Consider the following 54021-nt stretch of genomic DNA (forward strand, 5'->3'; position numbering starts at 1 on the left):
GCCGCCTGGTTGTTGCCAATATCCTTGAGGCCGAGCGTGCCGACGACGGCGCCATCCTTGACCGCCACCCAGAACTGGCCTTTGCCGGACTGGTAGAAGTCGGGAATGACGCGCAGGTCCGGCTGCGCGTCGGCGGTGATATGAATGTCGAATTCTTCGCGCTGGATCGGCAGGATGACCGAGATCACGCCGTCGGCATCGTCGGGAGCGAAGGTTCTGATCTCGATTTCGACCATGACACTATCGCCTCAGGCTTGAGTACCGCCGACGGTCACCTGATCCATCCGCAGATGCGGCTGGCCGACGCCGACCGGCACCCACTGGCCCGCCTTGCCGCAATTGCCGATGCCGGTATCGAGCTTCATGTCGTTGCCGATCATGGAAACACGCTTCATCGCATCCGGGCCGTTGCCGATCAGCATGGCGCCCTTGATCGGTGCGCCAATCTTGCCGTTCTCGATAAGATAGGCCTCGGTGCAGCCGAAGACGAATTTGCCCGATGTGATATCCACCTGGCCGCCACCGAAGGAGACGGCATAGACGCCCTTTTTCACCGAAGAGATGATCTCTTCCGGCGTCTTGTCGCCGCCGAGCATATAGGTGTTGGTCATGCGCGGCATCGGCACATGCGCATAGCCTTGGCGGCGGCCGTTGCCGGTCGGCGCCATGCCCATCAGCCGGGCGTTCTGCCGGTCCTGCATGTAGCCGACGAGCTTGCCGTTTTCGATCAGCACGTTGTAGGCGGACGGTGTGCCTTCGTCGTCAATGGTGATGGAGCCGCGGCGGCTGTCGATCGTGCCGTCGTCGACGACGGTCACGCCCGGTACCGCCACCATCTGGCCCAAGAGACCCGCAAAAGCAGATGTCTTCTTGCGGTTGAAGTCACCTTCGAGGCCATGGCCTACAGCCTCGTGCAGCATGACGCCCGGCCAGCCGGAGCCGAGCACGACATCCATCGTGCCAGCCGGCGCATCGATCGCTTCGAGGTTGACGAGTGCCTGGCGCAACGCCTCATCGGCGCCGTGCTGCCAGCTTCCGGTCGCGATGAAATCGCCGAAACCGATGCGGCCGCCCTGGCCATAGGAGCCGCTTTCCTGCCGGTCACCTTCGCCAACCATGACGGAGATGTTGATACGCGTCATGGGACGGATATCCTGTACGCGATGGCCATCGGCGCGCAGGATATCGACCACCTGCCAGCTTGCCGCGACCGAAGCCGTGACCTGCCGCACCTTGTCATTCTTGCCGCGCAGATAGGCATCGATATCGGTCAACACCTTCACCTTTTCCTCGAAGGTGGGTGAACCGATCGGGTTCTCGTCGGTGTAGAGCTTGCGGTTGGTGCGCTGGGGCGCTGCCGCGTAAGAGCCAGAATAACCGCGCGTCACGGCGCTGACTGCGTCGGCTGCCCGCTTTAGCGCTGAGACGGAGAGATCGCCCGCATGCGCATAGCCGACGGCTTCGCCTGCCACTGCGCGCAGGCCAAAACCCTGTTCGGTGTTGAAGCTGCCGCCCTTGAGGCGACCATTGTCGAAGGTCAGCGATTCCGCCTGCGCGTGCTCGATGAAGAGCTCGCCGTCATCGGCGCCGGAAAGCGCCTCGGCAACATGCTTGCGCATGGCGGCTTCATCGGCATCGAAAAGCGTCAGGAGATCGGTGGTCATGGTTTTATGCTCCGCAAGAAGAGCGGTAATGCTCAATAGCCGATGTAGGTCTGATGCGCTGCGCGAGCAAGCCCTGCCGCATCAGGGCAGGGCGTCGTAGCCTTCCGCGAAGCCCTTGAGGTCGACGGGAATGCCGATGCCTTCTTCTGGCGTCTGGAAGACGATGAAGGTCGCCTGCGCGCCGCTGCGGAAGGTCTTGAGCAGTTCGTCCTCGAGAACGACTTCGGCATAGCAGCCGTCGGCGAAGCAGCGCACGAAATAGGCGCGGCCGATATCCTTGCCGTCGACATTGAGGCCGAGGCCGTTCGGCAGCAGGACGCCGAGCGGTGCCAGCACGCGCAGAATCTTCGACTTGCGGTCAGCCGTCTTCAGGACGACGACGGACAGGCCCACTTCCGGACGGTCTTCGGCGATGACATTCTGCATCAACGCGCACTGCTCGGTCGAGGCACCCGCCGGCTTGTCGCAGACGACGGACCATGCGCCATGGTTGGAACGGACCGTGCCCGGTGCCGGTGGCTGGGCCTGGCTAGGCGTCACCTGCTCGACGTTCGGCGTCGTGGACGGCGCGGGCTGTTGCGTCGGGGCGGGCTTCGCAGCAGGCGCGGCAGGACGCGACTGCGCGGGCGCTGGCGTCTGCTGAGCGAAAACGGGGCTCGTCGCGGCGGTCGCGATGCCCGCGGTCAGTACAAAAGACCGCGCGAGGGAACGGAAACCCATGAAAACCTCTGGATATCGAATCATTGCCGCTATTTGTGAGGCTGCCCACAGAAAATGAAAAGCCCCACCCCGTGAAAACCGGGGGACTGCGGCAGAAATAGGACCTCGCCAAAAGAATGTGCAGCCTGCGGATTGGCCCTGAAGCGCGTTTTTCGTATGCTGATGAAAAGCTTGCAATGTTTTGCCGTGACTGAGGAGGCAGTCTTTGAGCAAATATGCCGCATAGACAATTGCTTCTGCCTGTTGCGGCGGATGCCAAACTGTGGTTTGAAGCGCAGAAGATGGCAAGGATTCTGCGTCCGATTTGATGCAGATCAGCGCTCGAGGGAGATTACAAGGTGATTAAGAAGGCTTTTGCAGCTCTGACCGCGCTGGTCTGTCTGCTTTTTGCTTCCGGCACATATGCCGATCAGCCGATGCCGTGGCAGGCTACCCTGCAGCCGGCAGCGACGCCGATCATGCGGGAGATCCACTGGTTCGAACAATACACGCTGTGGTTCATCGTTCCGATCACGCTGTTTGTTCTCGTTCTCCTTCTGGTCGTCTGTTTCAAGTTCCGTGCTTCGGCAAACCCGGTTCCCTCCAAGACGAGCCACAATACGGTGATCGAAGTCATCTGGACCGTGGGGCCGGTCCTAGTACTTCTCTTCCTCGCCATTCCCTCCTTCACGCTGCTGACCGCGCAGCTCACCCTGCCGGAAAACCCTGATGTGACCATCAAGGCGACCGCGACCCAGTGGCAGTGGAACTATGAATATGAAGGTTCGGGCGAAACGCCCGTCGCCTTCGACTCCTATCTTCTGAAGGAGCCGGATCGTGCCGCTGCCGGCAAGACCGATCTTGGCGTCTATCCGCGCCTGCTCGCCGTCGATAACGAACTCGTGCTGCCGGTCAACAAGACCGTTCGCGTTCTCGTCACCGCCGCGCCGACCGACGTTATCCACGCTTTCGCCATGCCGTCTTTCGGCGTCAAGATCGACGCCGTTCCGGGCCGTCTGAACGAAACCTGGTTCCGCGCCGAGCGTGAGGGCCTTTTCTACGGCCAGTGTTCCGAGCTTTGCGGCAAGGACCATGCGTTCATGCCGATCGCCATCCGCGTCGTCTCCGAGGACAAGTACAAGCAGTGGCTGGCTTCGGCCGCGACTGACTTGCCCGGCGCCTACAAGACACTGATCGCCGCTGCCGATGGTTCTGCAAAGACCGTCGATGTCGCTGAAAACGTCGCAAAGTAAGATAGGGGATCGGGACAATGGCTGGACCTTCCGCTCACGACGATCATTCTCATGATCACCACGCTCATGACGCTCACGCGCATGACGACCATCACGATCACTCGCACACCCCGAGCTTTGCCGACCGCTGGTTCTTCTCTACGAACCACAAGGATATCGGCACGCTCTACCTGATCTTCGCGATCTTCGCCGGTATCGTCGGCGGCCTTCTCTCCGTTGCCATGCGCATGGAGCTGCAGGAGCCTGGCATCCAGATCTTCCACGGCCTGGCCTCCATGGTCTACGGCTTCGAAGGCGATGCCGCCATCGATGGCGCCAAGCACATGTTCAACGTCTTCACCACCGCTCACGCGCTGATCATGATCTTCTTCATGGTCATGCCGGCGATGATCGGCGGTTTCGCCAACTGGATGGTGCCGATCATGATCGGCGCGCCCGACATGGCCTTCCCGCGTCTGAACAACATCTCCTTCTGGCTGATCGTTCCGGCCTTCCTGCTGCTGGTCATTTCGATGTTCGTCGAAGGCCCGGCCGGCGCATACGGCGCAGGCGGTGGCTGGACCATGTATCCGCCGCTGGCAGTCGGCGGTCAGCCGGGTCCGGCAGTCGACCTTGCGATCTTCTCGCTGCACATTGCCGGCGCCTCGTCGATCCTCGGTGCGATCAACTTCATCACCACAATCCTCAATATGCGCGCTCCGGGCATGACGCTGCACAAGATGCCGCTCTTTGCCTGGGCCGTGCTGATCACCGCCTTCCTGCTGCTGCTCTCGCTGCCGGTTCTGGCGGGCGCCATCACTATGGTGCTCACCGACCGTAACTTCGGTACGGCCTTCTTCGCGCCGGAAGGCGGCGGCGACCCGATCCTCTATCAGCACCTGTTCTGGTTCTTCGGTCATCCGGAAGTCTACATCCTGATCCTGCCGGGCTTCGGCATCGTCAGCCACATCGTATCGACCTTCTCGAAGAAGCCGGTCTTCGGTTACCTCGGCATGGCCTACGCCATGGTTGCCATCGGCGCCGTCGGCTTCGTCGTCTGGGCTCACCACATGTACACGGTCGGCCTGTCGCTCGACGCGCAGCGCTACTTCGTCTTCGCGACGATGGTCATCGCCGTTCCGACGGGCGTGAAGATCTTCTCCTGGATCGCAACGATGTGGGGTGGCTCGATCACCTTCCGCACGCCGATGATCTGGGCGATCGGCTTCATCTTCCTCTTCACCGTCGGTGGCGTCACGGGCGTCCAGCTCGCAAACGCCGGCCTCGACCGCTCGCTGCATGACACCTATTACGTCGTGGCTCACTTCCACTACGTTCTGTCCCTCGGCGCCGTCTTCGCCATCTTCGCTGCCTGGTATTACTGGTTCCCGAAGATGACCGGCTACATGTACAGCGAGTTCCTCGGCAAGCTGCATTTCTGGGTCATGTTCATCGGTGTGAACCTGGTGTTCTTCCCGCAGCATTTCCTCGGCCTCGCCGGCATGCCGCGCCGCTACATCGACTATCCGGATGCATTTGCCGGCTGGAATTATGTCTCGTCGATCGGCTCTTATATCTCCTTCGTCGGCGTGATCATCTTCCTCGTCGGTGTCTGGGAAGCCTTCGCCAAGAAGCGCGTTGCCGGTGACAATCCGTGGGGTGAGGGCGCAACGACCCTCGAGTGGCAGCTGCCTTCGCCGCCGCCCTACCATCAGTGGGAACAGCTTCCGCGCATCAAGTAAGATGCCGGATCCAGACGCCGCAGGCCTCTGCGGCGTCTGGCGATTGAGGAATTCAGGACGGAATGATGACGGTAATCGACAATCACGAGGCTCTTGCTGAAGACGGCGACTTTCGCCTGTCGGAAGCCAGTGCACGCGATTATTTCGAGCTTCTGAAGCCGCGGGTCATGTCGCTCGTGGTCTTCACGGCCTTTGCCGGCCTGGTGCTGGCGCCGGACCACATCAACCCCGTTCTCGGCCTGATCGCCATTCTCTGCATTGCCGTCGGTGCAGGCGCATCGGGTGCACTGAACATGTGGTATGACGCCGACATCGACGCCGTCATGAGCCGCACTGCGAAACGCCCGATCCCGGCCGGCCGCATCAAGCCCAAGGAGGCCCTGGCCTTCGGCCTCGTGCTCTCCTGCTTCTCGGTGACGATCCTGGGCCTCGCGATCAACTGGCTGTCGGCCTCGATCCTTGCCTTCACCATCTTCTTCTATGCCGTCATCTATACGATGTGGCTGAAGCGCTCGACGCCGCAGAACATCGTCATCGGTGGTGCGGCCGGCGCTTTCCCGCCGATGATCGGCTGGGCCTGCGTGACCAATTCCGTCACGATCGAGAGCACCGTTCTCTTCCTGATCATCTTCCTGTGGACTCCGGCGCATTTCTGGGCGCTCGCCCTCTTCAAGATGCGGGATTACGAAGCGGTTGGCGTGCCGATGCTGCCGAATGTGTCGGGTGAGCGCACCACCAAGCACCAGATCGTTGCCTATGCCGTGCTGACGGCTATCTGTGCGGTGCTGCCGACCTTCCTCGGCTTTGCCAGTGTCGGTTATGGCGTGGTAGCCGCGGCACTCGGCGCGGTCTTCATATACTGTTCCATCGCCGTCTGGCGCATGCCCGACGGCGATCTCAAGATGATCCCGGCGAAGAAGTTGTTCGGCTTCTCGATCTTCTATCTTTTCGCCGTGTTCTCCGCGCTGATGCTCGACCGGCTGGTCGCCATGCTGGCCTCGTATGCAGGAGGCTCGTTCTGATGGAATTGGTCAAGCTTACTGAAGCGCAACGCAAGTCGCGCCGCAATCGCAACATTGCGCTCGGTGTCGTGCTCGCCGGTCTGGTAATCCTTTTTTACGTCATCACCATCGTCAAGTTCCTCGGACATGGAGGCTGATGGGATGAGCGACGTCGTCAACGCACCGAAGAAGCCGCGCAACAACGCTGCCGTCGTCTTCATGTGCCTGAGCTTCGTCGTCGGTATGGGCGCGGCAAGCTATGCCGCCGTGCCGCTCTATCGGCTCTTCTGCCAGGTAACCGGCTATAACGGCACGACACAGCGTGTTGATCAGGTTTCGAGCGTCATTCTCGACCGTACGATGCGTGTTACCTTCGACGCCAACGTCGCTCCCGGCCTGCAGTGGGAATTCAAGCCGGTCGAGCGCGAGGTCAATCCGAAGATCGGCGAGACCATCCAGGTCAATTTCATCGCCGAAAACCGTTCCAACGAAACCCAGCGCGGCCAGGCGATCTTCAACGTGACGCCGGGCGAGGCGGGCGCCTATTTCAACAAGGTGCAATGTTTCTGCTTTAATGAAACGGACCTGAAGCCGGGCGAGAAGCTTGAAATGCCGGTCGTGTTCTACATCGATCCGGAAATTACCAAGGCCGCTGAATCGAAAAGCATTCACACGGTCACGCTGTCATACACGTTCTATCCTAAAGAGGGTCCGAAGCCGGTGGCTTCGAATGAGGATGGAACGGGACAGGCTGAAAAGAAACTTTGATTGAGGAGTGTTTCCGGCCGTGCCGGAAGCGGAGAAGGAAGACACCGGGGATCTGACATGGCCGATGCTCATCAGAAGAATCACGACTATCACATCATAGCTCCGAGCCCGTGGCCGATACTGGCCTCGCTCGGCGCATTCCTGATGGCCTTTGGCGGCGTCGGCTACATGCGCTACCTGAACGGCGGCTCGCTGCATGTTTTCGGTATCGAATGGGCCCATCCGTGGCTCTTCTTCATCGGGCTGGCTGTCGTTTTCTACGTCATGTACGGCTGGTGGTCCGACACCGTGAAGGAAGCCCATGAGGGCGCCCATACACGCGTCGTGTCGCTGCACCTGCGCTACGGCATGATCATGTTCATTGCTTCGGAAGTGATGTTCTTCGTCGCCTGGTTCTGGGCCTATTTCGACGCCAGCCTCTTTCCGCACGAGGCAATCCAGGCTTCGCGCCTTGCCTATACCGGCGGTGTCTGGCCGCCAAAGGGCATCGAGGTTCTCGATCCCTGGCACCTGCCGATCTACAACACCGTCATCCTGCTGCTCTCGGGCACGACGGTGACCTGGGCGCACCACGCTCTGCTGCATAACGACCGCAAGGGCCTTATCCAGGGTCTGACGCTGACGGTCCTGCTTGGCGTGCTCTTCTCCTCCGTCCAGGCCTATGAATATGCTCATGCTCCGTTCGAGTTCCGCAACTCGATCTACGGCGCGACCTTCTTCATGGCCACCGGTTTCCACGGCTTCCACGTTCTGGTCGGCACCATTTTCCTGCTGGTCTGCCTCATCAGGGCGTTGCGCGGCGACTTTACGCCGAAGCAGCACTTCGGCTTCGAGGCGGCTGCCTGGTACTGGCACTTCGTCGACGTCGTCTGGCTGTTCCTGTTCTTCTGCATCTACGTCTGGGGCGGCTGGGGCGCTCCGGTTGCGGCAGGCTGATCGAGACCGGATAGAAATCAAAAAAGGCGGGTGCCATCGGCCCCGCCTTTTTCTTTGTCTCGGAGATAGAGCATTTCCGTCTTTCTTCGAAACGCGAAAATGCTCTATCTCTTTGTTTTCACGCAATTCCGGACGCAAAACCGCTGCGCACTTTTGCTGGTATTGCTCTGGCTCTTCGTCTTACCGTTGACCAGCCAGCTTCTCGAAGGCCGAAGGCTCGGGAATGCCGAGGTCCAGCTGATGGCGGATCGCCTCGGCGCATTCGAGCGCGGTCAGCACCGATGTATCGACCTCCATGTCGTAGAGGCCGGGACGATGAACCTCGTCCTGCCAGCGCTGTACCGGTTCAGGCACGGGTGTCTCCCCGGTAGCGCGCAGGTAGAGGGTCTCACGCCCTTCCTCCACAATTTCCCGCCGCTGCATGATCGTCTCGATCGGACATTTGACGCCGACGAACAGGACGGGAAAACCGTCTAGTCGTCTGGCGCAGTCGCCGAGGATGCCGAGTGGCTGCGAATAGCTGTCGTGGTGGCCGAGGTCGGCGACGACGTTGAGCCCCAATCCGGCATGGATGGCGATCGACTCATAAAGCGCTGCATAGAGGAACGGCACGAGTTCTTCGAGATCCGGCCGCTCGCCGCCAGGCCTCAATCCGATACCGGGCAGGTAGCGCTTCGGCGTCATGGCATTATAGGTATCGACGCCGAGGTTGATCCACGGCCCCTCGAATTCTTCCTGGATTGCGCGCGCAATGCTGGATTTGCCGCTTCGCGGTGCGCCGTTCAGGATAATGATCTGTCCGGCATGGCTATCGCTGGTCATCAGTCTTCTTCTTCTGTTTGGCGCGAATCGCTGAGGCGAAACCGCGCAGGCATTTCCATTCGGGATGCGAATACTTTATGGGAGAGTTAAGGCAGACGACGAAAAGCCGCCTGCATGGAGATCGGCATGAACGAAGATAGCGCACAATTTCCACCGGTCGATCCGGTCAAGACCGGCATCAAGGGATGCTGCCCGCGCTGCGGTCATGGGCAGCTCTTCGATGGCGTGCTCGGCCTGAAACCGAACTGCGCCGCCTGCGGGCTGGATTATTCCTTCGCCGATGCAGGCGATGGCCCCGCCGTTTTCGTCATCCTCATCGTCGGCTTCATCATCATCGGTTCGGTGCTCTGGCTGCAGGTCAATTATGCTCCGCCGATCTGGGTTCACATTTTGCTCTTTGCTCCGCTCACAATCATACTCTCCCTGCTGGCGCTGCGCTGGTGCAAGGGCATCCTCATCGCCATGCAATATCGCCATAATGCCCGCGAGGGACGCCTGAGTGACTGACATCGAGAGTCCGGCCCCGCGCCGCAAGCTGCCGGTGTTTACCGGCATAACCGTTCTCATTGCGCTCGCCATCCTGATCTCGCTCGGCACCTGGCAGGTGGAGCGTCTTCACTGGAAGGAAGGCCTGCTCGCCGATATCGCCGAACGCCGAGCCGCAGCCCCGGTTCCGCTCGCCGATATCGAGACCATGGCCGCCCAGGGCGGCGATATCGAATATCGCACGGTCACTGCCACCGGCCGCTACATCAACAACAAGGAGCGCCATTTCTTCGCCACCTGGCGCGGCCAGACCGGCTATTACATCTATACGCCGCTGCAGCTTGCAGACGGGCGCTATATCCTGGTCAACAGAGGCTTCGTTCCCTATGAGAACAAGGAGCCGGAAATGCGCATGCAGGGCCAGTTGACCGGCCAGCAGACGGTAAGCGGCCTCGCGCGTGCCAAACTCCTCGGCAAACCCTCCTCGCTCGTGCCTGACAACGACGTGGCGAAGAATATCTTCTACTGGAAAGATCTCGATGTGATGGCGTCGAGCGTCGACCTCGACAAGGTCGATGTCGTGCCCTTCTTCGTCGATGCCGATTCCACGCCCAACCCGGCGGGCTTTCCGATCGGCGGCGTCACGCAGGTCGATCTGCCGAACGACCATCTGCAATATGCTTTCACCTGGTACGGGTTGGCTGCGGCGCTGCTCGTTGTCGTTGCCATCTCCTGGTTCCGTCCCCGCAAGGGTGCAGCGCAATAGTATCGCTTCAATTCCGACCCATATTGGGTTAGAGGTCCCTGAAGCTTAACCTGGGTATGTTATGAACATTGCGGCAAAACCTCCGTTGACGATCAGGCTCTGCGGTCCGCGCGGCTTCTGCGCCGGCGTCGATCGGGCGATCCAGATCGTCGTGCTGGCGCTGAAGGCTTACGGCGCGCCTGTGTATGTCCGCCACGAGATCGTCCATAACCGCTATGTCGTGGAAGGGTTGGAAGCCAAGGGAGCGGTCTTCGTCGAGGAGCTTGACGAGATCCCGGCGGAGCATCGTGCTCAGCCGGTCGTCTTTTCCGCCCATGGCGTGCCGAAAGCCGTGCCCGAGGATGCGAATGCCCGCAACCTCTTCTATCTCGATGCAACCTGTCCGCTGGTCTCCAAGGTCCACAAGCAGGCGATGCGTCATAATCGCCTCGGCCGCCATGTCGTCCTGATCGGCCACGCCGGCCATCCCGAAGTGATCGGCACCATGGGTCAGTTGCCCGAAGGCACTGTTTCGCTCATCGAAACTGTCGAGGACGCGGACATTTATCAGCCTGATGATCCCGATAATCTCGGCTATGTCACGCAGACGACGCTTTCGGTCGACGATACCGCCGGTGTCATCAAACGGCTGGAAGAGCGCTTCCCCAAGCTGCAGGCTCCGGCCGCTGATTCCATCTGCTATGCCACGACCAACCGCCAGGAAGTGGTGAAGGAAGCAGCCCCCGGCTGCGATCTGTTCATCATTGTCGGTGCGCCGAACTCGTCCAATTCCAAGCGGCTCGTCGAAGTGGCGCTCCGGGCAGGGGCGAAGAAGTCGATCCTCGTGCAGCGCGCTTCCGAGCTCGACTGGGATGAGATCGGCCCGATTGCCACGCTCGGCCTGTCCGCCGGTGCTTCCGCCCCCGAAGTGATCGTCAACGAGATCATCGAGGCCTTCCGCACGCGCTTCGATGCCCGCGTCGAGCTTGCAGAAACCGTGCAGGAAAACGAGCATTTCCTCGTCAATCGCGAACTGCGCAGCCTTGAATTGACGACGGCTGACATGGCATTCGTGAACGGGGAATGAGGTGAGGGTGGCTACCCTCTCTGTCCTGCCTACCTGATGACACCGCCTCTACAGTGAGATACCCACCTTGGCAGTTTATACCGATATCGCCGAAGACGATCTGAAATGGTTTCTCACCGAATATGATGCCGGTACGCTGCTCTCCTACAAGGGCATCGCGGAGGGCGTGGAGAATTCCAATTTCCTGCTGCACACATCCAAGGCGCCGCTCATCCTGACGCTTTACGAAAAGCGGGTGGAAAAGAGCGATCTGCCCTTCTTCCTCGGCCTGATGCAGCATCTGTCGGCCGGCGGCCTGTCCTGCCCCCTGCCGCTGCCGCGCAAGGACGGTGCGCTGCTCGGCACGCTGTCGGGCCGTCCAGCCGCGCTTATATCCTTTCTGGAGGGCATGTGGCTCAGAAAGCCGGAAGCCAAACACTGCCGCGAAGTCGGCAAGGCGCTGGCGCAAATGCATGTTGCTGGCGAAGGTTTTGCACTGACGCGGCCGAATGCCTTGTCGCTGGAAGGCTGGCAGACGCTCTGGGACAAATCCGAGGCACGCGCCGACGAGGTCGAGCCCGGGCTGCAGAACGAGATCCGCAGCGATCTCAATTTCCTGCGGGCCTATTGGCCGAAGGATTTGCCTGATGGCGTCATCCACGCCGATCTTTTCCCTGATAACGTCTTCTTCCTCGGTGACGAGCTCTCGGGCCTCATCGATTTCTATTTCGCCTGCAACGATCTGCTCGCCTATGACGTCTCGATCTGCCTCAATGCCTGGTGCTTCGAGAAGGATGGCGCCTACAACATCACCAAGGGCATGCAGATGCTGGAAGGGTACCAGAGCGTACGGCCGCTGAGCGAGGCGGAGATTAAAGCTCTGCCGGTTCTCTCCCGTGGCTCGGCGCTGCGCTTCTTCCTGACCCGTCTCTACGACTGGCTGACGACGCCTGAGGGCGCGATGGTCACCAAGAAGGATCCGCTGGAATATCTGCGCAAGCTGCGCTTCCACCGCCAGATTTCCTCGCCGGCCGAATATGGACTGAGCCTATGAAGCACATCGATATCTTCACCGACGGGGCATGCTCCGGCAACCCCGGCCCCGGCGGGTGGGGCGCTGTGCTGCGCTACGGCGAGGTCGAGAGGGAACTCTCCGGCGGCGAGGCTGAAACCACCAATAACCGTATGGAACTCCTGGCTGCCATCTCCGCGTTGACTGCCCTGAAGGAGCCCTGCGAAGTCGATCTCTACACCGACAGCGCCTATGTCAAAGACGGCATTTCCAAATGGATCTTCGGCTGGAAAAAGAACGGCTGGAGGACATCGGACAATAAGCCGGTGAAGAATGCCGAACTCTGGCAGGCGCTGGAAGAAGCCCGCAACCGGCACAAGGTGACCCTTCATTGGGTCAAGGGCCACGCCGGCCACTCCGAAAACGAGCGTGCTGATGAGCTCGCCCGCAAGGGTATGGAGCCTTTCAAGAAGAGCAAGAAAGCGGGCTGATCAGGCCGCCTGCCGCTGCTCCATGGCCGCGTGCTGTATCAGTCGGTGCATATATTCCAGCTTCGTCACGACAGGCGGAGACAGCACGAAGGGATAGGAATCCGGCTGTCCCATGCTGCGCTGGATCGCGTTGATCGCAAGGCTGAGCGGCACCCAGGCGCCGACGAGCTGTTCGGCGCTCTGTGCCCGATAGGGATTGAAATCCACTTCACCGGCGATCTCTTCATGCCCGCGCGGATCGATCGCGATGCCGAAGCCACGCGCCGTTTCCAGCGTATCGACGATGTGCAGGTAGTGCGCGAAACATTCTGCGAAATCTTCCCAGGGGTGAACGGAGGCATAGGCGCTGATGAAATTCTCCTGCCAGCCTGCAACTGGCCCATTGGCATAGCGATCCTGTAATGCGGCGCCGTAGTCCTGCCGCTCATCGCCGAAGACTGCGCGGAATTCATCGAATCCATTGCGATCGCGGACCAGCTTGTTCCAGACGAAGTGCCCGGTCTCGTGGCGGAAATGGCCAAGCAGCGTGCGATAGGGTTCATCCATCGCCATGCGCGCCTGCTCGCGGGTCACGTCGTCTGCTTCCGCTGCGCGGATCGCGATCAGCCCGTCTTCATGGCCGGTGATGGCCGGTACAATATTGCCGTCATTCTGCACGGTGTCTTCGAGAAAATCGAAAACGAGGCCGCCTTGCGGGTCTTCCTGCCGGTTGGGATGCGGCAAGTTCCAGCGCAGTAGCGAATAGAAGAGGTGGCGCTGCGCCTGGCTGATGCGGCGCCAGCGGTCGATACCATCTTGCGTGTCGGTATTCGGCACCAGCCGGTTATGCCGGCAGGCGATGCAAAAATCATTGTTGTCATCGACCAGCCAGTTGCAGATGTCGAGGCCCGCATTGGCGCAGAACTGCACAAGCCGGTTCGGATCGGAGACGAGCTGCCAGTTCGCTTCGTCGCGCGATTCCAGCGCATGCATGGAAAGATCGCCCGCAAAGAAGCCGAGGCGATGGTTGCAGCGCACGCACTGCCTGTTGTCGAAATGGATGACCTGATCGCAATTGTCGCAGGCAAACAGCCTCATGGCAGCCCCCTACAGGCAGGATATGACGGAAAATGCCCGCCGCACACGGATGCGACAGGCATTGCACGTATGAATGAAACGGGGCGTCAGAGCCGGTCGACAGCGCCCTTCAGCTTGTCCTTGACCTTGCCGCTCGCGACCTGGGCCTTGCCCTTGGCTTCCTGCATGCCGCCCTTGGCCTGCATTTCGCGGTTGCCGGTGGCCTTGCCGGCCGCCTTCTTCGCCTTGCCGGCCATCTCGTTGACCTTGCCGGAAATCTTGTCGCCAGTGCTACCCATGTGTGTCTCCTCTTGGATCACGGACGGAGTATCCGTGTTTGCCGACGGGAAACGCGAGTGAACGAGTTTCGTTCCGGAATGATGCAGTCAGGCGTGACCGGCTTCGGCCGAAAGCATGGCAGGCGTGATACCCATGCTGGCAAGCGCCCGCTCATACTTGTCATCGAGGCAGCGATCGAAGATCAGCTCCTCATTGGCCGCGCAATTGAGCCAGCCATTGGATGCCACCTCGTTTTCGAGCTGGCCCGCACCCCAGGAGGAATAGCCGAGCAGCATGGTGGCCCGCTTGGGGCCGCCGCCCTTGGAGATGGCGCGCACGATATCGAGCGTCGCCGTCAGGCAGATATCGTCGCTGACGGGGATGGAGGAGTCGCTGACATAATCGTCGGAATGCAACACGAAACCACGACCGCTCTCGACCGGCCCACCGGTCTGGATCGGAAACTCCCGCGCATCTTTCGGTAGCACGATGGAATCTTCCTGCTTGATCATGTCGAGATGCAGCAGGACATCGGTGAAGGTCAGGCTCTGCGGGCGATTGATGACGAAGCCCATGGCCCCTGCATCCGAGTGGGCGCAGATATAAATCACTGTGCGCGCGAAGTTGCGATCCTCCATGCCGGGCATGGCGATCAGGAACTGACCGTCGAAAAATCCGCGTTCCCGTCTGTTCTTCAGCGTTGCTAGGGACATGGTTCCTCCTGCCGCCAGACCGCACAAAGGCTCCGACAAGAGAAACATGGGGCAATGTCACAAATCAATCAACTGAAAATGAAGATTTATATGGGCGGGACTTCTGGCGGCAATTGGCAAGTTTCGGTAAACCCTTGTTCCATGACAGTTATTTCATTGCTCGCGCGCGCGCCATTAATTGCAGTCATTTCGGCTGCGTCGATACTTGGATTGCTGTGTCAGGCGCATGCGGAAATGAGCGACTGGGCGGAGAACGAAGGCGGCCGGATGCGTCTCGTGGCGCTGCCGCCGGACGCTGCTGGCCATATAAGGGCAGGCTTGCAGATTGAGCCGAAGCCTGGCTGGATCACCTATTGGCGTGAACCGGGCAATAACGGCATCCCGCCGCAGATCACCATCGCACCGCAAAGCGGCGTCACGCTGGACGCCATTTCCTATCCCGTTCCGAAACATATCTCCAGCGGCAAGGTCGAGGATATCGGCTATGAGGCGCCGGTGACGCTGCCATTATCGCTGACGGTTTCGAAAGTGGGACCGGTCGTTCTCGACGCCACCGCTTTCATCGGCATCTGCAAGGATATTTGCATTCCTTTCCAGGCGCAGCTTTCATTGAAACTCGGTACTGCCGCCCAGTCGCGCCCGCAGGAGGAGATGATTCTTCAGAGCGCCGCTGCCCGCCTTCCCGAAGCGCAGTCTGCCGATTTCGAGGTCGTGGCACACGCGATGTCACCCGACCTGAAGCAACTCTCGCTGAAGGTTACTCTGCCGGAAGCAGGGAATGGAACGCCCGAAATCATCGTCACCGGCCCGAGCGGCTATGCTTTCACCAAGCAGATGAATGTGGGGCGCAGCGGCAAGGCCTATTCTGCCGATATCGCCATCGGAAAGCTGCCGAAAAATTACGATATCAAGGGCAAGCGGTGGGGAGTGCTCATCGTTGACGGTGCCCGCGCCATGGAAACCACGCTTGCCTTTGATTGACCGCATCTTATAGTCCGTCTCAATCCCTATGCGGTCTTGCCGCAACCAGCCAGAACCGAGGAGAAAATCCATGACCATCGCGATCGGCGACAAGCTTCCTGCCGCCACCTTCAAGGAAAAGACCACCGACGGCCCGGTCGAAACCACCACCGAGCAGCTCTTTGCCGGCAAGCGCGTCGTGCTCTTCGCCGTACCCGGCGCTTTTACGCCCACCTGTTCGCTGAACCACCTGCCGGGCTATCTGGAAAACCGCGATGCCATCCTCGCCAAGGGCGTCGACGATATCGCCGTTCTCGCCGTCAACGACTGGCATGTCATGGGCGCCTGGGCGCAGTCTTCGGGCGGCCTTGGCAAGATCCACTTCCTCGCCGACTGGGATGCCGGCTTCACCAAGGCAGTCGGTCTCGATGCCGATCTCTCCGGCGGCGGCCTCGGCGTTCGCTCCAAGCGCTATTCCATGCTGGTCGAGGACGGCGTCGTGAAGTCGCTCAACGTCGAGGAATCGCCCGGCCAGGCAACGGTTTCCGGTGCTGCGGCGATGCTCGAACAGCTCTGAGCTGGAGGCGCATCACTGATTATGTTAAAGGCGCCTTTGGGCGCCTTTTTCAATGTCGGTCGTTCAAATGCGCATCGATATCACGATGGCCTTCGAGGATGTGCAGTACCTCGAATACATTGTCGATATAGCGGAAGATGATGATGTAGCCGTGGTACGCAAAACTTCGAATGCCGTGACCGAGCTCTGGCCTCAGTCTTCCCATCTGTCCCGGTAGTGCCGCCAATGTCCTGCATTTTCGCCGCAACGTTGCGACGAATTCTGCTCCGACCATGCGGTCGCCGCTTTGAAGGGTAATGAATTCGAGAATATCGATCAGCTCGGAAGCAGCACTCGGTGAAATCCGAAGCTTTGCCAAGTCAATAGCCTTTCGCTTTGAGCTCGGCCATCTTTGCATCGAGAGAGGCGTCCAACTCCTCTTCCGTTACTTCCCCGCCTTCGGCGATCGATTTCTGGATAATATATCTAAGGTCGGCGAGCTTCGCTTCCCGCTCCTCCACGAGCCGCAGTCCTTCGCGCACCACTTCGCTAGCCGAGCCGTAGCGGCCGTCTTTGACCGCCTGCTCGACGAATTTTTCCCAGCGTTCACCAATGGACACGTTCATAGCCATCGTCTCCGTTCAATCTCAATAACAAAAAATGCGCATTAAATAGCATTGCGTCAAGAGCGCATTCGCCTCATTCTTGCCGTATTTGTTATAACATAACCGTAATGTTATTACATATAAGGAATTAACATGCCGCCTGTCCCTGAACGTTTCGTCATCAGTCTCCTCGGGCAATCGGCGCTACTGCGTGCAGGCGGCGCAGTCATCGTCACCGCCCTTCTCTGGCTTGCCATCCACTGGGCGATCCTGCTGCCATGAGCGCGCCAGTCATCCGCCTCGACAATCTGACGGTCTCCTACGATCGTCATCCTGCGGTCCATCATCTCTCCGGCACGTTCGAGCCCGGCAGCCTGACGGCAATCGCCGGGCCGAATGGGGCGGGGAAATCCACGTTGCTGAAGGCGATCATGGGGGAGCTGCGTCCTGCCGAAGGGCGGGTGGAGCACCGGCTGCAACGCACCGACTTCGGCTATCTTCCGCAGGCGGCGGAGATCAACAGGCGTTTCCCGATCTCGGTGCTGGATACTGTGCTGCTCGGAAGCTGGCGTTCGGCCGGTGCCTTTGGCCGCATCGCAAAGCAAGACGCCGCATGTGCCCGCGACGCACTCGCCACCGTCGGTCTGGAAGGGTTCGAAAAGCGCCATATCGGCTCGCTTTCGGCCGGCCAGTTCCAGCGCGTGCTCTTCGCCCGCCTGCTGCTGCAGGATGCGCGCATCATCCTGCTTGACGAACCCTTCACCGCCATCGATGCCCGCACGACGAGGGATCTACTCGATATCGTCGTCCGCTGGCATGGCGACGGGCGGACAGTGATTGCTGTGCTCCATGATTTCGAACAGGTGAGGGCGCATTTCCCGGAAACCTTGCTGCTCGCCCGCCGGCTGATCGGCTGGGGGCCGACGCAGGAGGTCATGTCATCTGCCAATCTTCTGCAGGCCCGCGCCATGGCCGAACGCTGGGATGAGGATGCCGAAGCCTGTGAGCCGGCGGCATGACGGCCTACGATATCTTCTTCGCTCCCTTTGCCGATTACGGCTTCATGCGCCGCGCGCTCGTCGCCTGCCTGTGCCTTGGTCTCGGCTCCGGCCCCATCGGTGTTTTCCTGATGCTTCGCCGCATGAGCCTCATGGGAGACGCAATGAGCCATGCCGTGCTGCCTGGTGCTGCGGTCGGCTATCTCGTTGCCGGTTCGCTGTCGCTGACGGCAATGGGTATCGGTGGTCTCGTAGCAGGTCTTTCCGTTGCGCTGCTATCAGGCGTCGTCAGCCGCATGACCGTGCTGCAGGAGGATGCGAGTTTCGCAAGCTTCTATCTGGCATCACTGGCCTTGGGTGTCCTCATCGTCTCCTTGCGGGGCTCCAACATCGATCTGCTGCATGTACTTTTCGGCACGATCCTTGCCATCGACGCGCCGGCGCTGACGCAGATCGGCGCCATCACGTCGGTTACATTGCTGGCGCTCGCGATCGTCTACCGCCCGCTGGTCGCGGAATGTTTTGATCCGGGCTTCCTGCGCGCCGTCGGCGGGCGCGGGCCGGCCTATCATTTCCTCTTTCTGCTGCTTGTGGTGCTGAACCTTGTCGCGAGCTTCCAGGCGCTTGGCACGCTGATGGCCGTCGGCCTGATGATGCTGCCGGCGGCGATCGCCCAGCTCTGGTCCCGCAATCTGCCGGCCATGATGATCATTGCGGCGGCAAGTGCTGCGGCATCCGGCTATCTCGGGCTCATTGCCTCCTATCATCTCGAACTCGCCTCCGGTCCGACGATCATCATGACGGCGGCGCTGCTCTACGGCCTCTCCATTTTCTTCGCGTCGTCGGGCCTTGCCCGGCGCTTCTTCCCCCGCCCGCATCTGAAGGGCTGATTACAGGAGACATCGATGTTACCTAGCAGACTGCTTCTCTCCGCTGCATTGCCCGTACTAATGACGCTTTCGGCTGTGCCGGCTTCGGCTGAAACGCTGAAGGTCGTTGCGTCCTTCACCGTGCTTGCCGATGTCGTCCGACAGGTCGGCGGCGATCACGTCAAGGTCACGAGCCTCGTCGGTCCGAACGGCGACCCCCATGAGTTCGAGCCGTCGCCGGCCGATGCCAAGGCGCTGAATGCTGCAAAAGTCACCTTCGTCAGCGGCGAGGGGCTGGAAGGCTGGATGGATCGCCTCATCACCGCCTCCGGCTACAAGGGAAATCCGGTCACAGTGTCCGAAGGCATCAACACCCGCACGATGGAAGAGGATGGTAAAACCGTCACCGATCCGCATGTCTGGAACAGCCCTGTCAATGTGAAGGTCTGGGTCGCCAATATCGAGAAGGCGCTTTCCGCAGCCGATCCGGCCGATGCCGCGGCCTATAAGGCGAATGCCGAGAAATACACTAGGAAGCTTGAAGAACTGGACACCTATGCACATTCCAAGTTCGACAAGATCGCCAATGATCGCCGCAAGGTGCTGACCAGCCACGATGCCTTCGGCTATTTCGGACGGGAATACAACGTCAGCTTCTTGGCACCCCTCGGCCTCTCCACCGAAAGCGAAGCGTCGGCCGCCGACGTTGCCAAGCTGATCGAGCAGATCAAGCAGGAACACGTGAAAACCTATTTCTTCGAGAACTCCAACGATCCGCGCCTCGTCAAGCAGGTTGCCACTGCGACGGGCGCCGAGCCGGGCGGCGAGCTCTACGTCGAATCTCTCTCGGACTCGAAAGGCCCGGCCCCGACCTACGAGAAGATGTTCCGCTACAATGTCGACCAGCTCTCCGCAGCTATGGCGAAGTCGAGCTGAGCTGACGGGATCTTAGAGAACGAGATCGAAGACCAGGAGGCCAGCCAGGCCTCCATCCGTCGACGAGACGATGCGCTCGCCGACGGTCACATGCTCGGGATGCACAAGATAGGTATCACGAGCCTCGGGACTTTCGAAGGTCACGGCAAAGCCGTCGACGAAACCGCCATGCAGCCCTTCGGGCGAAACATTCGGCCCGTATTTTATGTCAAGAATTCCCGGGATCACCTGCTTCAGCGCCACGATGGCGTCGAACAGCGCCTGCTTATCGTCAGGTGTCATGGCGCTCTTCAGCCGCATGAATACGCAGTGCAGGATCATAAGGTACCTCCCGATATATTTTTGGGCAGAATAGCGACGAAAACGGCAAGGGCAACGATATTTCGCGCCCGCAGCCGCCAGACCTGTCGAAGGCCAGCCAGCCTACATCTGGTCCGCCACCGCCACCGGGCGGTTGTAGATCTTGCGGACGAGATCATGGGACAAGGCACGGGCCGCCGCCTTCTGCTCTTCCGTCATCGGCCTGCAGGTATCCTTGAGGTTGGAGCCGTCGATCACGGTCGCGGCCCCGGAATTGGCGATCACGATATGCCAGCTGCAAGCGGCTACCTTGTCGATGATCACGGCGCCCCGGCAACCGGTGGAGAGGCAGAAGGCCACGGTCACCTGCGCGCCATGATCGCCCTTATGGGCCAGCGCATAGGCGGCCGTGAAATCCTTCTTCAATTTTTCACAGCGCGCCGGCGCTGCTGCCGCCAGGCAGCTCAGCGCTGGCGGATGAATTTCGGCGGCGTAGACCGGAGAGACGCAAAAGGCGCCCATCGAGAGGGCGAGCAGAATCTTGAGCATCGGATTTTCCTTGTTACGCTGAGGCAGAGGCGCATATCGGCGGCCAATGGTCAATGGCCGCCGCAGGCAAGGAAAGCCGTATCGATCCAAGAGGTGCCAATCCCTCGGAAAAATCCGATGAAACAGGCTTTGGGATCAGGCTCGCTTCGTCAGCGGAAACCGTTCCCTCAGCAGCCGCAGCACCGATTCCGACGGCATCGGCGGGCCGAAGAGATAGCTCTGGCCGTAGCTGCAGCCCATCTTGGCAAGCTCGATCGCATCCTCGTTGGACTCGATGCCTTCGGCCACCACCTTCATGTCCAGCTCGCGCGCCATGGCAATCACCGATTTCAAGATCGTCGCCTTCTTGTCGCTGTTGTCGCGCACCAGCGCCTTGTCGAGCTTGATCGTGTCGAAGGGGAAGCGGGTCAGGTAGGCGAGCGAGGAATAGCCGGTGCCGAAATCGTCGAGAGCCAGGCCAAGGCCGGCCTCTTTCAGCTTTTGCAGCACGAGGCGCGCCTGTTCCGGGTTCTCCATCACCATGGATTCCGTCAGTTCCAGCTTCAGCCGCGAAGGATCGCAATGGGTCTTAGCCAGTACCGAACGGACGTCGTCGTAAAGATCGTTGTTGAGAAGCTGCACGCTCGACAGGTTGATGGAGACGAAGATCGGCAGTTCGCCGGTCTGGTTCTGCCACCCCATCAGGTCGTTGGTCGCCTGCTCCAGCGCGAAGATGCCGAGCGCACCGATAATGTCGGACGCTTCGGCGATCGGGATGAATTCGGACGGCGGGATATTGCCGCGCTTGGGATGTTCCCAGCGCATCAGCGCCTCGAAGCCGGCAATTTCGACATCCTCCAGCCGCGCAATCGGCTGGTAGACCATCGAAAGTTCCTTGCGCTCGATGGCGCGGCGCAGGTCCGATTCAAGCTGCAGGCGGTCGGTGCCGAAATCACGGAAAGCCGGCTGGAACGGTTCCACACGATTGCCGCCAGCGCGTTTGGCCCGGTACATGGCAAGCTCGGCGTCGCTGAGCAGACCCGACGCGCTCTCCTGCTGGTCCACCCAGGAGGTGAGGCCGATCGAGGCGGTCAGGATGATCTCGCGGTTGGAGAAGTTGATCGGCACCATGATCGCCTTGCTCATCGCATCGGCGAAATCGGCAACCTTGGCCGGATCATGCTCGGAAACGAGGATGAGGCCGAACTGGTCGCCGGAAAGGCGGGCCAGCGTATCCTGCGGTTTCAGGAGGCGGCGCAGGCGGCGGGTGAGCGCGATCAGGATATTGTCACCGGCCGCGACACCGAGGGAATCATTGACCAGCTTGTAGCGGTCGATGTCGATCACCATGACGGTCGGGCGCAGCGTCTCGCCGCCCGGCGCCAGCGTAAGCACCGACTGCAGGCGGTCGATGAAGACCTGCCGGTTCGGCAGGCCCGTCAGGTTGTCGTGCAGCGCATCGTGTAGCAGCCGCTCGACGGAATTCTTCTGTTCTGTCACGTCGACGATCGTGCCGACGCAGCGGATGATCTCGCCATTCGAGCCGAGTACTGGCCGGGCGCGGATCAAGAGCCAGTGGAAGTGCCCGTCTTCGGCGCGGATGCGGAACTCATGGTTCAGCCGCCCGCGGCGATGTTCCAGCAGCACGTCCAGCGTCGCCCGGAAACGATCGCGATCGTCAGGGTGTAGCCGTGGCAACCAGTTGCGCGCCGCGCCATGCATCGTACCCGGTGAAAGCCCGAGCTTGACGGAAACATCGGGAATGGTGACGACACGATCGCGCGCCACATCCCAGTCCCAGACCATGTCGCCCGAGCCCGTCAGCGCCAGCGACTGGCGCTCGAGATCGGAGAATAGCCCCTGCTGGAAAGCGCCGCCGGCAAAGGCATGCTGCATGACGGTAAAGCCGATCAAGAGCACGATGAGAACGAGGCCACCGCCGAGTGCCGGCTGGATGATGTCATTGTCGAGCCGGCCGGTGATCGTCATCCACGCGCCGAACAGCCAGACGAGCGTCAGCGCCCATGCCGGCACGAGCAGGATGGCTCGGTCATAGCGGTTGAAGCCGAGATAGATGATCAGCAGCAGGCCGGTCGCCGCCGTCAGCGCGAAGGATAGCCGCGCAATGCCGGCCGCAATCGACGGATCGTAGATCGCAACGCCGAACAGAAGGGCAAGACCGAGAACCCAGGCAAGCGTGGCATAGCCGAGATGCACATGCCATCGGTTTAGATTGAGATAGGTGAACAGGAAGATGACGAAACTGGAGGCGAGCGCAACCTCCGCACAGGCGCGCCATATTCGTTGATCCGCCGAGGCGACGCTGATCAGCTTTCCGAGAAAGCCAAAGTCGACGCAGATATAGCCAAGCACCGCCCAGGCGAGTGCCGCCGTCGCCGGCAGCATCGAGGTTCCCTTCACGACAAAGAGGATCGTCAGGAAGACAGCGAGCAGGCCGGCAATGCCGAGCACGATACCGCGATAGAGCGTGAAGGCGTTGATCGTGTCCTTGTAGGCATCCGGCTCCCACAGATAGATCTGCGGCAGGTCGGGTGTGGCAAGCTCGGCAACGAAAGTGATGACGGCGCCAGGGTTCAGCGTGATGCGAAAGACATCGGCCTCGTCACTCGGCTGACGGTCGAGCGCAAAACCTTCGCTCGGCGTGATCGCAATAATGCGCTGCGAGCCGAGATCGGGCCAGAACAGCTTGGAATTGACGAGACGGAAGTGCGGCGCGACGATGACGCGCTCGAGCTGTTCTTCCGAAACATTGGCGAGCGCAAAGACCGCCCAGTCGCCCTGATGGTTTTCCGAGCTTGCGCGCACTTCGATACGCCGGCGGATACCATCGGCGCCGGCGGCGGTGGAAACCTGGAAGGCCTCGCCCTGGTTGGCGTAGATTTCAGTCGTGGCAGTCAGGTCCAGCGCAGTATCGTCGCGGGAAATCTTAACCGGTTCGGCCGCCTGCACGGTTCCCGCCGCAAGGGCGAATACCGACAGGAGAAGGGCTGCGATCACCGCGATCACTCGTCCGGACGGTGACGTCAGCAGCATGCGGTCTTTGTTCATCGGCTGTTGGGTTTCCTGCCTGTATCCGCGTCACTGGCCAAGCGTGAAAACATCACGTGATCATGCCACTGACCGTTGATCTTCAAATATCCGCGCAGGTAGCCTTCCCGCTGGAACCCGGCTTTCTCAAGCAGGCGAATGCTCCGTGCGTTGTCTGGAATACAGGCTGCTTCGATACGGTGCAACTCAAGCCCTGTGAAGATATAGGGAATAACCAATTGAAGTGCGGCGAACATATGTCCTTGGCCGGCATGACGCTCGCCCATCCAGTAGCCGATCATGCAGCTTTGGGCGGCTCCCCGGCGGATATAGCCGATGGTGATGCCGCCGACGAGCGTCATATCCTTCCTTAGAAAAATGAAGAGCGGGATCGCCTGTCCCGAGGCATATTCCTGCTTGCCGCGGATCACCCGGGCGCGAAACGAGCCTTCGGTCAGCTCGTCGCGCCGCCATGTCGGCTCCCAGGGTTCCAGAAAACGGCGGCTGTCGGCGCGCAGCCGGTGCCACTGGTTGAAATCCTGGTAGCGCGGCAGGCGCAGGACATATTTATCGTTTTCGAGTTCGACCGCTTCAGGCTGTCGCGAAAGGAACCGAAAAACCGATTTTGGCATCGATAACCCCCGGCGCAACGTATGTGTCGGTCAGCGGCTTGCCTGCTTCGTCTTCGGTGCCGGAACCGAAAGCGAGGCGGTGATGTCTTCCATCGGGGCAAGCTGCTCGAGCGGACCGATCGCCGAAAGCGTCGGGACGGTATCGTAGAAAAGGCGACCGGCAAGATCGGTCAGGCGCTCGATGGTGATGCCCTCCAGCCGCTCCATCATCTCCGGATTGGAGATCGGACGACCATAGAGCATCATCTGTCGGGCGATCTGGCCGGCGCGGGCAGCGGGGCTTTCCTGGCCCATGAGAAGCTGGGCGCGGATCTGCGCCCGGGCGCGTTCGATTTCCTTCTGGTCGATATTGTCCGCCGACTTGTGCAACTCGTCGATGATGACGGGCACCAGTTCCGGCAGGTTCTCGCCACCGGTCGCGGCATGGATGCCGAAGATGCCGGTATCGGAAAAGCCCCAGTGAAAGGCGTAGACCGAATAACAGAGGCCGCGAAACTCGCGCACCTCCTGGAAGAGGCGTGAAGACATGCCGCCGCCGAGGATATTGGCGAGGATCTGTGAGCAGTAGAAATCGCGGGCATGGTAGGCCTTGCCCTCGAAACCGAGCAGTATCTGCGCGTCCATGAGGTCGCGCGGCTCGCGCACATTGCCGCCGATATAGCGTGCAGCCTCCATGACCGGCGGAGCATTGGGCGCTGTCGGCAGGCCAGCAAAGCGGTCTTCGACCATGCGCACGAATTCGTCATGCTCGACGGCGCCGGTTGCGACCACGAACATCCGGTCGGTCGTGTAGTTGCGGCCGAGATAGGTACGGATCTGCTGCGGCGTGAAAGAAACGACGGTCTCCGGCGTGCCGAGGATCGGCCTGCCGAGCGTCTGGCCACGATAGGCGACCTCGGAGAAACGGTCGAAGACGACGTCGTCGGGCGTGTCGTTGGCCGCGTTAATCTCCTGCAGGATGACTTGCTTCTCACGCTCCAGCTCTTCTTCCTCGAAGGCGGATTCCGTCAGGATATCGGCGAGGATATCGACGGCGAGCGGTACGTGGTCTTTGAGAACGCGAGCATAATAAGAGGTCGTCTCTGTGGAGGTCGCGGCGTTCACTTCGCCACCGACATCCTCGATTTCCTCGGCGATCTCACGGGCGGAACGTCGTGCGGTTCCCTTGAAGGCCATATGTTCGAGCAGGTGGGCAATGCCGTGTTCGTCTTCCGTCTCGTTGCGCGAACCTGATTTGATCCAGACTCCGAGCGCAGCGCTTTCAAGGTGCGGCATGGTCTGTGTGACTACTGTCAGCCCGGATTTGAGCCGGGTGCACTCAACTGTCATGTGCTATCTTTCTGCGCCTGCCGTCATCTAGCTGCGGGCATGCTTGCCGATAAAGGTTTCAACCGCTTTGAGCTCGGGCTCGATGATCTGGAAGCGCTCCTCCCTGTGCATCACATCAGCAAGCCACGTCGGAAGCGCCGGGTCAATACCGGAGGCAGATTTTACGGCAGCCGGGAATTTCGCCGGATGCGCAGTGGCAAGCGTCACCATCGGGGTATTCGGCTTTTCCCGCTTGGCGGCCACGAAGACGCCGATCGCCGAATGCGGATCGAGCAAATAGCCGGTTTCCGCATAGGTCTTGCGGATCGTTTCCGCCACCTGGCGCTCGCTTGCGCGGCCGGCGCGGAAATCCTTCTTGATGAATTTCAGCGCTTCGGGCGAGATCTCGAAACCATTGGATTGCTTGAGGCTTTCCATGGCGGCGCGAACCTTGGAGGCGTCGCGGTCATAGGCCTCGAACAGCAGCCGCTCGAAATTGGAGGATATCTGGATATCCATGGAGGGAGAGGTCGTGGCCTTCACCGCTTTCATGTCATAACGGCCGGTCTTCAGCGTCCGCGCCAGGATATCGTTCTCATTGGTGGCGATGACGAGCTTGTCGATCGGCAGGCCCATGCGCTTGGCACAATAGCCGGCGAAGATATCGCCGAAATTCCCAGTCGGTACCGTGAAGGAGATCTTCCGGTCCGGTCCGCCGAGTGCGACCGCTGCCGTGAAATAATAGACGATCTGGGCCATGATGCGCGCCCAGTTGATCGAGTTGACACCCGAGAGCTTCACCTTGTCGCGGAAGGCAGCGTCGTTGAACATCGCTTTGACGAGGTTCTGGCAGTCGTCGAAATTGCCTTCGACCGCGAGCGCATGCACATTGCCTGATGTCGACGTCGTCATCTGCCGCTGCTGTACCGGCGAAACCTTGCCATGCGGGAATAGGATGAAGATGTCGGTGCGCTCGCGGCCGGCAAAGGCGTCTATCGCAGCGCCACCCGTATCGCCCGAGGTGGCGCCGACGATGGTCGCCCGCTCGCCGCGCTTTTCGAGCGCGTAATCCATCAGGCGGGCAAGAAGCTGCATCGCCACATCCTTGAAGGCGAGCGTCGTGCCGTGGAAGAGTTCCATCACGAAACTGTTCGGGCCGGTCTGTACCAGCGGCGCGATCGCCGGATGGCGGAAGGTGCCATAGGCTTCGTCGATCATCGCCCGGAAGGTCTCATCGGGGATCTCGCCATTGGTGAAGGGCGAAAGGATGGTGAAGGCGATCTCCTGATAGGTCTTGCCGCGCAGCACCCGGATTTCCTTCTTGGAAAAACTCGGCCATTTGCGGGGAACGTAGAGCCCGCCATCGCGCGCCAGCCCTGCCAGAAGGGCGTCGCAAAAGCCGAGGGAAGGGGCCTCGCCGCGGGTCGAGATATAGTCCACGTTCGTCATCCTTGATCTATGGCTGGAGAAATTCGGCGCGCAAACGGGACGCTGCCGTTCGGCCGAAAAGAGGGGGCTTAACGGCCTGTCGGGGCAGTGTCGCAGGTATCCTATTGAAGTTGCCCGCATCCGGCGCCGAAAAGTGCATCAAAACGGTGCTTACCCAATCGATTTTTCTTTGCGCCGCTGATATAGACCATCGCCAACTGTCATGAAAGGCCTTGCGCGAAAGTCGCAAGAACCTACAGGAACCTAGAAGAAAAGCGTTTGCAAGGGGTGGAATATCGTGCTCGGCAAGGTCTCTCGTCTCATCGTTTCCGCATCCCTTCTTGCGGCTCTTGCCGGCTGCAATTCGCTCGGCCTCGGCGGCGATAGCAAGCCTGAAGCCGCGAGTGCGAGCAGCGGCCCCGCTCCGCTTCAGCCGAACGGCAATGCCCAGATCATGCCGGTCGCGCCGACCAATCCTTCGTCGAACCAGGCCCCGATCGGCACCGGCGTTACCGCGCAAGGAACGGTCGCGCCTGTTGTGCAGGGGGCATGCCCGCAGATCTTCATGCGTGACCAGGACGCGATCTACCGCACCTATGCGAAAGGTGCGAAGACCGGTGATCCGCAGCAAGTGGTCTTCCAGGCATCTTTCGGCGACTATAGCCGCCAGTGCATGCTCAACGACACAGCACTCTCCATGACCGTCGTGGCGCAGCTTCGTCTTGTTGCCGGCCCCGGCGGCACGCCAGGCCCGGTCACGCTGCCGATCCGCATCTCGGTGCTGGACGGACAGGACGTCCTGTCGTCCGAAGTCGTCAACTTCGCGACGCAGATCCCGGCCGGCGCGCCGGCCACGCAGGTCATCTTCCGCCATGAGGGCATCAAGATGCCGGTCGGCTCCGGGGCGCTGGTCCGAGTCAATGTCGGCTTCGACAATCAGCCCGCCAAGAACGTCAAAAACGCCAAGAAGAAAAGCAGCTGAGGCGCCGGCTGCTGACAATCGCTCAGCCCTAGCGGCTTCGCAAAGGCGGGCGCCCCTCCGCAAACAAAAACTCGTTGCGTGAATAAGAGCTGCCGCTTCTTGGAGGCATCAGGGCAGCGAAGCTGCTGCCCTTAGAGCACGCCTTCCCACTCTGCCAATGCGGCGACAACGCCTGGCAGATCGTTCATGCGGGAAATCACCGTCTCCGCGCCCGCATCCGTCAGCCTATCAGCATGCGAGGGATAGGTGTGCGAGCCGCCGGTGAAGCCGATCACCCGCATGCCGGCAGCGCGTGCAGCATGAACGCCATGTGTGGAATCTTCGACGACGACGGTCCTGGAGGGAGAAACGCCCATCTGGCTTGCGCCGTGCAGGAAAATATCGGGCTTCGGCTTGGCGCGATCGGGGCCGAGATCCTTGGCGGAGAAGATATTGGGCGCAAAGAGTTGCTTCAAACCGACCTTGCCCAGCATCATGTCAAGCCGCCGGCTTGAGGAGTTCGAGCAGATGCAGCGCTTCATAGAGAGGCGGCTGACGGCGAATTCGACGCCGGGAATGGCCTGGACTTCCTGTTCGAGCCTGATGTCCAGAAGCTTCTGCGACTGATCGAGCAGCGATGCCGAGATCGGAATGCTGGCTTCCCGTTCGATCTGGAAGAGGATGTCCTGCCATGTGAGGCCGGCGAAGCGCTCATTCATTTCCTCGACGCTGATCGGATAGCCTGCTTCCGTCAGCAGCTTGGATTCAACATCCGCTGCAATGATCTCGGAATCGACCAGAACGCCGTCGCAGTCGAAGATGATGAGGTCGAAGCCGTCCATATACTCATGCCTTGTTTGGGGATGATGGGGCTTTACACGATGGCCGCCGAAAGCTCAACCGACGACGGGGCATGGCTGGATTGCGCCGTGCGGGCGGCTTTGCGGTAACGGCTGTCATACGACCTCGACAAGCCCTGCAGGGCTCGCTACTTGATGACAATGAGCAGGGAGCCTGAAGACACCATCACCGCGCGCATTGCCCGCGTGCTTGCAGAGCGCATCGTGCATGGCGAACTCGCGCCCGGCGCCCGTCTTCGGCAGGACCATATTGCCGAGGAATTCGAGACCAGCCATGTACCCGTGCGCGAGGCCTTTCGCCGGCTCGAAGCGCAGGGTCTGGCAATCAGCGAGCCGCGCCGTGGTGTGCGCGTCGCCTCCTTCGATCTCGCCGAAGTGCGCGAAGTGGCGGAAATGCGCGCCGCCCTCGAAGTGCTCGCCCTGAAGCACGCCATCCGCCACCTGACGCCCGCCATCCTCGATGCCGCGGAAGAGGCGACGCGTGAGGGCGATGCAGCTGCCGATGTCCATGCCTGGGAAGAGGCAAACCGCCGTTTTCACCGCTTGATCCTTACCCCTTGCGCCATGCCGCGCCTGCTGGCTTCGATCGACGACCTGCACGCGGCAAGCGCCCGCTTCCTGTTTTCGGCCTGGCGTTCGGGTTGGGAGAAGCGCACGGATCACGACCATCGCGCCATTCTTGCCGCACTTCGCCAGGGCAAGTCGGAGGAGGCTGCCGCCATCCTGCAGAAGCATGTGCAGTGGATCGGACGCGCTCCGCAGCCCGCCCAGAAGGGCAGCGAGCGGGAAGCCTTTGCCATCGTCGGCTAAATTGCAAAAAACTATAGATAATTTAGGAGTGCGGGAAACGTCCTGATTTTCAGGCTATCCGGTGTATCTTTATGCTCGCCTGTGACCCGACCGTATCAAATCTCGTGCATCTGCTCTTGCGTTGCGCAAAAATCTCTTACGAATATGCTGGTCACGCCTTGCTAGACTTCCAGCGGAAAGAGTTTCAGGAATTGCCGCTCGCCTTCGGGTGAAAAGATCACCGAGCGGCTTTCCGGCATCCGCCGCGCCCAGCCTTTCTCCATGAAACTCGCCAGCAGCGCCTTGCCAAGGCTGCCGGCGAGATGGGCGCGACGTTCACTCCAGTCGAGGCAGGAGCGGCAGAGCGGTCGGCGCGAGGATTTGAGGCTGCCGACATCGATCCCGATGCATTGCAGATCGCTCTCGCCCTTGGCCGTCACTGCAAGCCCGTCGCCGATGGCATCGATCGATCCCGATGCGACCAGGCTGTCCAGCATGCGCACGCCAAAATCGCCGGCGAGGTGGTCGTAGCAGATGCGCGCCTTGCGCAGCGCCGGATCCTTAGGGCCGGGCTGGTGGCGCAGATGCCCTCGGCTTGCCGCAAGGCCCATCATGCTTTCGATCAGCCGGGCCACGGCCTCGTCGGCCAGCGTGAAATAGCGGTGCCGCCCCTGCTTGCGTTGGGCAAGCAACCCGCCGGTTTCGAGCTTCGAAAGATGAGTGCTGGCCGTCTGCAGCGTGATGCCGCCGGCTGCCGCAAGCTCGGTTGCCGTCAGCGCACGACCGCCGGTCAGCGCCGCCAGCATGTTGGCACGCGCCGAATCTCCGATGAGCGCACCAATCTGCGCAATGTCGGGTCCTTCCTTCATACTTCGATCGTAACCGAAGCATTCTCGTACCGCAATGTGCGAAAACTCCTCTCACACGAAAGGAGAAAACCGATGATCACCTGCTTCATCCGCTACGAGATCGACCCCTTCCGCAAGGATGCCTTTGCCGAATATGCCCGCAATTGGGGACAGGCGATTCCAAGAAACGGCGCCGACCTGATCGGCTATTACGGCCCGCATGAGGGCTCGGCAACGACGGCTTACGGTGTCTACAACATCGAAAGCCTCGCAGCCTACGAGGCCTATCGCGCGCGGCTTACTGCAGATCCGCTCGGCCGGGAAAACTATGAATTCGCGCGTCGCGAACGCTTCATCCTGAAGGAAGACCGCATCTTCTTGAAGAATGTCTCGGCGCCTCATGCGAAGCTGGTACTGCCATGATCGCCGTCATCTTCGAAGTTATCCCCTATGTCGGCGAGCGCCATCGATATCTGGACCTTGCCGGCGAACTCAGGTCCGAGCTCGAAAAGATCGATGGTTTCATTTCCATCGAGCGTTTCGAGAGCCTGACGATGCGGGGCAAAATCCTCTCGCTTTCCTTCTTCCGGGATGAAGAGGCGGTGCGCGAGTGGGGTAACCTCGAAGCCCATCGGGCTGCGCAAAAGGCCGGCCGCAACGGCATTTTCGCCGATTATCGCCTGCGCGTCGGCCATATCGTCAGGGACTACGGCATGGTCGAGCGGGCCGAGGCGCCCGAAGACAGCAGGCAGGTCCACATGCCCTCGGCGGCGGAGTGAAATCGGGTCGGGCGCAGCCACGTATCCGCCTCTTTCTCATACGCAACCGGAATATTTTCCCGAAACGGGTCGGTGCTTCAGGCTTTGGTAACCAACTTGCGTAACCATAACGGACAGTTAAGCGTAAAGCGTATGAGTGAGTATCCACATGGCGTCTGTATTTCCGCTTGCCGACCTCAAGACTTCCGTAAAGCCGGGTTCTTGGGTCGACACGATCATCAAGGGTGATTGCGTTGCAGCCCTTGAGGCTCTTCCGAGCCAGTCCGTTGACGTCATCTTCGCGGATCCGCCCTACAATCTCCAGCTTGGCGGTACGCTGCACCGGCCGGACCAGTCGCTGGTCGATGCCGTCGATGACGAGTGGGACCAGTTCGCCTCCTTCGAGGCCTATGACGCCTTCACCCGTGCCTGGCTGCTTGCCTGCCGCCGCGTGCTGAAGCCGACGGGCACGATCTGGGTCATCGGCTCCTATCACAACATCTTCCGCGTCGGTGCCACGCTGCAGGATCTGAACTTCTGGATCCTCAACGACATCGTCTGGCGCAAGACCAATCCGATGCCGAACTTCAAGGGCCGCCGTTTCCAGAACGCCCATGAGACGATGATCTGGGCAAGCCCGAACGCCAAGGCCAAGGGCTATACCTTCAACTATGATGCCATGAAGGCCGCCAATGACGACGTGCAGATGCGCTCCGACTGGCTCTTCCCGATCTGCAGCGGCAACGAGCGCCTGAAGGGCGAGGACGGCAAGAAAGCCCATCCCACGCAAAAGCCTGAAGCATTGCTCGCCCGCGTCATCATGGCCTCGTCGAGGCCGGGCGATATCATTCTCGATCCCTTCTTCGGTTCGGGAACGACCGGTGCCGTCGCCAAGCGTCTCGGCCGCCACTTCGTCGGCATCGAGCGCGAGCAGGACTATATCGATGCGGCCTCTGCCCGCATCGCCGCCGTCGAGCCGCTCGGCAAGGCGGAACTGACCGTCATGACCGGCAAGAAAGCCGAAGCCCGCGTCGCCTTCAACGTGCTGGTCGAGAGCGGCCTCATCAAGCCCGGCCAGGTGCTGACGGATGAGAAGCGGCGCTACAGTGCCGTGGTGCGCGCCGACGGCACGATTGCCTCGGGCGGCGAGGCCGGCTCCATTCATCGCCTCGGCGCAAAAGTGCAGGGCCTTGATGCATGCAACGGATGGACCTTCTGGCACTTCGACGACGGGCAATCCCTGCGCCCGATCGACGAGTTGCGCTCCGTCATCCGCAGTGACCTTGCGAAGGTGGGTTGAGCAACATCCTCGCAAGGACAGGACCAGGCCTCTTCCGGTTTGTACCTCCAGTTACGGAAGACGCATAAAAGAAAGCCCGGGACCGAAAGGCCCCGGGCTTCTTACCATTAAAGCTAAGATCCTGCGTCAGAATTCCTGGTAATCGGTTACATCGACGCGCGTAACCTTGCCGTCCTCGTTGAAAGTGATTGTTTCCTCGCCTTCGCGGATCAGCGGCTTGCCGGTTTTGCTGTGCGTTGCGCGAACGGACCACACGGCACGGCCGGAGAGCGGCGTCAGCGTCTCGACCACAGAATTCTCCGCCGTCTGGTCCGGGTAGTCGTCGAAGTAGCGGCGGAATGCGGCCATGATCTCGGCCCGGCCGGCAAGGCTGCCGACGCCGTTGGAGACATAAGTCGCATCCTCGGCGAACCAGTTCTCGATTTCAGGAAAATCGAGATCGTTGATCGCGGTGTGGAAACGGTCGATGGCTGCTGCAGGGTCGAAGCTCATGGCTCAGGCCTTCAGTCCATAGGTGGCGAGATCGGCGCGCAGCTTGTCGGCGCCGGTAAAGAGCACGGCATTCCAGCCGGCAGCCTTCGCACCCTCGACATTGACAGGCGCGTCGTCGATGAAGATCGTCGCGGCCGGATCGAGGCCGAAGCTCCTGGTATGCGTTTCGTAGATCGCGATATCAGGCTTGATGAGGCCGACATCGCCGGAAACGGTGACGCCACGGGGCTTCTTGAGAAAGGCGAAGCGCTCCTGTGCCTCGCGGAACGTATCGGAGGCGAAGTTCGTCAGCATCGTCACATCCCGACCCTCGCTGATAAAGCCTTCCATGATTGCGACGCTGTCTTCGTAGGCATGTGGCACCATTTCGTGCCAGTTCCTGCGGAAGGCGCGGATATGCTCTTCGCGGGTCGGATGCTGCTCGATCAGCAATGCCTCGGCATCGGCCCAGGCGCGGCCGCGGTCCTGCTCGATGTTCCAGTCATGGGTGCAGACATTGGCGAAGAACCAGTTGCGCTCGGCCTCATCGGGAATGAGGCGGCTGAAGGGAATATGCGGATCGTAATGAATAAGAACTTTGCCAATATCGAAAACGATATGCTTGATGTCGTTTGCCATAATCATCCCTTGGCTGTTTTGAACGCGAGAGGAATAGCCGCTGCGATCGCTTTTTTCATGATAGTCGGCAGCGCCTGGGCTTCAAGATTTATAACCGGCTCCCACCAGCCGTCATCGATTTGAAGGCGATTGGCAATTGCCACGCGGAAGATCGAAAGCCTGAGCTCGAAATGGGTGAAGACGTGGGTGACGCTGCCGGCGCTCTCCCAGTCAGCCTTGAAAGGTGCCGCCTCGGCTGAGGTCTCGCCGTCCTGCCGTGCGGTCCATGCCGTTGTCGGAATTTCCGTCATGCCGCCGAGCAGGCCGCTTTCGACGCGCCGCCGAAGCAGGATATCGCCATCGGAGGTGACAGCCACGAAGGCCGCACCCCGCCGGATCGGCTTTTCCTTCTTGGCGGCCTTGACCGGAAACTGCTCGGGATCATGCAGCCTGAGTGCCTCGCACGATCCATTGAAGGGACAGAGCGAACAGGCCGGTCGCTTCGGCGTGCAGATGGTGGCGCCGAGATCCATCATCGCCTGGGCGAAATCGCCGGGCCGGTCGGCCGGCGTCAGCAGCGCTACCTTCTGGCGCATCAGCGGCTTGCCGGCTGGAAGCGGCGTGGCGATGGCATAGAGCCGTGAGATCACCCGCTCCACATTGCCGTCCATCACGGCCGCCTGCCGGTTGAAGGCAATCGCCGCCACTGCAGCCGCCGTATAGTCGCCGATGCCGGGCAGGGCTTTCAGGCCCTCTTCGGTGTCGGGAAAGATGCCGCAATGTTCGCCAGCAACGGCTTCGGCACATTTCTTCAGATTGCGCGCCCGAGCATAATAACCGAGCCCCGCCCAGGCGGCCATCACCGCTTCAACAGGCGCATCGGCGAGATCCGTCACCGACGGCCATTTCACCAGGAAATTGGCGAAGTAGGGTTTTACCGCCTGCACCATCGTCTGCTGCAGCATCACCTCGGACAGCCACACGTGATAGGGATCGGCCTTGACGCCGCGTTTGGCCATCGGCGGCGAAACCCGCCAGGGCAGGTCGCGATGATGACGGTCGTACCATTCGAGGAGAGGGAGGGCGGTCGGCGCGTCCGGTGTGCGTATCGTCATTATTTGCCGCGATCGGGGGAAGTGCTCTATACTTGGCGAAGCAATGCGGCGTGATCAAGCCGATGGCCTCGAATGGCTATCGCTTACCAAGGTTTCGATGAGTTATCCACGCAAAGATGGGAAGCAGATTTCCGAGCTGACGAACGGCATCATCGATCCCGTTCTCGCTCGCCGTGCCGGCATCAATAGCGCGCTTCTCGGCTCCTGGGACGAAATCGCCGGCGAGGACTTTGCCGATTGCACCCGGCCGGAAAAGATCGCCTGGGCCCGCGGCGGCGATGATGGCAGCTTCCGCCCCGGCGTGCTGACCGTTGCCTGCGAAGGCGCGCGCGCTCTTTTTCTGACCCATGCGCAAGGCGAACTCATCCAGCGCATCAACAGCTTCTTCGGCTTTGCCGCCGTCCACCAGCTCCGCATCGTCCAGAAGCCGGTCTACCAGCCGGTCAAACGCTCTCGCACGCCCCCGCCGCTGAAGGGCGAAGCCGCCCGCAAGCTGGAAGGCATGATGCAGGGCATAGAGGACGACAAATTGCGCCAGGCGATCGCTCGTCTGGGGACGGCAGTATTGGGTAAAAAGCCGAAATAACCTTCGCCATTCTGTTGGCAGCATCCGCGCCGTGTATTACACTGTAATAGATCGAAGCGAGGTCAAGCCATGCGTACCAGCAAGCCCATTACGGTCACACTCGGCAGCCAGCAGAAAAGTCTCGATACCCGGCTGGAATCGGGGGCTTACAGCTCCGCCAGCGAGGTTCTGCGCGCCGCTCTGCGGGCGCTGGATCGCGAAGATGACGCGATTAACGAGATCATGAGGCAGAAAATTCGCGAAGCGCTCGATGATCCACGTCCGGATATCGACGCAGAAACGGTTTTTGACCGTATAGAACAACTCCATGCCGAGCGCGGTGGTGTGGGCGGCAATGACGAATAAGGTCGTCTTTCGGCCAAAGGCTGAGGATGATCTTCTTGCCATATACGAGTTCATCGCCCGTGACAGCCCGGTCCGGGCTATCGAATTTGTCCGCAGGCTGAGAAGCCTCTGCACCTCACTGGAAACAATGCCTGAGCGTGGCGCGCTGCGCGATGATTTCGCGCCCGGCGTCAGAATTCTGGTCTTTGAACAGCGCGTTACGATCGCCTACCGCTTGCGGAACGGCGAGATACAGATAATCCGTCTCCTTTATGCAGGGCGAAACACTCCTTCTGCATTCCGGGAATGATTGATTTGTTCATTGATCTGCGGTTTCGTCTCGCGCAGGTCACAATTCTTTGAAGAAAGTTGGCGAAGCGTGCCTTGTTCGCGGCTTCTGGCCGTTATATCGCACAACTAGCTGCCACACTTGTTTATGGGGAACCCATGCGCATCTCTGAAATGCAACTGACGAAACGCCAGCTTCTGGGCGGTGTCGCCGCCGCAACCGCGTCCATGGCGGTATACGGTACGGCGCAGGCGCAGGCAGCTGTCGAAATCCCGAAGCCGGATGGCGATGTCGACATGGCCAAGGTCATGACCCCTGGCGCGCTGCCGGAAATGGCACTCGGCAAGACCGATGCCCCGGTCAAGATCGTCGAATACATGTCGATGACCTGCCCGCATTGCGCCCACTTCCACAACACCACCTTCGATACGATCAAGCAGAAATACGTCGACACCGGCAAGGTCGAGTTCGTCCTGCGCGAATTCCCCTTCGATCCGCGCGCTGCCGCCGCCTTCATGCTCGCCCGCTGCAACCCGCAGAAGCCTGAAGAGCTGGCAACGCCCGAGCAGTATTTCCCGATGGTCGCCATGCTCTTCAAGCAGCAGCAGGTCTGGGCTGCCGCCGATGACGGCCGCGCAGCGCTGCTGCAAATGTCGAAGCTTGCCGGATTTACTGAGGATAGCTTCACGAAGTGCTTGACGAACCAGAAACTGCTGGATGAAGTGAATGCCACGCGGGAACGCGGTTCCAAGGACTTCGGCGTCAACGCCACGCCGACGTTCCTCATCAATGGCAAGCGCTACTCTGGAGACATGCCGGTTGACACCATGTCGGCCCTCATCGACAGCCTCCTCTGATCCGTACCGTTTTGCGAAGGCGGGCGACGGCGAAAGCTGTGCGCCCGTTTTTTGTTTTGTGCAGCGTGAGGCTGCGGCATGAAGTTCAACAAGCTCCGCCTTGTCGGCTTCAAGTCTTTCGTGGAACCGACCGAATTCTTCATCGAGCGCGGGCTGACGGGCGTGGTCGGGCCGAACGGTTGCGGCAAGTCCAATCTCGTCGAGGCCCTGCGCTGGGTCATGGGCGAGAATTCCTACAAGAATATGCGGGCGTCCGGCATGGACGACGTGATCTTCTCCGGCTCGGGAAACCGCCCTGCGCGCAACACTGCCGAAGTCGCGCTCTATCTCGACAATGGTGAGCGTACCGCACCTGCCGCCTTCAACGATAGCGATGAAATCCAGGTCACCCGCCGCATCGAGCGCGAGCAGGGGTCGATCTATCGCATCAACGGCAAGGAAAGCCGCGCCAAGGACGTGCAGCTTCTCTTTGCCGATGCTTCCACCGGCGCCCGCTCTCCTTCCATGGTCGGGCAGGGACGCATTGGCGAGCTGATCGCTGCAAAACCGCAGGCCCGCCGCCAGTTGCTGGAAGAGGCGGCCGGCATTTCCGGCCTGCACTCCCGCCGCCACGAGGCCGAGCTTCGCCTGCGTGCCGCCGAAAGCAATCTGGAGCGGCTGGATGACGTCACCTCGCAGCTTGAAAGCCAGATCGAGAGCCTGAAGCGTCAGGCCCGCCAGGCAAACCGTTTCAAGACGCTCTCTGCCGATATCCGCGCCCGCGAGGCGATGCTCTTGCATATCCGCTGGGTGCAGGCGAAAGAGGCCGAAGCCGAGGCCGACAGCGCGCTCAACCAGGCAACCGTCGCCGTCGCCGAAAAGGCGCAGATCCAGATGGATGCGGCAAAGAATCAGGGCATCGCCGCCCTGAAGCTGCCCGAACTGCGCGAAGGCGAGGCGAGGGCGGCTGCCGCCCTCCAGCGCCTGCAGATCGCCCGCAGCCAGCTCGAAGAGGATGCCAACCGCATCCTGCGCCGCCGCGATGAGCTCACCCGCCGGCTGGCGCAACTTGCCGAAGACATCAGACGCGAGGAGCGGCTCGTCGCCGACAATGCCACGATCCTGGCAAGACTCGACGCCGAAGAGGCCGATATTGCTGAAATTCTGGCCGATTCCGGCCGCTATGCCGAAGAGACGCAGCAGGCTTTCGAAGAGGCCGCCGCCAAACTCGCCGACAGTGAGCGTATCTTCACCACCCTGACTGCAGAGCGCGCTGAAGCTGCTGCCGCACGCAATCAGCTGGAACGCGCCATTCGCGACCTCACTGATCGCAAGCTGCGGCTCGAACGTCAGATGGACGATGCCAATCGCGAACTCGCCGGCATCGAGCAGAAGATCGCAACGCTGCCCGACCCGGACGAGAAGCGGGCCATGGTCGAGGCGGGCGAAGTCGCCCTGGCCGAGGCCGAGACGACAATCCAGTCCGTTGAGCAGGCGCTTGCCAGGGCGCGCGAGACGGAAGCGCTTTCCCGTACCCCCGTCGAGCAGGCACGCAACAAGCTCAACGCGCTGGAAACGGAAGCCCGTACCATCCAGCGCATGCTGGCAGGTGCCGCGGCAGGCGAATTTCCGCCGGTTGCCGAAGAGCTGAAGGTCGATCGTGGTTTCGAGACGGCGCTCGGTGCCGCACTCGGAGACGATCTCGAATCACCGCTCGATCCGAACGCGCCTGCCCACTGGTCGGAAAACGGCGATGGTGCTGACGATCCGGCGCTTCCTGTTGGCGCTGAGCCTCTGCTGAACCACGTCCGCGCACCCGCTGCGCTGATCCGCCGCCTGCGCCAGATCGGTCTGGTAGCTGATGCCGACGCGCCGCGTCTGGTGAAGGAACTCAAGGCCGGCCAGCGCTTGGTCACCAAGGAAGGCGCCGTCTATCGCTGGGATGGCCACGTCGCCGGCGCGGACGCGCCGAGTGCTGCAGCCTTGCGCCTTGCCCAGAAGAACCGCCTTGCCGAGCTGGAAGGCGAGGCGGAGCTTGCCCGTGATGTTCTGGCCGAGGCTGAGGAGCGTCTTGCCGCCGCCACCGATAGCATTCGCGAGCAGGAGCGCCGGCTCACTGAAGCCCGCGACATGAACCGCTTGTCTGCCCGGCATCTCGCCGAGGCGCGCGAAGCGCTTGCCGCCGCCGAGCGTGCCTCCGGCGATCTCATTCGCCGCCGCGATGTCGTCGCCGAAGCCGTCAGCCAGCTGCAGGCGCAGCTCGAGGATGTCGCCTTCCAGGAAGAAAATGCCCGTATCGAGCTGGAGGATGCGCCCGACCTGACCGCGCTCGACGACCGGCTGCGCTTCCAGCAGGCCGAGGTCGCGACGGATCGCGGCGCCCTTGCTGAAGCCCGCGCCCGCCACGAGAGCCTGAACCGTGAGAACGACGCCCGCCAGCGCCGCATCGTCGCCATCGGCCAGGAGCGCGAGACATGGCGTCAGCGCGCAGCAAGCGCTGAAGATCATATCGCCACGCTGCGTGATCGCGAGGAGGAGGCACGCGAGGAAGCTGCCGAACTGGAAATGGCGCCCGACGAATTCGACGACAAGCGCCGCGCCTTGCTGACGGAGTTGCAGAAGGCCGAGGAAGCCCGCCGTGGCGCTGCCGATCTCCTGGCGCAGGCCGAGCTGCTGCAGCGCGACGCGGACCATAAGGCAGCGACCGCCCTGTCCGAACTTGCCGAAAGCCGCGAGCGCCGCGGCCGCGCCGAGGAGCGCCTCGTCTCCGCACGTGAGAAACGGCAGGAGAGCGAACAGCGCATTCGTGAGACACTGAACGTGCAGCCCCGTGAGGCGCTGCGCCTTGCCGACCGGCCGGGACTGCAGACCCTGCCGGATCCGCGCGAGGTCGAACGCGAGGTGGAGCGGCTGCGGATCGAGCGTGAGCGATTGGGCGCCGTCAACCTGCGCGCCGACGAGGAGCAGAAAGAACTTAGCGAGAAGTTGGAAGCGCTTATCAAGGAGCGTGACGACGTCATCGATGCCATCCGCAAGCTGCGCGGCGCGATCCAGAGCCTGAACCGCGAAGGCCGTGAGCGCCTGATCGCCGCCTTCGATGTCGTCAACGCCCAATTCCAGCGCCTCTTCACCCATCTCTTCGGCGGTGGCACAGCGGAATTGCAGCTGATCGAATCCGACGATCCGCTGGAAGCTGGTCTGGAAATTCTTGCCCGCCCGCCCGGCAAGAAGCCACAGACCATGACGCTGCTCTCGGGTGGCGAACAGGCGCTGACGGCAATGGCTTTGATCTTCGCCGTCTTCCTCACCAATCCCGCACCGATCTGCGTGCTGGATGAGGTGGACGCCCCGCTCGACGACCACAATGTCGAGCGCTACTGCAATCTGATGGACGAGATGGCGGCCTCCACCGAGACCCGATTCGTTATCATTACCCACAACCCCATCACCATGGCCCGCATGAATCGCCTCTTTGGCGTCACGATGGCCGAGCAGGGTGTTTCTCAGCTCGTCTCGGTTGATTTGCAGACTGCAGAGCGTCTCCGCGAAACGGCTTGAGGCGGCATTTTAATTAAAGACCAAAAAAGGTCACCCTGACATTGGGTGCGTACCCCATTTGGGTGATGCTCTTTTGCGCGCATTGCATTAGAAGTTGTTTTATCGCAACCGCGCCGTTACGGATAAGTAGCAATCGGTCGTTGTGATCTGTTGAATTTGCAATGCTGTCTTCGGGTTGGGGATAGGCCCCGAAGATCACAAGGCATAAGTGGACCCCCCGTCCGGTTTTCCTGGCCGGACGGAAACAAGGCTTTGCGGGACCGTTGTTGCAGTCCCGCAAAGCTTTTTTTGTGCGCCTTCGCTGTGCCTCATCCGTTTCAATCGTTTGATTTTGCATCCTGTCAGGGATTTATTGTGCGGCGCAACATTTCGCCGCATTTGTCGATTTTCATTTCAACACCAAGGGATTAAGCTGGTCCCCGAAATGGTGTTGGGGGGAAGATGACCAAGTGGGTCTATACGTTCGGCAACGGGCAGGCTGAAGGCCGGGCGCGAGACAAGGAGATCCTTGGCGGTAAAGGTGCCAATCTTGCCGAAATGTGCAGCCTTGGCCTGCCGGTTCCTCCCGGACTCACCATCGTCAGCGAAGCCTGCAGCACCTATTACAAGAACGGCCGCAAGATCGATCGAGCACTGAAGGAGCAGGTGCTGGCAGGCATTGCCGGTATCGAGGAGATCACCGGCCGTCGTTTCGGTGCGGGCAACCAGCCTCTTTTGCTCTCTGTTCGCTCAGGTGCCCGTGTTTCCATGCCGGGCATGATGGATACGGTGCTCAACCTTGGCCTGAATGACGAGACGGTGCAGGCGCTCGGCCATGATGCCGGCGACGCGCGCTTTGCCTGGGACAGCTATCGCCGCTTTATCCAGATGTATGCCGATGTCGTCATGGGGCTTGGCAATGACCTCTTCGAGGAAATCCTCGAGGACGAGAAGGGGCGCCTCGGCCACGAGTTCGATACCGAACTCAACGCTTCCGAATGGCAGCATATCGTTTCGCTCTACAAGGCGCTGATCGAGGAAGAGCTGGATGAGGCTTTCCCGCAGGACCCCGCGGTACAACTCTGGGGCGCTGTCGGCGCGGTGTTTTCCAGCTGGATGAGTGCACGCGCCGTTACCTACCGTCAGCTACACAATATTCCGGAAGCCTGGGGCACGGCGGTCAACATCCAGGCGATGGTCTTCGGCAATCTCGGCAATGCATCTGCCACGGGTGTCGCCTTCACGCGCAATCCCTCGACCGGTCAGAAGCTGCTTTACGGCGAGTTCCTCGTCAATGCACAGGGCGAAGACGTCGTCGCTGGCATCCGCACGCCGCAGAGCATCACCGAGGAGGGGCGTATAGCCTCAGGTTCCGAAAAGCCCTCGATGGAAAAGCTGATGCCGGAGGCCTTTGCCGAGTTCGGCCGCATCTGCAACGAACTCGAAGCCCATTACCGCGATATGCAGGACATCGAATTCACCATCGAGCGCGGCAGGCTCTGGATGCTGCAGACGCGTTCCGGCAAGCGTTCGACACGGGCAGCCATGAAGATCGCCGTCGACATGGTGGACGAAGGTGTCATCACCGAGGACGAAGCCGTCCTGCGCATCGAGCCATCGACGCTCGACCAGCTTCTGCATCCGACCATCGATCCCCGCGTTACCCGTCAGGTGATCGGCTCCGGCCTGCCGGCTTCGCCCGGCGCGGCCACCGGCGAGATCGTTTTCACGGCGGAGGAGGCCGTTGAGGCAGAGTCGGAAGGCCGCAAGGTCATCCTGCTGCGCGTCGAGACGAGCCCCGAAGACATTCACGGCATGCATGCCGCAGAAGGCATTCTCACCACGCGCGGCGGCATGACCAGCCACGCAGCCGTCGTTGCCCGTGGCATGGGCATCCCCTGCGTCGTCGGCGCCGGCACCATGCGTATCGACGCCCGCAACGAGCGGCTGATCGGCATTGGTGTGACGCTGAAGAGGGGCGACATCATCACGATTGACGGTTCCGCGGGTCAGGTGCTGAAGGGCGAAGTGCCTATGATCCAGCCGGAACTGTCGGGCGATTTCGGCCGTATCATGGGCTGGGCAGACCGCGCCCGCCGCATGACCGTGCGCACCAATGCCGACACGCCGGCCGATGCCCGTGCCGCCCGCTCCTTCGGTGCCGAAGGCATTGGGCTTTGCCGCACCGAACATATGTTCTTCGAGGGTGAGCGCATCCATGTCATGCGCGAGATGATCCTGGCGGAAGACGAGAAGGGCAGGCGGGGCGCGCTCGACAAGCTCCTGCCCATGCAGCGCGGCGATTTCACCGGCCTCTTCACCGTTATGCACGGACTGCCGGTGACGATCCGCCTTCTCGATCCGCCGCTGCACGAATTCCTGCCGAAGACCGACGCAGAGGTTGCCGAAGTCGCCTATGCGATGGGAATGGAGCCTTCGGCGCTGCGCCAGCGGGTCGATGCACTGCACGAGTTCAATCCCATGCTCGGTCATCGCGGCTGCCGCCTTGCCATCTCCTATCCTGAAATCGTCGAGATGCAGGCGCGCGCCATCTTCGAGGCGGCGGTTTCCGCAGCACAGGAAACGGGGGCCGCCGTCGTTCCCGAAATCATGGTGCCGCTCGTCGGTCTGCGCTCCGAGCTCGATTACGTGAAGGCGAAGATCGATGCTGTGGCACTGGATGTCATGTCGGAAGCCAGGATGCGCATCGATTATCTGGTCGGCACGATGATCGAGCTGCCGCGTGCCGCATTGCGCGCCCACGTCATCGCCGAGGCAGCCGAATTCTTCTCCTTCGGCACCAACGACCTGACGCAGACCACCTTCGGCATTTCACGCGACGATGCTTCGGCCTTCATTCCGACCTACCAGCGCAAGGGCATCATCGAGCATGATCCCTTCATATCCCTGGATTTCGATGGAGTAGGGGAACTGATCCGCATCGCTGCGGAGCGCGGCCGGCGCACGCGCAACGACATGAAGCTCGGCATCTGCGGTGAACATGGCGGCGATCCCGCCTCGATCCATTTCTGCGAAACGATCGGCCTCGACTACGTCTCCTGCTCGCCCTTCCGCGTGCCGATTGCGCGGCTTGCAGCCGCGCAGGCGGTGATTTCAGGCGCTCAGTGACGGTAGCGATAGTAGCGCGGATAGACGTAGGGTCCGTTCAGATTATAGGCCATGTCGGCCATCACCCAGTCGCTATCGTAGCGGGCCTGGGCGCGGCGGTCGAGATCGATACGCTGTAGGCAGTTGGCAAAGCCGTCCGTTCCGCGCTTGAAGCCGTAGCCGAGGCAGCTCTGTTCGTCGCGTGCCCGGCGCTCCTCGGGCGTCAGGGTCTGGCAGGCGGCAAGCCCGGCGGCCAGAACGGCAAGAAGCGGCAGAACATATGGGCGCATCGGTCTATTCCTTGAGCATGAGCGTCCGACCAAGAAAATCCATCTGCAAGGCGCCGTCAACCTGCCAGGCCCATCAACCAGACTGTGATATCAGGCCGCGCCCGCCGGGTCGCCTATCGGCAGCAGCGCCGGGTCAAGCGGCCGGCCTTCCGGGTTCTTCGTATCGCTCGGGTCCTGTGCCGGCGCCAGCGGCGGTTTTTCCTGAATGCGGCCAGGAATACCAGGGGTCGGCTGCGGGCCAAGCGGTGTCTCTGCGCCGGGCGTTTGAATCGGATCTCTTTTCGGCATGATTCGCCTCCTTCACTTGAGGAAGGAACGGCAGGATGCACGCTTGGTTCCACTTTCGCCGCCATGCATTCCTATGTAAGAGCAAAGACAGCAGCACTGGAAAGAGCACCATGGCGATCCGCGATCGATTCTCGAAGAAACTCACCTGCCCCCAATGCGGCAACAGCGGTTTTGCCGAAGCCTCCGAGATCGACGACGCCAAGCGCAAAACTCCCGACTTCAAGGTGGATCAGCTGCCGCGCGGTTTCTTCGTGCAGCGCCCTTCGGTCCATCAGGAAACATTCATGCTGAAATGCGAATGCGGCCGCAAGTTTCCTTTCCGCTCGCTGGCGGAAGCTGCAGCAGGCCGCGATTAAAGCGCGTCGCGCAAAACTGTGCAGCGGTTTTGCAATAACGACATGCGTAAAACAAAGAGCTAAAGCGTGGCGGGCGAATCCTGGAGATCGCGACACGCTTTAGAATTCAGATCCGCTCAAGAACCTCGATGAAGGCATCGGCGAAACGCACCAGATGTTCGGTATCCTCATCGGGCGCCTGCACGCGGATTTCCGTGCCGTTCTGGTCGAGCAGAGCCAGAACCACCCGCATCTTCTTGTCCGATGTCGGGATGCGCAGCACCGCGATTCGTCGGCAATCCTCCACGAGCCCCGCCGCTGGCAGGTCGAAGAGAAATTCGCCACGGGTTTCGGCAGCCGCCTTGCGCACCACCTCGCAGAAACCGGCTTCGCCATCCGCGTAGCCTTCCAGCGAAAGTTCGAGTTCGAGAAGTTCCAGTGGTAGCAGCGGCTCGGCGCGGTCGATGCCGCCAAGCGAGGAAGCTCGCTGTCTTTCCATCGTCTCGGATGAGATCATCTGTCTCTCCTGTTTCGTGGGACATGTATCAGACCCCGGCAGAATGGCCTTTTTACGGCATATCAGCAATAGCTTACGGAAGGAATGCCCTCAGACTTGGACCTTTGACGTGGATTGCGCAGGCAATGCTCAGACAAGAGTTTCAATTTAGACGAATCTTGCACTAGAAAAGTCGTTGGCAGCAGGTGCATCGATGCATCGCTGCCGACCAACTGGTAAGTTTGATGGCCATCCGTTTCGATCGTCCCGTTTCCAGCGCTGCCCGCTTTTCGCGGCACTTCGGGGCGTTTGCGCTTGTGCTTTCGGTGGCGGTGCTGATCGCCCATCGCTTCGGTGGGCTGGCGACACCCTATCTCATCCTGGTGCTGCTCGTTTCCGTCGGCTGCGCGATCCTCGCGACCCTATTGGCTGCTATCGGCCTTCGCAGCCTTTGGATGACCGGTGCCGAAGGCGGGTTGAATGCGCTGGCGGCACTCATCTACGCAGCTTTTCCGCTCGGCATCGGTGCCTTTGCAGCGGAGCGCTATTTCACTCTGCCGGCAATCTATGACGTGACCACGGATACGGCCACCGCACCTGACTGGCTGTCGACGCCGCAGGCAGACCAGATCTGGCTGCCGCGCGATCCCGCCGTTACATCCGGCGACCGCGAGAGGCAGCTCGTCGCCTATCCGGAACTTACCGGCCGCCGTTACGACGGTGCGCTCGACCGCGTTCTCGAAGCCGTCAAGAAGGTCGCCAAGCAAAACGGCATCACCATCACCAAGAGCGAAGGCGACACGACGCCCGGCCGCGAACTGGAAAACAAGCCAGTTCCGGCGCAGCCCGAAAGCGGTGTCGCCGATTCGCCCGATATCATTCCCGTGCCGACGCCGCGCCCCTATGAGGACGATGTGGCGAAGCTGATCCGCGGCGCCAATGGCGTGATCCTGCAGGGCACGACGCGCACCTTCATCCTCGGTCTGCGTTTCGACTTTATCATCCGTCTGCGCGAAGAGGCCGAAACCACCTTCGTCGACGTGCGCGTCGCCTCCCGCTATGGCCAGCACGATCTCGGCTTCAGCGCCGAAGAGGCCGAGCAATATCTCGGTGCCCTCGATTCCGAACTTCTGGGGATCGCGGGTGGGTGAGGTCTGGTGCTGCGGAGCAGCAGCAATCGATCCAGTGAATCGATTGCAAGACCGAACGCCCTGAGCCACGCGAAGGGCCGGGATACGGTGAGGCATAGTAAAACGCCTTAATCGCAAACGGGTCCGCTAGCCGCTACGACACAACGCTGTACCGCCAAACCTACCCCAGAAACCGCTCCCGCACCTCAGCCGTCGGCACCATGCAACTCTCCCGTCGCCCCGCTATCCTCAGCCTGTTCCGCGCAACAACGCCATAGGCGACATCCGCAATTCGCCGCGGCACGATCCGCAACATTCCTGCCAGAGCCCAGGGCAAACCAAGCCCCTCCAGCATACGGATCGTCGCATTGGATTTGTAATAGGCACGGCCCCTGTCGAGCAGCAGGTTGGTCTCATAGTCCCGCGTCTCCAGCCCGTAATGCCGATAGAGCGCCTCGCCGAGCGGCGTCTGGGCAACGATGAAGCGATAGCGTTTTTCCCTATCCCGCTTCAGCAGGAACTGCACCCAGCCGGAGCAGAAGACGCATTCTCCATCAAAGAGGATCAGCGGCTTGTCGTCCGCAAAAGCCGGCACGGAAGGGTCGTCGCGATAGCTGTAATCCGGATGCGCCGCCATCCTCAGCCTCCTGCCGATCGATAATGCGCAACGAGGGAAGGCGGCCTGTCGGCTGTTACCTCGCCGCGCTCCATCAACTCCTCGATATGCGCCAGCACCGAAAGGGCCGCCGCACCATGCAGCCGCTTATCGGTGTCGCGGTAGATCACCTCGACCATCCTGGGGATAGTGCTGTCCCCCGCCCGGATGCGCTCGATGATAGAGCGCTCCCGCAGGCGCCGATGCGTCTTCAATCCGCGCAGGAAAGGCGCAGGCGACGTCACCGGCCCTCCGTGGCCGGGCAGCAGCAGGTTGTCCTCACGGGCGATCAGCTTGTCGAGCGAGGCCATATAGTTGGCCATGGAGCCATCCGGCGGCGCCACGATCGTCGTTGCCCAGGCCATCACATGGTCGGCCGAAAACAGGATGCCGCTGCCCTCAAGTGCGAAGGTCGCATGATTGGCGGTATGGCCGGGCGTCAGCACCGCCGTCAGCGCCCAGCCATCGCCGGAAATCGTCTCTCCGTCGCCGATAGCAATGTCGGGTAGGAAATCCGCATCCGAGCTCTCGGCAAAGGGATTGATCTCTCCCTCGCGCAGCGGGCGCGAGTGGCGGTGGGGGCCTTCGCCAACCGTCAGCGCCCCAGTTTCCTGCTTTAACCGTTTTGCAAGCGGAGAGTGGTCCCGATGAGTATGGCTGACGAAAATATGCGTCACCTGCCGGCCGGAAAGCGCTGTCATCAGCGCTTGGAAATGCGCCTCATCCTCCGGCCCCGGATCGATCACGGCGACCGATGCGCCGCCGACGATATAGCTGTTCGTGCCGCGGAAGGTAAAAGGGCTCGGATTGTTCGCCGTCAGTCGCTGGATGCCCTCTGCGACCGGAACCGCCCGGCCGTAAGCCGGATCGAAGAAAAGATCGAAGTTCGCGCCGGACATGTCTATTTATATTCGATCTCGATGAAGGACATGGGCTGGTCGCCCGCATTGACGACATTATGCTCGGTGCCGGCCTCGCGGCGATAGGCAGCGCCCTTGGCAACATCCACCCGCCGGCTTCCCTCGGCATCCTCGATCAGGAACTGGCAATCGGTCATCGGCACGACTACATAGCCGAACCCATGCGTATGGACGCCGGTATCGGCACCCGGCTCGAAATCCCACTGGGTGATGCGCACGACAGCATCATCGAGGATCAGCGTCGCAAGCGCCGGCGGACGGGCGCGATATTGGCTCAACGGTGTCTCCATTGGCTGTGTCGATCGTTCAAGTCCTATCATGCCGGCGTGGCAGCGCATACAAATATGACGTCGCAGTGAACTTAGTGATTGTGGCGCAGACAGACCTTTGCTAATCAGGCCACGTTTTGGCGAAGCGGCATTCGCTTCAGCTCTGGTGGGGCGTAGCCAAGCGGTAAGGCAGCGGTTTTTGGTACCGCCATCCCCTGGTTCGAATCCAGGCGCCCCAGCCAATGTTTAGATCGTTGTACAAGAAGTTTGTTCATCTCATTCTGATCAACCTTCTTTTAGCTGTTGCACACCTAGATTGCGACCCATGAAAATTCAATTGAACGAATTCGAGAGGGTCTGGTTCGATGTACATCGAGATGTCGCTGGATATGACGCATGGCGGTGGATTGTGGTCATTCCCACTTTGCGTATGGGCCCCGACTAAAAAGGAAGACGGTGCGTCTTGGGCTTACTGGTCCAACATAGAGCTTGTTCGAAAGGATGACCTTATCCTGCACCTTCGGGGCAAGGACAAAGATGAAGCAGCGTTTATTGGATATTCGGTAGCAAGCGGAGACGGTTATAAGACCGAGGAGCGTCCCCCTTTTCCCGGCGACTGGAAGCACGCAAGATCATTTTACAGAGCGGACTTACATCAGTTCACGATGTTTCCCCGACCGATCACCTTAAAGTCTATCTTTGAAAAAAAAGAAAAAGAACTGCTTTCATATGTAGAGAAAAACAAAAAGAAAGCGACGAAGAAGAATCTTTTTTGCGTGAAGCAATCCGGAAAATTACAGCGTCAAAATGGTGGGTACCTTTCGCATGCAGATAGGGAGTTGATTGATATTTTATTTGATGAATTTGATGGAAATCATAAGTCTCCAAGCCAAAGGGTAAGAACAGGAGATGCGCTAAGACTAATTAACGATAGGCTTGGCCAACAACGTTTCAGCAAATTGATCAAAGCTTGTTACGGTTACAAATGCTGCTTCCCGGGATGCGATATCGACGATTCTCGTTTTCTCGTTGGTTCGCATATTGCTCGGTGGAGCGACAACAAAGAGCTTCGGGGAGATCCTGGTAACGGACTGTGCCTATGCCTCATGCACGATAGAGCATTTGAGCTGGGAGCATTCACTCTCGATGAGGCCTTTAGGATATTCGTCAGTCCGGCAGAGTCCAGTGGCGACCGAAAGGCCCTGGATTTAACTAGTTATCACGGGCAGAAAATTAAGATGGGCGTCGATAAACCCCTTGTAGAGGCGCTACGCGAACATTGGGACAGGACAAAACTGAATCCAGCCAACGCAACAGTCCCTCTCAAATAATTTAGAGGCCTGCCGATTTTCACCGGCAGGCCTCGATCAAGCCGCTCTCAAGCAGTCGAACTTACTTCTGTTCCGGCGCCAGGAATTCTGCGCAATAAGAAGAGCCATTCACGCCCGGAATATCGTTCACGGTGCGAATGTCGCGGATCGTGTAGTCGGAATTGGTGGTGATTTCGGCCTGGCAGCGCAGGTAAAGTGTGCGGGCCGCAGCAACCTGCTTGCCGCGCTTGCCATCCGCACCTTCGGCATATTTCGCGGGTACGCGCACCGTCTTGTAACCGCCCTTCCAAGTGTAGATCGTCGACGAGCCTTCGTCGCGGTCGCTGAGCGGCGGGCCATAGGCGGCAAAGAACTTGCCGGCCGACTGGCCGACCCAGCGTGCCTCGATCGGGTTGCCGGCAGAAGGTATGGTGGTGCATCCGGCAAGCGCAATCGCAAGCGTGGCGGCCCCGGTCATGGTGCGGAGTTTCATCGTATCGTCCCTGATATCTAGCCAGTGGCTGCGAAGCCGCCTTCGCGACGGTTTCGCCTGTCCCGTCAAGCCCTTTAGCCTGTAACCCGGCAAAAGAAAATTGCCACTTGGCCGCTTCTGAAGAATTTGCCGAGGGTGTGGCTTTTTGCTGCATGGTGGGCTGAAACGCCTTGTCACGAGCCTGTCAAAAATTCCCACGTCTTTTTGAATTTTGGTGCTTGCGCAACATAATAGGCCGGTCTATAGAGGCGCCGCTGGTCACGGAGTGTAGCGCAGTCTGGTAGCGCACCACGTTCGGGACGTGGGGGTCGAGTGTTCGAATCACTCCACTCCGACCAGCCGAAAAGCCCGCTTCTGCGGGCTTTTTTCTTTTCTGGCTTTGCTGCATGAAAATTCGCGGCAACGATTGCGGCAATGAATGGTCACTTCTTCCTCCCTGCGCGGCCAACGATGAATGCTGCATCGACATTTGCTTGATGATCGGGATGGGGATGGCCGTAGGTTTTCTCGAGCGTCTAAGGGTCATGCCTAAGTAGCCGGAAGCTTCCCACTATCGGCCGCGGCTTCGCATTAGCCAGGTGGCCGCCGTGTGTCGCAGCATATGCCTGACAATGCCTTCCACATCATCCCCAGCCCGCCCTCGAAGCTGCCGGCATTGTCTTCATCGACTCGAATGGCAACGGCCCCGGCGTTCGACCTCGCGACCCGGCTTGACCGCTCCATCTTCAATAGCTGCAGGACAGCGCGTTGGTCGGCCTGAAGCCCTGGCTACAGGCGGGATTCACGGAAGTCCTGGGCTGATATTGGAAATCGGCACGATTTGAAGTTTGGTGTGTCGTGCACGCCGAGGCTGGAGTGGTCAGCCCGATCAACGTAACGCCAATTATCAGTGTCCGAAATCTGCTCATCATGGTCACCTTCCCGTGGCAAAGCGCCTGAACGCAAAATGTCGCTCCCTCAGACGGATGCGAGAGCCATCACGAACACTTGACCGCTCCATTTCGCTTAATAACTTCTAACAGCGGCCCACTAACCCGCACATCACCACACTGAGGAGGCATGGAAAAATATGCTTTTGGCGTTCGCGCCGGCGGCAAAGGTCTCAACGCGTTTTGATGAGAGATTTTAGATGACTACTGAACCAGGCCTCTTTGGTCGCGAGGAAGCCGCTGGGTATTGCGATATTGCCCACCGATTTGAAATAGCCAAAACGTTAAATTTTAGATGTTGCTAACGAACAAATTGGCGCTAAGTTGGTTTCCTTCGGAGGAGGAAGCGTCAATGAAGAAGATGAACAATCGACAAGTTCGAATTCCCGGCCCGAAAGATCAGGATATCACCGAGCATTGCCGAAAATTCGGGATAAGCCCGGCCGAGGAGAAGAAGCTGAAGAAGCTCCTGGGTCATCGGGCGCCGCTCCATGAGATCCAGGCGAACGCTTCCACGCCTCAGCCGAAGTGGCGTTAGAGCGGAAGCTTTTTTCACTTGAGCTATGAATGTGATTGTTGGCGTCAGCCCACTCTGACATGGCCAAGAGATTTTCCCAGATGCTTGAAATAAAAAGCCCCGCCGGTGGCTTTCGGCGGGGTAGATGGGGAAAGCTCTCCGAAAGGTGGCAGGAGAGCTTAGGCATTTCAGCAAGACTGGAAGAATGAGGCGAGGGCACTTTTGCCGGATTCGGTACAGTTCGCTTAAAAACCCATAATTTTTAGTGGGAAAATTTGCGATTTCGGCCTGGCGCCGTTTTTTGGCAAGGGCAGGCACGCCGTCGTAACGGCGAGCCTGCCTTTCTGATGTCGTCAGCCGACGGCCTGCAGCTTGTCGTGTGTCTTCGTATCGAAGTCGCTGGCATCATGGCGTTCGTGAAGCTGGCTGGAGGGCTCACCGCTGACGCGGTTGACCATGCGGCCGCGCTTGACGGCGGGTCGCTCGCCGATCAGGTCGGCCCAGCGCTTCATGTTCTTGTATTCCTGCACCTGCAGGAATTCCGCGGAATCACCATACATCCAGCCTTTCACGAGGCCGCCATACCAGGGCCAGATCGCCATGTCGGCGATGGTGAACTCGTCGCCGGCGATATATTCGCTTTCGGCGAGGCGCCGGTCGAGTACGTCGAGCTGGCGCTTGGTTTCCATGGCGAAGCGGTTGATCGCATATTCGATCTTCGTCGGCGCATAGGCATAGAAATGGCCGAAGCCGCCGCCGAGATAGGGCGCGCTGCCCACCTGCCAGAACAGCCAGGAGAAGCATTCGGCGCGCTTGGCCGGGTCGGTCGGCAGGAAGGCGCCGAATTTTTCCGCGAGATAGGTGAGGATCGCGCCGGATTCGAAGATGCGCACCGGCTTTTCGCCGCTGCGGTCCATCAGCGCCGGGATCTTGGAGTTCGGGTTGACCTCGACGAAGCCGCTACCGAACTGGTTGCCATCGCCGATTTTGATCAGCCAGGCATCATATTCCGCGCCGCTGTGGCCAAGCGCCAGCAGCTCTTCGAGCATGATGGTCACTTTCACGCCATTCGGTGTTCCCAGGGAATAGAGCTGCAGCGGGTGGCGCCCGATCGGCAGTTCCTTGTCATGCGTCGGCCCGGCAATCGGGCGATTGATGCTGGCGAACTGGCCGCCGCTTTCCTTGTCCCAGGTCCAGATCTTAGGGGGCGTATAGTCGGACGAACTGGTCATATGAGCTCCTGACAGAATAGCTTCGTGCTTTGCGTGAAAGGCCCAACCCTTAACCTCAATTGGGACCCATGAACATATTGGTAGCAATGAAGTTATTGTCATCGGGGCGGCGGCTTTTTAATTGCCGCCGCTCAAAGCATGTCGCGCAAAAGTGTGCAGCGGTTTTGCGGTAACGACATGGGAAAACAAAGTCTAAAGCGTGACAAGCGCATCTGAAAGATCGCGGCACGCTTTAGATCGCGTTAGAAGCTGAGCTTGCTCTTCTGCTGTCCCTCGGCATCGAAATTCTCGGGCACAAGCCATGCCTCATAGCCGGCCTTCAGCTTCGGCCAGTCGCTGTCGGTCATGGCAAACCAGGCAGTGTCGCGGTTGCGGCCCTTCTGCACCATGTGCTGTCGGAAAATGCCCTCGAAGGCGAAGCCGAAGCGTTGTGCTGCGCGCTTGGACGGTTCGTTGAGATTGTTGCACTTCCATTCGAAGCGCCGGTAGCCGAGCGTGTCGAAGACATAAGCGGCGCAGAGATAGAGCGCTTCGGTCGCAACGCGCTTGCGGGCGATATCAGGTCCCCAGAGGATATTGCCGATCTCGATGACACCATTGGCGGTATCGATGCGCATCAGTCCCTGCCGGCCCTCGGCGCGTCCCGTTGCCTTGTCGATGACGGCAAAGAACAAAGGGTCTTCACTTGCGACTGATCTTTCCAGCCAGGGCGTGAAGGCTGCCATATCAGCAGGTGCTGCTTCGAAGAGATAGCGGAAGCGGTCCTCCGCGCCCGGCTGCTGCGCCGAGCGGAGCAGATCGGCGCCGTGCTTTGCGGCATCCAGCGGTTCCAGGCGGGTGTAGCGGCCTTCAATCGGGGCGCGGGCAGGGCGGGCAACGCCCTTCCAGTTGGCGAGATCTTTTGTCATATCCGTCATTCCATTGAACTTATGCATTGAACTCCGACTGCTCTTGCCTTGCAAATGGACTGGAGTAAAAGTCCAGTTTTGAACTTTCTGGCAGACCAGTTGACGCATGACATCGGCACCCACATGGCTGAGCCTCGATCGAAACGGCGGTGACCTGGCCGGCCAGATCTATCGAAGCCTGCGCGACCGTATCCTGCTCGGCCAGCTTCCGGCCGGCCATAAGCTGCCCTCAACCCGTGCCTTTGCGGCTTCGCTCGGTGTTGCACGCTCCACGGCGGTAGAGGCCTATGAGCGCCTGAGATCCGAAGGTTATATCGAGGCGTCTGCCGGTGCTGCGACGCGGGTTGCCGCGCTTGAACGCATGCGACCCGAGCACCAAAGGGACGACCGTGTTCCCGTTGAGGAAAAAAGATCGGACCAGCCTTCCTATCGTGGCCTGTTCCGGCCCGGTGTGCCCGATGTATCGGATTTCCCGCATGCCGCCTGGAGCCGTCATCTTGCCGCACGCAGCCGCTCGCTGCGCATCCATCACCTCGGCTATGAGAACCCGACTGGTATCCACGAGCTGCGCGAAGCCATCCTCGAGCATATCTCGGCGACGCGCGGCGTGGTCGCCGGACCGGAGCAGGTCATGATCATGCCCTCCACGCGCGCGGCGATCGACATGCTGGCGAGAGCCATGCTGAGAAGGAGCGGACGCAAGACGGCATGGATGGAGGATCCCGGCTACCCTGCTGCCCGCCTGCTGCTCGGCGATGCCGGCGCCGACATCGTGGCGGTTCCCTGCGATGAGCACGGCATCGACGTATCGAAGGCGGAAGGCCCGCAGCCGGCGCTGATCTATGTGACGCCATCCCATCAATATCCGACCGGCGCCACGCTCAGCCTGCCGCGCCGGCTGGCGCTGCTGGAGGCGGCGCGGCGTCACGAGAGCCTTATCGTCGAGGATGATTACGACAGCGATTTTCA

At 60.5% G+C, this 54021-nt stretch carries 62 protein-coding genes and 2 tRNA genes (2 of these 64 cut by a window edge); 35 read left to right on the top strand and 29 right to left on the bottom strand.

Annotation, left to right across the window (positions count from 1 at the left end; translation table 11 throughout):
- The 3 genes from PMI11_RS13910 to PMI11_RS13920 form a co-directional block, all read right to left on the bottom strand.
- Positions 1–236, bottom strand: partial view of a GNAT family N-acetyltransferase gene (locus PMI11_RS13910; protein ID WP_007817975.1) — the start only. It extends 253 nt beyond the left edge of the window; the window shows 236 of its 489 coding nt (coding positions 1–236); its start codon is at positions 234–236; its stop codon lies beyond the left edge, outside the window.
- A gap of 12 nt (positions 237–248) precedes the next feature.
- The gene (gene tldD / locus PMI11_RS13915) at positions 249–1664 is read right to left on the bottom strand and encodes a metalloprotease TldD (protein WP_007817977.1); all 1416 of its coding nucleotides are present in this window, start codon (positions 1662–1664) and stop codon (positions 249–251) included.
- A gap of 81 nt (positions 1665–1745) precedes the next feature.
- Positions 1746–2408, bottom strand: a complete 663-nt coding sequence (locus PMI11_RS13920) for an invasion associated locus B family protein (protein ID WP_193385607.1) — start codon at positions 2406–2408, stop codon at positions 1746–1748.
- 314 nt (positions 2409–2722) lie between these two features.
- Between PMI11_RS13920 and coxB the strand changes: the two genes are divergently transcribed.
- The 6 genes from coxB to PMI11_RS13950 all read left to right on the top strand — a co-directional run bounded on the left by coxB (position 2723) and on the right by PMI11_RS13950 (position 8042).
- On the top strand, positions 2723–3616 hold the full coding sequence (coxB, locus tag PMI11_RS13925) for a cytochrome c oxidase subunit II (RefSeq protein ID WP_007817981.1): 894 nt from the start codon (positions 2723–2725) through the stop codon (positions 3614–3616).
- 17 nt (positions 3617–3633) lie between these two features.
- Positions 3634–5337, top strand: coding sequence for a cytochrome c oxidase subunit I (ctaD, locus tag PMI11_RS13930; protein ID WP_007817983.1), 1704 nt, complete (start codon positions 3634–3636; stop codon positions 5335–5337).
- 65 nt (positions 5338–5402) lie between these two features.
- Positions 5403–6359: a heme o synthase gene (locus tag PMI11_RS13935; protein WP_007817985.1), complete on the top strand. Its 957-nt coding sequence runs from the start codon at positions 5403–5405 to the stop codon at positions 6357–6359.
- Positions 6359–6496 (top strand): hypothetical protein, encoded by a 138-nt coding sequence (locus tag PMI11_RS37705; RefSeq protein ID WP_007817987.1) that lies wholly within the window; start codon positions 6359–6361, stop codon positions 6494–6496. Before PMI11_RS13935 ends, PMI11_RS37705 begins: the two co-directional genes overlap by 1 nt.
- Before the next feature lie 4 nt (positions 6497–6500).
- On the top strand, positions 6501–7106 hold the full coding sequence (locus PMI11_RS13945) for a cytochrome c oxidase assembly protein (protein WP_007817989.1): 606 nt from the start codon (positions 6501–6503) through the stop codon (positions 7104–7106).
- Positions 7107–7163: 57 nt separating this feature from the next.
- Positions 7164–8042, top strand: coding sequence for a cytochrome c oxidase subunit 3 (locus PMI11_RS13950; protein WP_007817991.1), 879 nt, complete (start codon positions 7164–7166; stop codon positions 8040–8042).
- A gap of 180 nt (positions 8043–8222) precedes the next feature.
- Here the strand turns inward: PMI11_RS13950 and PMI11_RS13955 are convergent, their stop codons facing one another.
- Positions 8223–8864: a chloramphenicol phosphotransferase CPT family protein gene (locus PMI11_RS13955; RefSeq protein ID WP_007817993.1), complete on the bottom strand. Its 642-nt coding sequence runs from the start codon at positions 8862–8864 to the stop codon at positions 8223–8225.
- Positions 8865–8990: 126 nt separating this feature from the next.
- On the opposite strand from PMI11_RS13955, the gene PMI11_RS13960 reads away from it, so the two are divergent.
- The 5 genes from PMI11_RS13960 to rnhA all read left to right on the top strand — a co-directional run bounded on the left by PMI11_RS13960 (position 8991) and on the right by rnhA (position 12664).
- Positions 8991–9371, top strand: coding sequence for a DUF983 domain-containing protein (locus PMI11_RS13960; RefSeq protein ID WP_007817996.1), 381 nt, complete (start codon positions 8991–8993; stop codon positions 9369–9371).
- A complete protein-coding gene (locus PMI11_RS13965; RefSeq protein WP_007817998.1) occupies positions 9364–10116 on the top strand; it encodes an SURF1 family protein in 753 nt (250 codons plus the stop codon). Before PMI11_RS13960 ends, PMI11_RS13965 begins: the two co-directional genes overlap by 8 nt.
- Positions 10117–10177: 61 nt before the next feature.
- Positions 10178–11182, top strand: a complete 1005-nt coding sequence (ispH, locus tag PMI11_RS13970) for a 4-hydroxy-3-methylbut-2-enyl diphosphate reductase (RefSeq protein WP_007818000.1) — start codon at positions 10178–10180, stop codon at positions 11180–11182.
- 67 nt (positions 11183–11249) lie between these two features.
- Positions 11250–12215 carry a homoserine kinase gene (locus PMI11_RS13975; protein WP_007818002.1) on the top strand — a complete coding sequence of 322 codons (966 nt, stop codon included), beginning with the start codon at positions 11250–11252 and terminating at the stop codon, positions 12213–12215.
- The gene (gene rnhA, locus PMI11_RS13980) at positions 12212–12664 is read left to right on the top strand and encodes a ribonuclease HI (protein WP_007818004.1); all 453 of its coding nucleotides are present in this window, start codon (positions 12212–12214) and stop codon (positions 12662–12664) included. The genes PMI11_RS13975 and rnhA overlap by 4 nt, the downstream gene beginning before the upstream one ends.
- Here rnhA and PMI11_RS13985 read toward each other — a convergent pair whose 3' ends face one another.
- The 3 genes from PMI11_RS13985 to PMI11_RS13995 all read right to left on the bottom strand — a co-directional run bounded on the left by PMI11_RS13985 (position 12665) and on the right by PMI11_RS13995 (position 14712).
- On the bottom strand, positions 12665–13741 hold the full coding sequence (locus PMI11_RS13985) for a zinc-binding metallopeptidase family protein (protein ID WP_007818005.1): 1077 nt from the start codon (positions 13739–13741) through the stop codon (positions 12665–12667).
- Between the two features lie 86 nt (positions 13742–13827).
- Complete coding sequence (locus PMI11_RS13990; RefSeq protein WP_007818007.1) at positions 13828–14019, bottom strand: CsbD family protein; 192 nt, start codon at positions 14017–14019, stop codon at positions 13828–13830.
- Between the two features lie 87 nt (positions 14020–14106).
- Positions 14107–14712 (bottom strand): YqgE/AlgH family protein, encoded by a 606-nt coding sequence (locus PMI11_RS13995; RefSeq protein ID WP_007818010.1) that lies wholly within the window; start codon positions 14710–14712, stop codon positions 14107–14109.
- Positions 14713–14853: 141 nt separating this feature from the next.
- Here PMI11_RS13995 and PMI11_RS14000 point away from each other — a divergent pair, with 141 nt between their 5' ends.
- Positions 14854–15693, top strand: a complete 840-nt coding sequence (locus tag PMI11_RS14000; RefSeq protein ID WP_081493242.1) for a protein-disulfide reductase DsbD domain-containing protein — start codon at positions 14854–14856, stop codon at positions 15691–15693.
- A gap of 70 nt (positions 15694–15763) precedes the next feature.
- On the top strand, positions 15764–16249 hold the full coding sequence (locus PMI11_RS14005) for a peroxiredoxin (RefSeq protein ID WP_007818014.1): 486 nt from the start codon (positions 15764–15766) through the stop codon (positions 16247–16249).
- A gap of 49 nt (positions 16250–16298) precedes the next feature.
- Here the strand turns inward: PMI11_RS14005 and PMI11_RS14010 are convergent, their stop codons facing one another.
- Both PMI11_RS14010 and PMI11_RS14015 read right to left on the bottom strand, forming a co-directional pair.
- Positions 16299–16607: a type II toxin-antitoxin system RelE/ParE family toxin gene (locus PMI11_RS14010; RefSeq protein WP_037071314.1), complete on the bottom strand. Its 309-nt coding sequence runs from the start codon at positions 16605–16607 to the stop codon at positions 16299–16301.
- 1 nt (position 16608) lies between these two features.
- Entirely contained in the window at positions 16609–16860 is a 252-nt protein-coding gene (locus tag PMI11_RS14015) for a type II toxin-antitoxin system ParD family antitoxin (RefSeq protein WP_348257840.1), read from the bottom strand.
- A gap of 126 nt (positions 16861–16986) precedes the next feature.
- Here PMI11_RS14015 and PMI11_RS38385 point away from each other — a divergent pair, with 126 nt between their 5' ends.
- From PMI11_RS38385 to PMI11_RS14030, 4 genes are read left to right on the top strand one after another with little or no spacing between them, the layout of a single operon-like run.
- On the top strand, positions 16987–17115 hold the full coding sequence (locus PMI11_RS38385) for a hypothetical protein (RefSeq protein WP_007818021.1): 129 nt from the start codon (positions 16987–16989) through the stop codon (positions 17113–17115).
- Positions 17112–17852 carry a metal ABC transporter ATP-binding protein gene (locus PMI11_RS14020; RefSeq protein ID WP_007818023.1) on the top strand — a complete coding sequence of 247 codons (741 nt, stop codon included), beginning with the start codon at positions 17112–17114 and terminating at the stop codon, positions 17850–17852. Before PMI11_RS38385 ends, PMI11_RS14020 begins: the two co-directional genes overlap by 4 nt.
- Positions 17849–18721 (top strand): metal ABC transporter permease, encoded by an 873-nt coding sequence (locus PMI11_RS14025; protein ID WP_007818025.1) that lies wholly within the window; start codon positions 17849–17851, stop codon positions 18719–18721. Before PMI11_RS14020 ends, PMI11_RS14025 begins: the two co-directional genes overlap by 4 nt.
- 15 nt (positions 18722–18736) lie before the next feature.
- Entirely contained in the window at positions 18737–19636 is a 900-nt protein-coding gene (locus tag PMI11_RS14030) for a metal ABC transporter solute-binding protein, Zn/Mn family (RefSeq protein ID WP_007818027.1), read from the top strand.
- A 12-nt stretch (positions 19637–19648) separates the two neighbouring features.
- On the opposite strand, the gene PMI11_RS14035 is transcribed toward PMI11_RS14030, so the two are convergent.
- The 6 genes from PMI11_RS14035 to thrC all read right to left on the bottom strand — a co-directional run bounded on the left by PMI11_RS14035 (position 19649) and on the right by thrC (position 26901).
- A complete protein-coding gene (locus PMI11_RS14035; RefSeq protein WP_007818029.1) occupies positions 19649–19957 on the bottom strand; it encodes a Dabb family protein in 309 nt (102 codons plus the stop codon).
- A gap of 102 nt (positions 19958–20059) precedes the next feature.
- Positions 20060–20485: a hypothetical protein gene (locus PMI11_RS14040; protein ID WP_007818031.1), complete on the bottom strand. Its 426-nt coding sequence runs from the start codon at positions 20483–20485 to the stop codon at positions 20060–20062.
- 135 nt (positions 20486–20620) lie between these two features.
- Entirely contained in the window at positions 20621–23533 is a 2913-nt protein-coding gene (locus PMI11_RS14045) for a sensor domain-containing phosphodiesterase (RefSeq protein ID WP_007818033.1), read from the bottom strand.
- Complete coding sequence (locus tag PMI11_RS14050; RefSeq protein ID WP_007818035.1) at positions 23530–24144, bottom strand: GNAT family N-acetyltransferase; 615 nt, start codon at positions 24142–24144, stop codon at positions 23530–23532. Before PMI11_RS14050 ends, PMI11_RS14045 begins: the two co-directional genes overlap by 4 nt.
- Before the next feature lie 30 nt (positions 24145–24174).
- Positions 24175–25473: a M16 family metallopeptidase gene (locus PMI11_RS14055; protein ID WP_007818038.1), complete on the bottom strand. Its 1299-nt coding sequence runs from the start codon at positions 25471–25473 to the stop codon at positions 24175–24177.
- Positions 25474–25500: 27 nt separating this feature from the next.
- Positions 25501–26901: a threonine synthase gene (gene thrC, locus PMI11_RS14060; protein WP_037071316.1), complete on the bottom strand. Its 1401-nt coding sequence runs from the start codon at positions 26899–26901 to the stop codon at positions 25501–25503.
- A gap of 274 nt (positions 26902–27175) precedes the next feature.
- Here thrC and PMI11_RS14065 point away from each other — a divergent pair, with 274 nt between their 5' ends.
- On the top strand, positions 27176–27862 hold the full coding sequence (locus PMI11_RS14065) for a hypothetical protein (RefSeq protein ID WP_193385609.1): 687 nt from the start codon (positions 27176–27178) through the stop codon (positions 27860–27862).
- A gap of 131 nt (positions 27863–27993) precedes the next feature.
- On the opposite strand, the gene PMI11_RS14070 is transcribed toward PMI11_RS14065, so the two are convergent.
- Positions 27994–28683 (bottom strand): HAD family hydrolase, encoded by a 690-nt coding sequence (locus PMI11_RS14070; RefSeq protein ID WP_007818044.1) that lies wholly within the window; start codon positions 28681–28683, stop codon positions 27994–27996.
- A gap of 159 nt (positions 28684–28842) precedes the next feature.
- Here PMI11_RS14070 and PMI11_RS14075 point away from each other — a divergent pair, with 159 nt between their 5' ends.
- Positions 28843–29511 (top strand): GntR family transcriptional regulator, encoded by a 669-nt coding sequence (locus PMI11_RS14075; RefSeq protein ID WP_037071317.1) that lies wholly within the window; start codon positions 28843–28845, stop codon positions 29509–29511.
- Between the two features lie 161 nt (positions 29512–29672).
- Here the strand turns inward: PMI11_RS14075 and PMI11_RS14080 are convergent, their stop codons facing one another.
- Positions 29673–30359: an ArsR/SmtB family transcription factor gene (locus PMI11_RS14080; RefSeq protein ID WP_007818049.1), complete on the bottom strand. Its 687-nt coding sequence runs from the start codon at positions 30357–30359 to the stop codon at positions 29673–29675.
- 72 nt (positions 30360–30431) lie between these two features.
- Here PMI11_RS14080 and PMI11_RS14085 point away from each other — a divergent pair, with 72 nt between their 5' ends.
- The 3 genes from PMI11_RS14085 (at position 30432) to PMI11_RS14095 (ending at position 32396) form a co-directional block, all read left to right on the top strand.
- Positions 30432–30761 (top strand): NIPSNAP family protein, encoded by a 330-nt coding sequence (locus tag PMI11_RS14085; protein ID WP_007818051.1) that lies wholly within the window; start codon positions 30432–30434, stop codon positions 30759–30761.
- Positions 30758–31117 (top strand): antibiotic biosynthesis monooxygenase family protein, encoded by a 360-nt coding sequence (locus PMI11_RS14090; protein ID WP_007818052.1) that lies wholly within the window; start codon positions 30758–30760, stop codon positions 31115–31117. Before PMI11_RS14085 ends, PMI11_RS14090 begins: the two co-directional genes overlap by 4 nt.
- A gap of 148 nt (positions 31118–31265) precedes the next feature.
- On the top strand, positions 31266–32396 hold the full coding sequence (locus PMI11_RS14095; protein WP_007818054.1) for a site-specific DNA-methyltransferase: 1131 nt from the start codon (positions 31266–31268) through the stop codon (positions 32394–32396).
- 126 nt (positions 32397–32522) lie between these two features.
- Here the strand turns inward: PMI11_RS14095 and PMI11_RS14100 are convergent, their stop codons facing one another.
- From PMI11_RS14100 to mutY, 3 genes are read right to left on the bottom strand one after another with little or no spacing between them, the layout of a single operon-like run.
- A complete protein-coding gene (locus PMI11_RS14100) occupies positions 32523–32888 on the bottom strand; it encodes a nuclear transport factor 2 family protein (protein ID WP_007818057.1) in 366 nt (121 codons plus the stop codon).
- Between the two features lie 3 nt (positions 32889–32891).
- Positions 32892–33506: an HAD family hydrolase gene (locus tag PMI11_RS14105; protein WP_007818059.1), complete on the bottom strand. Its 615-nt coding sequence runs from the start codon at positions 33504–33506 to the stop codon at positions 32892–32894.
- Between the two features lie 2 nt (positions 33507–33508).
- Complete coding sequence (gene mutY, locus PMI11_RS14110; RefSeq protein WP_007818061.1) at positions 33509–34600, bottom strand: A/G-specific adenine glycosylase; 1092 nt, start codon at positions 34598–34600, stop codon at positions 33509–33511.
- A 97-nt stretch (positions 34601–34697) separates the two neighbouring features.
- On the opposite strand from mutY, the gene PMI11_RS14115 reads away from it, so the two are divergent.
- The 6 genes from PMI11_RS14115 to ppdK all read left to right on the top strand — a co-directional run bounded on the left by PMI11_RS14115 (position 34698) and on the right by ppdK (position 43301).
- On the top strand, positions 34698–35186 hold the full coding sequence (locus PMI11_RS14115; RefSeq protein ID WP_007818063.1) for a DUF721 domain-containing protein: 489 nt from the start codon (positions 34698–34700) through the stop codon (positions 35184–35186).
- A gap of 69 nt (positions 35187–35255) precedes the next feature.
- Positions 35256–35531, top strand: coding sequence for a ribbon-helix-helix domain-containing protein (locus tag PMI11_RS14120; RefSeq protein ID WP_007818065.1), 276 nt, complete (start codon positions 35256–35258; stop codon positions 35529–35531).
- Positions 35494–35820, top strand: a complete 327-nt coding sequence (locus PMI11_RS14125; RefSeq protein WP_244430571.1) for a type II toxin-antitoxin system RelE/ParE family toxin — start codon at positions 35494–35496, stop codon at positions 35818–35820. The genes PMI11_RS14120 and PMI11_RS14125 overlap by 38 nt, the downstream gene beginning before the upstream one ends.
- A 137-nt stretch (positions 35821–35957) precedes the next feature.
- Complete coding sequence (locus PMI11_RS14130; RefSeq protein ID WP_007818069.1) at positions 35958–36656, top strand: DsbA family protein; 699 nt, start codon at positions 35958–35960, stop codon at positions 36654–36656.
- 78 nt (positions 36657–36734) lie between these two features.
- Positions 36735–40193, top strand: coding sequence for a chromosome segregation SMC family protein (locus PMI11_RS14135; protein ID WP_007818071.1), 3459 nt, complete (start codon positions 36735–36737; stop codon positions 40191–40193).
- A 441-nt stretch (positions 40194–40634) separates the two neighbouring features.
- Complete coding sequence (gene ppdK / locus PMI11_RS14145; protein WP_007818073.1) at positions 40635–43301, top strand: pyruvate, phosphate dikinase; 2667 nt, start codon at positions 40635–40637, stop codon at positions 43299–43301.
- Here ppdK and PMI11_RS14150 read toward each other — a convergent pair.
- Complete coding sequence (locus PMI11_RS14150) at positions 43295–43570, bottom strand: hypothetical protein (protein WP_007818076.1); 276 nt, start codon at positions 43568–43570, stop codon at positions 43295–43297. The two genes, ppdK and PMI11_RS14150, sit on opposite strands and share 7 nt — an antisense overlap.
- A 90-nt stretch (positions 43571–43660) precedes the next feature.
- A complete protein-coding gene (locus PMI11_RS14155; RefSeq protein WP_007818078.1) occupies positions 43661–43858 on the bottom strand; it encodes a hypothetical protein in 198 nt (65 codons plus the stop codon).
- 110 nt (positions 43859–43968) lie between these two features.
- Between PMI11_RS14155 and PMI11_RS14160 the strand changes: the two genes are divergently transcribed.
- Positions 43969–44214, top strand: a complete 246-nt coding sequence (locus tag PMI11_RS14160) for a hypothetical protein (RefSeq protein ID WP_007818080.1) — start codon at positions 43969–43971, stop codon at positions 44212–44214.
- Positions 44215–44320: 106 nt separating this feature from the next.
- Here the strand turns inward: PMI11_RS14160 and PMI11_RS14165 are convergent, their stop codons facing one another.
- Entirely contained in the window at positions 44321–44710 is a 390-nt protein-coding gene (locus tag PMI11_RS14165; protein ID WP_007818082.1) for a hypothetical protein, read from the bottom strand.
- Positions 44711–44934: 224 nt separating this feature from the next.
- Here PMI11_RS14165 and PMI11_RS14170 point away from each other — a divergent pair, with 224 nt between their 5' ends.
- The gene (locus PMI11_RS14170; protein WP_007818083.1) at positions 44935–45840 is read left to right on the top strand and encodes a DUF1499 domain-containing protein; all 906 of its coding nucleotides are present in this window, start codon (positions 44935–44937) and stop codon (positions 45838–45840) included.
- Positions 45841–46000: 160 nt separating this feature from the next.
- Here the strand turns inward: PMI11_RS14170 and PMI11_RS14175 are convergent, their stop codons facing one another.
- Genes PMI11_RS14175 through PMI11_RS14185 form a run of 3 tightly spaced genes read right to left on the bottom strand, consistent with a single transcriptional unit; the run spans position 46001 to position 47672 of the window.
- A complete protein-coding gene (locus PMI11_RS14175) occupies positions 46001–46456 on the bottom strand; it encodes a thiol-disulfide oxidoreductase DCC family protein (protein ID WP_007818085.1) in 456 nt (151 codons plus the stop codon).
- 2 nt (positions 46457–46458) lie between these two features.
- Positions 46459–47373 carry an MBL fold metallo-hydrolase gene (locus PMI11_RS14180; protein ID WP_007818087.1) on the bottom strand — a complete coding sequence of 305 codons (915 nt, stop codon included), beginning with the start codon at positions 47371–47373 and terminating at the stop codon, positions 46459–46461.
- 2 nt (positions 47374–47375) lie between these two features.
- On the bottom strand, positions 47376–47672 hold the full coding sequence (locus tag PMI11_RS14185) for a cupin domain-containing protein (protein ID WP_007818089.1): 297 nt from the start codon (positions 47670–47672) through the stop codon (positions 47376–47378).
- A gap of 158 nt (positions 47673–47830) precedes the next feature.
- Here PMI11_RS14185 and PMI11_RS14190 point away from each other — a divergent pair.
- Both PMI11_RS14190 and PMI11_RS35995 read left to right on the top strand, forming a co-directional pair.
- Positions 47831–47905, top strand: a tRNA-Gln gene (locus tag PMI11_RS14190).
- A gap of 123 nt (positions 47906–48028) precedes the next feature.
- Positions 48029–48994 carry an HNH endonuclease gene (locus PMI11_RS35995; protein WP_007818091.1) on the top strand — a complete coding sequence of 322 codons (966 nt, stop codon included), beginning with the start codon at positions 48029–48031 and terminating at the stop codon, positions 48992–48994.
- A gap of 61 nt (positions 48995–49055) precedes the next feature.
- Here PMI11_RS35995 and PMI11_RS14200 read toward each other — a convergent pair whose 3' ends face one another.
- Positions 49056–49466, bottom strand: coding sequence for a hypothetical protein (locus PMI11_RS14200; RefSeq protein ID WP_007818092.1), 411 nt, complete (start codon positions 49464–49466; stop codon positions 49056–49058).
- A gap of 261 nt (positions 49467–49727) precedes the next feature.
- Here PMI11_RS14200 and PMI11_RS14205 point away from each other — a divergent pair.
- Together PMI11_RS14205 and PMI11_RS36475 are read left to right on the top strand one after the other, a co-directional pair.
- A tRNA-Pro gene (locus tag PMI11_RS14205) sits at positions 49728–49804 on the top strand.
- Positions 49805–50747: 943 nt separating this feature from the next.
- On the top strand, positions 50748–50933 hold the full coding sequence (locus tag PMI11_RS36475) for a hypothetical protein (RefSeq protein ID WP_007818093.1): 186 nt from the start codon (positions 50748–50750) through the stop codon (positions 50931–50933).
- Positions 50934–51265: 332 nt separating this feature from the next.
- Here the strand turns inward: PMI11_RS36475 and yghU are convergent, their stop codons facing one another.
- Both yghU and PMI11_RS14215 read right to left on the bottom strand, forming a co-directional pair.
- Entirely contained in the window at positions 51266–52144 is an 879-nt protein-coding gene (gene yghU / locus PMI11_RS14210) for a glutathione-dependent disulfide-bond oxidoreductase (RefSeq protein ID WP_007818094.1), read from the bottom strand.
- 242 nt (positions 52145–52386) lie between these two features.
- Positions 52387–53052: a GNAT family N-acetyltransferase gene (locus PMI11_RS14215; RefSeq protein ID WP_037071336.1), complete on the bottom strand. Its 666-nt coding sequence runs from the start codon at positions 53050–53052 to the stop codon at positions 52387–52389.
- Positions 53053–53158: 106 nt separating this feature from the next.
- Between PMI11_RS14215 and PMI11_RS14220 the strand changes: the two genes are divergently transcribed.
- Positions 53159–54021: part of a MocR-like pyridoxine biosynthesis transcription factor PdxR coding region (locus PMI11_RS14220; protein ID WP_007818096.1), annotated on the top strand (this coding region is incomplete at its 3' end). 509 nt of the annotated region lie beyond the right edge of the window; the window shows 863 of its 1372 annotated nt.

The sequence above is a fragment of the Rhizobium sp. CF142 genome, from assembly GCF_000281145.1.
Classification (GTDB): Bacteria; Pseudomonadota; Alphaproteobacteria; order Rhizobiales; family Rhizobiaceae; genus Rhizobium.

Excerpts from the sequence above, each read along its gene's own strand:
- tldD (WP_007817977.1), bottom strand. The coding sequence starts at position 1,664 with ATGACCACCGATCTCCTGACGCTTTTCGATGCCGATGAAGCCGCCATG.
- PMI11_RS13920 (WP_193385607.1), bottom strand. The coding sequence starts at position 2,408 with ATGATTCGATATCCAGAGGTTTTCATGGGTTTCCGTTCCCTCGCGCGG.
- ctaD (WP_007817983.1), top strand. The coding sequence starts at position 3,634 with ATGGCTGGACCTTCCGCTCACGACGATCATTCTCATGATCACCACGCT.
- PMI11_RS13935 (WP_007817985.1), top strand. The coding sequence starts at position 5,403 with ATGACGGTAATCGACAATCACGAGGCTCTTGCTGAAGACGGCGACTTT.
- PMI11_RS37705 (WP_007817987.1), top strand. The coding sequence starts at position 6,359 with ATGGAATTGGTCAAGCTTACTGAAGCGCAACGCAAGTCGCGCCGCAAT.
- PMI11_RS13945 (WP_007817989.1), top strand. The coding sequence starts at position 6,501 with ATGAGCGACGTCGTCAACGCACCGAAGAAGCCGCGCAACAACGCTGCC.
- PMI11_RS13950 (WP_007817991.1), top strand. The coding sequence starts at position 7,164 with ATGGCCGATGCTCATCAGAAGAATCACGACTATCACATCATAGCTCCG.
- PMI11_RS13955 (WP_007817993.1), bottom strand. The coding sequence starts at position 8,864 with ATGACCAGCGATAGCCATGCCGGACAGATCATTATCCTGAACGGCGCA.
- PMI11_RS13960 (WP_007817996.1), top strand. The coding sequence starts at position 8,991 with ATGAACGAAGATAGCGCACAATTTCCACCGGTCGATCCGGTCAAGACC.
- ispH (WP_007818000.1), top strand. The coding sequence starts at position 10,178 with ATGAACATTGCGGCAAAACCTCCGTTGACGATCAGGCTCTGCGGTCCG.
- rnhA (WP_007818004.1), top strand. The coding sequence starts at position 12,212 with ATGAAGCACATCGATATCTTCACCGACGGGGCATGCTCCGGCAACCCC.
- PMI11_RS13985 (WP_007818005.1), bottom strand. The coding sequence starts at position 13,741 with ATGAGGCTGTTTGCCTGCGACAATTGCGATCAGGTCATCCATTTCGAC.
- PMI11_RS13990 (WP_007818007.1), bottom strand. The coding sequence starts at position 14,019 with ATGGGTAGCACTGGCGACAAGATTTCCGGCAAGGTCAACGAGATGGCC.
- PMI11_RS13995 (WP_007818010.1), bottom strand. The coding sequence starts at position 14,712 with ATGTCCCTAGCAACGCTGAAGAACAGACGGGAACGCGGATTTTTCGAC.
- PMI11_RS14000 (WP_081493242.1), top strand. The coding sequence starts at position 14,854 with ATGACAGTTATTTCATTGCTCGCGCGCGCGCCATTAATTGCAGTCATT.
- PMI11_RS14005 (WP_007818014.1), top strand. The coding sequence starts at position 15,764 with ATGACCATCGCGATCGGCGACAAGCTTCCTGCCGCCACCTTCAAGGAA.
- PMI11_RS14015 (WP_348257840.1), bottom strand. The coding sequence starts at position 16,860 with ATGGCTATGAACGTGTCCATTGGTGAACGCTGGGAAAAATTCGTCGAG.
- PMI11_RS38385 (WP_007818021.1), top strand. The coding sequence starts at position 16,987 with ATGCCGCCTGTCCCTGAACGTTTCGTCATCAGTCTCCTCGGGCAATCG.
- PMI11_RS14020 (WP_007818023.1), top strand. The coding sequence starts at position 17,112 with ATGAGCGCGCCAGTCATCCGCCTCGACAATCTGACGGTCTCCTACGAT.
- PMI11_RS14025 (WP_007818025.1), top strand. The coding sequence starts at position 17,849 with ATGACGGCCTACGATATCTTCTTCGCTCCCTTTGCCGATTACGGCTTC.
- PMI11_RS14030 (WP_007818027.1), top strand. The coding sequence starts at position 18,737 with ATGTTACCTAGCAGACTGCTTCTCTCCGCTGCATTGCCCGTACTAATG.
- PMI11_RS14035 (WP_007818029.1), bottom strand. The coding sequence starts at position 19,957 with ATGATCCTGCACTGCGTATTCATGCGGCTGAAGAGCGCCATGACACCT.
- PMI11_RS14040 (WP_007818031.1), bottom strand. The coding sequence starts at position 20,485 with ATGCTCAAGATTCTGCTCGCCCTCTCGATGGGCGCCTTTTGCGTCTCT.
- PMI11_RS14045 (WP_007818033.1), bottom strand. The coding sequence starts at position 23,533 with ATGAACAAAGACCGCATGCTGCTGACGTCACCGTCCGGACGAGTGATC.
- PMI11_RS14050 (WP_007818035.1), bottom strand. The coding sequence starts at position 24,144 with ATGCCAAAATCGGTTTTTCGGTTCCTTTCGCGACAGCCTGAAGCGGTC.
- PMI11_RS14055 (WP_007818038.1), bottom strand. The coding sequence starts at position 25,473 with ATGACAGTTGAGTGCACCCGGCTCAAATCCGGGCTGACAGTAGTCACA.
- thrC (WP_037071316.1), bottom strand. The coding sequence starts at position 26,901 with ATGACGAACGTGGACTATATCTCGACCCGCGGCGAGGCCCCTTCCCTC.
- PMI11_RS14070 (WP_007818044.1), bottom strand. The coding sequence starts at position 28,683 with ATGGACGGCTTCGACCTCATCATCTTCGACTGCGACGGCGTTCTGGTC.
- PMI11_RS14075 (WP_037071317.1), top strand. The coding sequence starts at position 28,843 with ATGAGCAGGGAGCCTGAAGACACCATCACCGCGCGCATTGCCCGCGTG.
- PMI11_RS14080 (WP_007818049.1), bottom strand. The coding sequence starts at position 30,359 with ATGAAGGAAGGACCCGACATTGCGCAGATTGGTGCGCTCATCGGAGAT.
- PMI11_RS14085 (WP_007818051.1), top strand. The coding sequence starts at position 30,432 with ATGATCACCTGCTTCATCCGCTACGAGATCGACCCCTTCCGCAAGGAT.
- PMI11_RS14090 (WP_007818052.1), top strand. The coding sequence starts at position 30,758 with ATGATCGCCGTCATCTTCGAAGTTATCCCCTATGTCGGCGAGCGCCAT.
- PMI11_RS14095 (WP_007818054.1), top strand. The coding sequence starts at position 31,266 with ATGGCGTCTGTATTTCCGCTTGCCGACCTCAAGACTTCCGTAAAGCCG.
- PMI11_RS14100 (WP_007818057.1), bottom strand. The coding sequence starts at position 32,888 with ATGAGCTTCGACCCTGCAGCAGCCATCGACCGTTTCCACACCGCGATC.
- PMI11_RS14105 (WP_007818059.1), bottom strand. The coding sequence starts at position 33,506 with ATGGCAAACGACATCAAGCATATCGTTTTCGATATTGGCAAAGTTCTT.
- mutY (WP_007818061.1), bottom strand. The coding sequence starts at position 34,600 with ATGACGATACGCACACCGGACGCGCCGACCGCCCTCCCTCTCCTCGAA.
- PMI11_RS14115 (WP_007818063.1), top strand. The coding sequence starts at position 34,698 with ATGAGTTATCCACGCAAAGATGGGAAGCAGATTTCCGAGCTGACGAAC.
- PMI11_RS14120 (WP_007818065.1), top strand. The coding sequence starts at position 35,256 with ATGCGTACCAGCAAGCCCATTACGGTCACACTCGGCAGCCAGCAGAAA.
- PMI11_RS14125 (WP_244430571.1), top strand. The coding sequence starts at position 35,494 with ATGCCGAGCGCGGTGGTGTGGGCGGCAATGACGAATAAGGTCGTCTTT.
- PMI11_RS14130 (WP_007818069.1), top strand. The coding sequence starts at position 35,958 with ATGCGCATCTCTGAAATGCAACTGACGAAACGCCAGCTTCTGGGCGGT.
- PMI11_RS14135 (WP_007818071.1), top strand. The coding sequence starts at position 36,735 with ATGAAGTTCAACAAGCTCCGCCTTGTCGGCTTCAAGTCTTTCGTGGAA.
- ppdK (WP_007818073.1), top strand. The coding sequence starts at position 40,635 with ATGACCAAGTGGGTCTATACGTTCGGCAACGGGCAGGCTGAAGGCCGG.
- PMI11_RS14150 (WP_007818076.1), bottom strand. The coding sequence starts at position 43,570 with ATGCGCCCATATGTTCTGCCGCTTCTTGCCGTTCTGGCCGCCGGGCTT.
- PMI11_RS14155 (WP_007818078.1), bottom strand. The coding sequence starts at position 43,858 with ATGCCGAAAAGAGATCCGATTCAAACGCCCGGCGCAGAGACACCGCTT.
- PMI11_RS14160 (WP_007818080.1), top strand. The coding sequence starts at position 43,969 with ATGGCGATCCGCGATCGATTCTCGAAGAAACTCACCTGCCCCCAATGC.
- PMI11_RS14165 (WP_007818082.1), bottom strand. The coding sequence starts at position 44,710 with ATGATCTCATCCGAGACGATGGAAAGACAGCGAGCTTCCTCGCTTGGC.
- PMI11_RS14170 (WP_007818083.1), top strand. The coding sequence starts at position 44,935 with ATGGCCATCCGTTTCGATCGTCCCGTTTCCAGCGCTGCCCGCTTTTCG.
- PMI11_RS14175 (WP_007818085.1), bottom strand. The coding sequence starts at position 46,456 with ATGGCGGCGCATCCGGATTACAGCTATCGCGACGACCCTTCCGTGCCG.
- PMI11_RS14180 (WP_007818087.1), bottom strand. The coding sequence starts at position 47,373 with ATGTCCGGCGCGAACTTCGATCTTTTCTTCGATCCGGCTTACGGCCGG.
- PMI11_RS35995 (WP_007818091.1), top strand. The coding sequence starts at position 48,029 with ATGTACATCGAGATGTCGCTGGATATGACGCATGGCGGTGGATTGTGG.
- PMI11_RS14200 (WP_007818092.1), bottom strand. The coding sequence starts at position 49,466 with ATGAAACTCCGCACCATGACCGGGGCCGCCACGCTTGCGATTGCGCTT.
- PMI11_RS36475 (WP_007818093.1), top strand. The coding sequence starts at position 50,748 with ATGAAGAAGATGAACAATCGACAAGTTCGAATTCCCGGCCCGAAAGAT.
- yghU (WP_007818094.1), bottom strand. The coding sequence starts at position 52,144 with ATGACCAGTTCGTCCGACTATACGCCCCCTAAGATCTGGACCTGGGAC.
- PMI11_RS14215 (WP_037071336.1), bottom strand. The coding sequence starts at position 53,052 with ATGACAAAAGATCTCGCCAACTGGAAGGGCGTTGCCCGCCCTGCCCGC.